This is a genomic window from Massilia phyllostachyos (genome assembly GCF_021044825.1).
GTDB lineage: Bacteria > Pseudomonadota > Gammaproteobacteria > Burkholderiales > Burkholderiaceae_D > Telluria > Telluria phyllostachyos.
In genome coordinates, this window is sequence record NZ_JAJNOC010000001.1 from 173,015 (window position 1) to 229,391 (window position 56,377).

At 64.3% G+C, this 56,377-nt stretch carries 54 protein-coding genes, 1 tRNA gene, 1 pseudogene and 1 riboswitch (1 of these 57 only partly in view); of the genes and pseudogenes, 43 read left to right on the top strand and 13 right to left on the bottom strand.

Going from position 1 to position 56,377, the window contains the following annotated elements:
• Positions 1-30: 30 nt before the first annotated feature.
• Positions 31-459 carry a ferric iron uptake transcriptional regulator gene (gene fur, locus LQ564_RS00645; protein ID WP_231056166.1) on the bottom strand — a complete coding sequence of 143 codons (429 nt, stop codon included), beginning with the start codon at positions 457-459 and terminating at the stop codon, positions 31-33.
• A 92-nt stretch (positions 460-551) separates the two neighbouring features.
• Here fur and LQ564_RS00650 point away from each other — a divergent pair, with 92 nt between their 5' ends.
• From LQ564_RS00650 to LQ564_RS00770, 25 genes and pseudogenes are all read left to right on the top strand, one after another.
• Positions 552-1,187: an outer membrane protein assembly factor BamE gene (locus LQ564_RS00650; protein ID WP_231056167.1), complete on the top strand. Its 636-nt coding sequence runs from the start codon at positions 552-554 to the stop codon at positions 1,185-1,187.
• 4 nt (positions 1,188-1,191) lie between these two features.
• The gene (gene dapB, locus LQ564_RS00655) at positions 1,192-1,998 is read left to right on the top strand and encodes a 4-hydroxy-tetrahydrodipicolinate reductase (RefSeq protein WP_231056168.1); all 807 of its coding nucleotides are present in this window, start codon (positions 1,192-1,194) and stop codon (positions 1,996-1,998) included.
• Between the two features lie 2 nt (positions 1,999-2,000).
• A complete protein-coding gene (locus tag LQ564_RS00660; protein WP_231056169.1) occupies positions 2,001-2,327 on the top strand; it encodes a barstar family protein in 327 nt (108 codons plus the stop codon).
• A gap of 290 nt (positions 2,328-2,617) precedes the next feature.
• The gene (leuS, locus tag LQ564_RS00665) at positions 2,618-5,266 is read left to right on the top strand and encodes a leucine--tRNA ligase (protein ID WP_231056170.1); all 2,649 of its coding nucleotides are present in this window, start codon (positions 2,618-2,620) and stop codon (positions 5,264-5,266) included.
• Between the two features lie 3 nt (positions 5,267-5,269).
• The gene (locus tag LQ564_RS00670) at positions 5,270-5,779 is read left to right on the top strand and encodes an LPS-assembly lipoprotein LptE (protein WP_231056171.1); all 510 of its coding nucleotides are present in this window, start codon (positions 5,270-5,272) and stop codon (positions 5,777-5,779) included.
• A gap of 11 nt (positions 5,780-5,790) precedes the next feature.
• Positions 5,791-6,804 carry a DNA polymerase III subunit delta gene (gene holA / locus LQ564_RS00675; protein ID WP_231056172.1) on the top strand — a complete coding sequence of 338 codons (1,014 nt, stop codon included), beginning with the start codon at positions 5,791-5,793 and terminating at the stop codon, positions 6,802-6,804.
• 205 nt (positions 6,805-7,009) lie between these two features.
• The gene (locus LQ564_RS00680) at positions 7,010-8,275 is read left to right on the top strand and encodes a glutamate-5-semialdehyde dehydrogenase (protein WP_231056173.1); all 1,266 of its coding nucleotides are present in this window, start codon (positions 7,010-7,012) and stop codon (positions 8,273-8,275) included.
• A gap of 9 nt (positions 8,276-8,284) precedes the next feature.
• Positions 8,285-8,698, top strand: coding sequence for a CopD family protein (locus tag LQ564_RS00685; RefSeq protein WP_231056174.1), 414 nt, complete (start codon positions 8,285-8,287; stop codon positions 8,696-8,698).
• A 170-nt stretch (positions 8,699-8,868) separates the two neighbouring features.
• Positions 8,869-10,074: a THUMP domain-containing class I SAM-dependent RNA methyltransferase gene (locus LQ564_RS00690; protein ID WP_371873401.1), complete on the top strand. Its 1,206-nt coding sequence runs from the start codon at positions 8,869-8,871 to the stop codon at positions 10,072-10,074.
• Between the two features lie 5 nt (positions 10,075-10,079).
• A complete protein-coding gene (locus tag LQ564_RS00695) occupies positions 10,080-11,369 on the top strand; it encodes a multidrug effflux MFS transporter (protein WP_231056175.1) in 1,290 nt (429 codons plus the stop codon).
• 337 nt (positions 11,370-11,706) lie between these two features.
• Positions 11,707-13,872, top strand: coding sequence for an HDOD domain-containing protein (locus LQ564_RS00700; RefSeq protein WP_231056176.1), 2,166 nt, complete (start codon positions 11,707-11,709; stop codon positions 13,870-13,872).
• A 3-nt stretch (positions 13,873-13,875) separates the two neighbouring features.
• Positions 13,876-16,104 carry an EAL domain-containing response regulator gene (locus tag LQ564_RS00705; protein WP_371873402.1) on the top strand — a complete coding sequence of 743 codons (2,229 nt, stop codon included), beginning with the start codon at positions 13,876-13,878 and terminating at the stop codon, positions 16,102-16,104.
• Positions 16,105-16,110: 6 nt separating this feature from the next.
• On the top strand, positions 16,111-17,655 hold the full coding sequence (locus LQ564_RS00710) for an SEL1-like repeat protein (protein ID WP_231056177.1): 1,545 nt from the start codon (positions 16,111-16,113) through the stop codon (positions 17,653-17,655).
• Positions 17,656-17,819: 164 nt separating this feature from the next.
• Complete coding sequence (locus LQ564_RS00715) at positions 17,820-20,582, top strand: M16 family metallopeptidase (RefSeq protein WP_231056178.1); 2,763 nt, start codon at positions 17,820-17,822, stop codon at positions 20,580-20,582.
• 159 nt (positions 20,583-20,741) lie between these two features.
• On the top strand, positions 20,742-21,206 hold the full coding sequence (locus LQ564_RS00720; protein WP_231056179.1) for a helix-turn-helix domain-containing protein: 465 nt from the start codon (positions 20,742-20,744) through the stop codon (positions 21,204-21,206).
• A pseudogene (locus LQ564_RS00725) lies at positions 21,207-21,780 on the top strand (PIN domain-containing protein).
• 126 nt (positions 21,781-21,906) lie between these two features.
• Positions 21,907-23,136: a putative DNA modification/repair radical SAM protein gene (locus LQ564_RS00730; protein WP_231056180.1), complete on the top strand. Its 1,230-nt coding sequence runs from the start codon at positions 21,907-21,909 to the stop codon at positions 23,134-23,136.
• Positions 23,133-24,620, top strand: coding sequence for a UdgX family uracil-DNA binding protein (locus tag LQ564_RS00735; RefSeq protein ID WP_231056181.1), 1,488 nt, complete (start codon positions 23,133-23,135; stop codon positions 24,618-24,620). The genes LQ564_RS00730 and LQ564_RS00735 overlap by 4 nt, the downstream gene beginning before the upstream one ends.
• 111 nt (positions 24,621-24,731) lie before the next feature.
• On the top strand, positions 24,732-25,760 hold the full coding sequence (locus LQ564_RS00740; RefSeq protein WP_231056182.1) for a TraB/GumN family protein: 1,029 nt from the start codon (positions 24,732-24,734) through the stop codon (positions 25,758-25,760).
• 190 nt (positions 25,761-25,950) lie between these two features.
• Complete coding sequence (locus LQ564_RS00745) at positions 25,951-26,664, top strand: PEP-CTERM sorting domain-containing protein (RefSeq protein ID WP_231056183.1); 714 nt, start codon at positions 25,951-25,953, stop codon at positions 26,662-26,664.
• A 128-nt stretch (positions 26,665-26,792) separates the two neighbouring features.
• Positions 26,793-26,866, top strand: a tRNA-Gly gene (locus tag LQ564_RS00750).
• Between the two features lie 66 nt (positions 26,867-26,932).
• Complete coding sequence (locus LQ564_RS00755) at positions 26,933-27,541, top strand: nucleotidyltransferase domain-containing protein (RefSeq protein WP_231056184.1); 609 nt, start codon at positions 26,933-26,935, stop codon at positions 27,539-27,541.
• On the top strand, positions 27,495-27,935 hold the full coding sequence (locus LQ564_RS00760; RefSeq protein ID WP_231056185.1) for a DNA-binding protein: 441 nt from the start codon (positions 27,495-27,497) through the stop codon (positions 27,933-27,935). The genes LQ564_RS00755 and LQ564_RS00760 overlap by 47 nt, the downstream gene beginning before the upstream one ends.
• 214 nt (positions 27,936-28,149) lie before the next feature.
• Positions 28,150-29,067, top strand: coding sequence for an aldo/keto reductase (locus tag LQ564_RS00765; RefSeq protein ID WP_231056186.1), 918 nt, complete (start codon positions 28,150-28,152; stop codon positions 29,065-29,067).
• The gene (locus tag LQ564_RS00770) at positions 29,064-29,735 is read left to right on the top strand and encodes a DUF6064 family protein (protein ID WP_231056187.1); all 672 of its coding nucleotides are present in this window, start codon (positions 29,064-29,066) and stop codon (positions 29,733-29,735) included. The genes LQ564_RS00765 and LQ564_RS00770 overlap by 4 nt, the downstream gene beginning before the upstream one ends.
• Here LQ564_RS00770 and LQ564_RS00775 read toward each other — a convergent pair.
• Positions 29,721-30,836 carry a succinylglutamate desuccinylase/aspartoacylase family protein gene (locus LQ564_RS00775; RefSeq protein ID WP_231056188.1) on the bottom strand — a complete coding sequence of 372 codons (1,116 nt, stop codon included), beginning with the start codon at positions 30,834-30,836 and terminating at the stop codon, positions 29,721-29,723. The genes LQ564_RS00770 and LQ564_RS00775 overlap by 15 nt on opposite strands.
• 169 nt (positions 30,837-31,005) lie before the next feature.
• Between LQ564_RS00775 and trmB the strand changes: the two genes are divergently transcribed.
• Entirely contained in the window at positions 31,006-31,686 is a 681-nt protein-coding gene (gene trmB / locus LQ564_RS00780; protein ID WP_231057335.1) for a tRNA (guanosine(46)-N7)-methyltransferase TrmB, read from the top strand.
• A 39-nt stretch (positions 31,687-31,725) separates the two neighbouring features.
• Here trmB and LQ564_RS00785 read toward each other — a convergent pair whose 3' ends face one another.
• Genes LQ564_RS00785 through LQ564_RS00795 form a run of 3 tightly spaced genes read right to left on the bottom strand, consistent with a single transcriptional unit; the run spans position 31,726 to position 35,756 of the window.
• A complete protein-coding gene (locus LQ564_RS00785) occupies positions 31,726-33,027 on the bottom strand; it encodes a sugar MFS transporter (protein ID WP_231056189.1) in 1,302 nt (433 codons plus the stop codon).
• 34 nt (positions 33,028-33,061) lie between these two features.
• Entirely contained in the window at positions 33,062-34,885 is a 1,824-nt protein-coding gene (gene recQ, locus LQ564_RS00790; protein WP_231056190.1) for a DNA helicase RecQ, read from the bottom strand.
• Positions 34,886-34,922: 37 nt separating this feature from the next.
• Positions 34,923-35,756 carry an undecaprenyl-diphosphate phosphatase gene (locus LQ564_RS00795; RefSeq protein ID WP_231056191.1) on the bottom strand — a complete coding sequence of 278 codons (834 nt, stop codon included), beginning with the start codon at positions 35,754-35,756 and terminating at the stop codon, positions 34,923-34,925.
• Positions 35,757-36,055: 299 nt separating this feature from the next.
• Between LQ564_RS00795 and LQ564_RS00800 the strand changes: the two genes are divergently transcribed.
• From LQ564_RS00800 to LQ564_RS00810, 3 genes are all read left to right on the top strand, one after another.
• Positions 36,056-36,391: a hypothetical protein gene (locus LQ564_RS00800; RefSeq protein WP_231056192.1), complete on the top strand. Its 336-nt coding sequence runs from the start codon at positions 36,056-36,058 to the stop codon at positions 36,389-36,391.
• 83 nt (positions 36,392-36,474) lie between these two features.
• The gene (locus LQ564_RS00805) at positions 36,475-36,678 is read left to right on the top strand and encodes a hypothetical protein (protein WP_231056193.1); all 204 of its coding nucleotides are present in this window, start codon (positions 36,475-36,477) and stop codon (positions 36,676-36,678) included.
• A gap of 173 nt (positions 36,679-36,851) precedes the next feature.
• Entirely contained in the window at positions 36,852-37,829 is a 978-nt protein-coding gene (locus LQ564_RS00810) for a DUF5655 domain-containing protein (protein ID WP_231056194.1), read from the top strand.
• 48 nt (positions 37,830-37,877) lie between these two features.
• Here the strand turns inward: LQ564_RS00810 and LQ564_RS00815 are convergent, their stop codons facing one another.
• The 3 genes from LQ564_RS00815 to LQ564_RS00825 form a co-directional block, all read right to left on the bottom strand.
• A complete protein-coding gene (locus LQ564_RS00815) occupies positions 37,878-38,192 on the bottom strand; it encodes a hypothetical protein (protein WP_231056195.1) in 315 nt (104 codons plus the stop codon).
• A gap of 36 nt (positions 38,193-38,228) precedes the next feature.
• Positions 38,229-38,558 (bottom strand): DUF6968 family protein, encoded by a 330-nt coding sequence (locus tag LQ564_RS00820; protein WP_231056196.1) that lies wholly within the window; start codon positions 38,556-38,558, stop codon positions 38,229-38,231.
• 69 nt (positions 38,559-38,627) lie between these two features.
• A complete protein-coding gene (locus LQ564_RS00825) occupies positions 38,628-38,885 on the bottom strand; it encodes a YkgJ family cysteine cluster protein (RefSeq protein ID WP_231057336.1) in 258 nt (85 codons plus the stop codon).
• Positions 38,886-39,006: 121 nt separating this feature from the next.
• On the opposite strand from LQ564_RS00825, the gene LQ564_RS00830 reads away from it, so the two are divergent.
• The 6 genes from LQ564_RS00830 (at position 39,007) to glf (ending at position 44,595) form a co-directional block, all read left to right on the top strand.
• Positions 39,007-39,897 carry an SDR family oxidoreductase gene (locus tag LQ564_RS00830; RefSeq protein WP_231056197.1) on the top strand — a complete coding sequence of 297 codons (891 nt, stop codon included), beginning with the start codon at positions 39,007-39,009 and terminating at the stop codon, positions 39,895-39,897.
• 102 nt (positions 39,898-39,999) lie between these two features.
• Positions 40,000-40,635, top strand: a complete 636-nt coding sequence (locus LQ564_RS00835; RefSeq protein ID WP_231056198.1) for a TetR/AcrR family transcriptional regulator — start codon at positions 40,000-40,002, stop codon at positions 40,633-40,635.
• 160 nt (positions 40,636-40,795) lie between these two features.
• Positions 40,796-41,452: a protein-L-isoaspartate O-methyltransferase family protein gene (locus LQ564_RS00840; protein WP_231056199.1), complete on the top strand. Its 657-nt coding sequence runs from the start codon at positions 40,796-40,798 to the stop codon at positions 41,450-41,452.
• A gap of 7 nt (positions 41,453-41,459) precedes the next feature.
• Positions 41,460-41,783, top strand: a complete 324-nt coding sequence (locus LQ564_RS00845) for a rhodanese-like domain-containing protein (RefSeq protein ID WP_231056200.1) — start codon at positions 41,460-41,462, stop codon at positions 41,781-41,783.
• Positions 41,784-41,822: 39 nt separating this feature from the next.
• Positions 41,823-43,187 carry a TolC family outer membrane protein gene (locus LQ564_RS00850; protein WP_231056201.1) on the top strand — a complete coding sequence of 455 codons (1,365 nt, stop codon included), beginning with the start codon at positions 41,823-41,825 and terminating at the stop codon, positions 43,185-43,187.
• A 253-nt stretch (positions 43,188-43,440) separates the two neighbouring features.
• The gene (gene glf, locus LQ564_RS00855) at positions 43,441-44,595 is read left to right on the top strand and encodes a UDP-galactopyranose mutase (RefSeq protein ID WP_231056202.1); all 1,155 of its coding nucleotides are present in this window, start codon (positions 43,441-43,443) and stop codon (positions 44,593-44,595) included.
• 48 nt (positions 44,596-44,643) lie between these two features.
• Here the strand turns inward: glf and ribB are convergent, their stop codons facing one another.
• From ribB to LQ564_RS00875, 4 genes are all read right to left on the bottom strand, one after another.
• The gene (gene ribB / locus LQ564_RS00860; protein ID WP_231056203.1) at positions 44,644-45,294 is read right to left on the bottom strand and encodes a 3,4-dihydroxy-2-butanone-4-phosphate synthase; all 651 of its coding nucleotides are present in this window, start codon (positions 45,292-45,294) and stop codon (positions 44,644-44,646) included.
• Between the two features lie 105 nt (positions 45,295-45,399).
• A riboswitch (FMN riboswitch) is annotated at positions 45,400-45,542 on the bottom strand.
• Positions 45,543-45,617: 75 nt separating this feature from the next.
• Positions 45,618-46,031, bottom strand: coding sequence for a lactoylglutathione lyase (gene gloA / locus LQ564_RS00865; RefSeq protein WP_231056204.1), 414 nt, complete (start codon positions 46,029-46,031; stop codon positions 45,618-45,620).
• 112 nt (positions 46,032-46,143) lie between these two features.
• A complete protein-coding gene (locus LQ564_RS00870; RefSeq protein WP_231056205.1) occupies positions 46,144-46,575 on the bottom strand; it encodes an OsmC family protein in 432 nt (143 codons plus the stop codon).
• A 12-nt stretch (positions 46,576-46,587) separates the two neighbouring features.
• Positions 46,588-46,905: a hypothetical protein gene (locus tag LQ564_RS00875; RefSeq protein ID WP_231056206.1), complete on the bottom strand. Its 318-nt coding sequence runs from the start codon at positions 46,903-46,905 to the stop codon at positions 46,588-46,590.
• A 116-nt stretch (positions 46,906-47,021) separates the two neighbouring features.
• On the opposite strand from LQ564_RS00875, the gene LQ564_RS00880 reads away from it, so the two are divergent.
• The 4 genes from LQ564_RS00880 (at position 47,022) to LQ564_RS00895 (ending at position 51,193) form a co-directional block, all read left to right on the top strand.
• Positions 47,022-47,954 (top strand): DUF3667 domain-containing protein, encoded by a 933-nt coding sequence (locus tag LQ564_RS00880; RefSeq protein WP_231056207.1) that lies wholly within the window; start codon positions 47,022-47,024, stop codon positions 47,952-47,954.
• Positions 47,955-48,085: 131 nt separating this feature from the next.
• Complete coding sequence (locus LQ564_RS00885; RefSeq protein WP_231056208.1) at positions 48,086-48,991, top strand: NAD kinase; 906 nt, start codon at positions 48,086-48,088, stop codon at positions 48,989-48,991.
• 36 nt (positions 48,992-49,027) lie between these two features.
• Positions 49,028-50,692 (top strand): DNA repair protein RecN, encoded by a 1,665-nt coding sequence (gene recN, locus LQ564_RS00890; protein ID WP_231056209.1) that lies wholly within the window; start codon positions 49,028-49,030, stop codon positions 50,690-50,692.
• A gap of 3 nt (positions 50,693-50,695) precedes the next feature.
• Positions 50,696-51,193, top strand: coding sequence for a hypothetical protein (locus tag LQ564_RS00895; RefSeq protein ID WP_231056210.1), 498 nt, complete (start codon positions 50,696-50,698; stop codon positions 51,191-51,193).
• A gap of 48 nt (positions 51,194-51,241) precedes the next feature.
• On the opposite strand, the gene LQ564_RS00900 is transcribed toward LQ564_RS00895, so the two are convergent.
• A complete protein-coding gene (locus tag LQ564_RS00900) occupies positions 51,242-52,006 on the bottom strand; it encodes an NYN domain-containing protein (protein ID WP_231056211.1) in 765 nt (254 codons plus the stop codon).
• A 191-nt stretch (positions 52,007-52,197) separates the two neighbouring features.
• On the opposite strand from LQ564_RS00900, the gene LQ564_RS00905 reads away from it, so the two are divergent.
• The 4 genes from LQ564_RS00905 to dnaK all read left to right on the top strand — a co-directional run.
• Positions 52,198-52,626: an organic hydroperoxide resistance protein gene (locus LQ564_RS00905; RefSeq protein ID WP_231056212.1), complete on the top strand. Its 429-nt coding sequence runs from the start codon at positions 52,198-52,200 to the stop codon at positions 52,624-52,626.
• 87 nt (positions 52,627-52,713) lie between these two features.
• Positions 52,714-53,844: a ferrochelatase gene (gene hemH, locus LQ564_RS00910; protein WP_231056213.1), complete on the top strand. Its 1,131-nt coding sequence runs from the start codon at positions 52,714-52,716 to the stop codon at positions 53,842-53,844.
• A gap of 367 nt (positions 53,845-54,211) precedes the next feature.
• Entirely contained in the window at positions 54,212-54,802 is a 591-nt protein-coding gene (gene grpE, locus LQ564_RS00915; protein ID WP_231056214.1) for a nucleotide exchange factor GrpE, read from the top strand.
• 109 nt (positions 54,803-54,911) lie between these two features.
• Positions 54,912-56,377: the 5' portion of a molecular chaperone DnaK gene (dnaK, locus tag LQ564_RS00920; protein WP_231056215.1), read on the top strand. 475 nt of this gene lie beyond the right edge of the window; the window shows 1,466 of its 1,941 coding nt (coding positions 1-1,466); it begins with the start codon at positions 54,912-54,914; its stop codon lies beyond the right edge, outside the window.

Sequence of the window (56,377 nt, forward strand, 5' to 3'; positions counted from 1 at the left end):
TTTTGCATGCGTCATGTAAATCCATGCAAATTATTGCTTCCTCGGACACCCCACCTTCACACAATTCCCATAAATCGCCAGCGAATGCTCGGCAATCTTGAACCCGCGCTCCACCGCGATCTTGTGCTGGCGCGACTCGATCTCTTCATCGTAGAACTCTTCCACGTGGCCGCAGTCAAGACAGACGAGGTGGTCGTGGTGGGAGCCGGCGTTCAGCTCGTAGATGGCCTTGCCGGTCTCGAAGTGGTTGCGGTTCAGCAGGCCGGCCTGCTCGAACTGGGTCAGGACGCGGTAGACGGTGGCCAGGCCCACGTCCATGTTATCGGCTAACAGAATCTTGTAGACATCTTCCGCCGTCAGGTGCCGCACGGCGCTGTTCTGGAAGATTTCCAGGATTTTCAGGCGCGGCAGGGTAGCCTTCAGGCCGCTGGCCTTCAGGTCGGTCGGGTTGTTACTCATGGCGGTTGCTCACGTTTTGTTGCTCGTAGTTTGGCAGAGTGCTTTATGATATAGCGTTTTGGAGTTCCCGCTCAAACGTTTTGAGGTTACCTATGCATGTCAAACAAGCCGTTCTCCGTCGCGGTTTCCAGAAACCGGCAGCCCGGGCGGCCATCGCCGCGGGTCTTGCTTGCGTCCTGACCTTGTCCGGCTGCGCCTCCTGGCGCAACCAGACGCGTCCCGCGCCGCCGGCCAGCACCGATCCGGCCGTCCAGGCCGCCGACGCCGAGAAAGCGGCCGCCGCCGCGAACGCCGGCGCCCAGACCGTCCAGGCAACCAAGCTGCAGAAGTTCTTCTGGATCTTCTCGCCCTACCGTCCCGACATCCAGCAGGGTAACTTCGTGTCCCAGGAAATGCTGGAGCAGTTGAAGGTCGGCCAGAGCCGCGAACAGGTGCGTTTCCTGCTCGGTTCGCCGCTGCTGACCGACATGTTCCACGCCGACCGCTGGGACTTCCCCTTCTACCTCGCGCGCGGCAACGGCGAGATCACCACCAGCCGCGTCACCATCTACTTCAAGGACGACAAGGTCGAGAAGTTTGAAGGCGGCAACCTGCCGAGCGAGCGCGACTACATCGAGCGCATCGCCGGCCCGATCAAGGGCGGCAAGGCGGCCGAGCTGCCGCCGAAGGCGCCCGAGCGCGGCGCGGTGACGATCGACGCCAGCTCCAATGGCCCGGCCAGGAACTGATCGGATGAGCATGTTACGTATCGCCGTCGCCGGCGCCAGCGGCCGCATGGGCCGCATGCTGGTCGAAGCCATCCAGGCTGCCTCGGACGCCCGGCTGGCGGGCGCCCTCGACGTCGCCGGCTCGCCTGCGATCGGCCAGGATGCCGGCGCCTTTGCCGGCCAGCCGACCGGGGTCCTGATCGCATCCGACCTGGCGACCGCCCTGAAGGACGCCGACGTCCTGATCGACTTCACTCGTCCGGAAGGCACGCTGAAGCATCTGGAATACTGCGCGGCCAACAATGTGCAGCTGGTGATCGGCACCACCGGTTTCGACGATGCCGGCAAGGCGGCGATCCGCGCGGCGAGTGAACAAGTCGGCATCGTGTTCGCGCCGAACATGAGCGTGGGCGTGAACGTCACCCTCAAGCTGCTCGAGATGGCGGCGAAGAGCTTCAGCGAAGGCTACGACATCGAGATCGTCGAGGCGCACCATCGCCACAAGGTCGACGCGCCGTCGGGCACCGCGCTGAAGATGGGCGAGGTCATCGCCGACGCCCTGGGGCGCGACCTGAAGGACTGCGCCGTCTACGGCCGCGAAGGCGTGACCGGCGAACGCGACCCCTCGACCATCGGTTTTGCCACCGTGCGCGGCGGCGACGTGGTGGGCGACCACACCGTCATGTTCCTCGGCACCGGCGAACGCATCGAGATCAGCCACAAGTCCAGCAGCCGCGTCACCTACGCCCACGGCGCCCTGCGCGCCGCCCGCTTCCTGGCGGGCAAGCCGAATGGCTTGTTCGGGATGGATGATGTGCTGGGGCTGAACTGATCATGGCGTCCGTCCAGCTGAACGGCGCCGCGATCGTCGACGAAGCGGCGTTTCATGCCGAATCCCGCCGCGTATTCGGCTTTCCGGAATCGTATGCGGATTCGATCGATGCGTGGGTGGATTGCATGAGCTATCTGCGCGACGAGGAGAACATGACGACGTTCCAGCTCAAGGCGAACGAGGTGCTGGAGATCGTCATCGTCGATGCGGAGAAGATGAAGGCTGCCGTGCCGGATCTGGTGGAAGAACTCAGCTTCTGCGTGGGTGGGATCAATGAGCGTTATGAGGATTATGGCGAGAAGCCGGCGTTGAAGTTGACGCTGCGCTAGAACATCAACCAACTCCTCCCTGCACTACCAGCCTCAAGACCGTCATCCCGGCGAAGGCCGGGATCCAAGTTTGTTTGCGTCACCGCGGCCAATGCGAAGGCCAACGTCATGCGGCGAACTTGGATTCCGGCCTGCGCCGGAAGTCATGGGCGCCAGTGGCGCGCATGACGGTTTTTCGTTTCGTGGTCCTGAATGCGATTGCGGTACGGCTTGCATCTTCTCGCTTTCGCCGCAGTGCAAAACGAACCAGTATAATGTCCGGTTCCACCCTCATTACGTCTGCAGAAATCATGCAAGAAAAATATAGTCCAGCCGAAGTCGAACAGGCCGCCCAGGCCTACTGGAAGTCGATCGACGCCTACAAGGCCGTCGAACACGACCCGCGTTTCCCGAAAGGCAAATATTACGCCTGCTCGATGCTGCCTTACCCGTCGGGCAAGCTGCACATGGGTCACGTGCGCAACTATACGATCAATGACGTGATGTACCGCTACCTGCGGATGAACGGCTACAATGTGCTGATGCCGATGGGCTGGGACGCCTTCGGCATGCCGGCCGAGAACGCGGCGATGGCCAACAACGTGCCGCCCGCGGAATGGACCTACTCGAACATCGCCCATATGCGCGGCCAGATGGAGTCGATGGGCCTGGCGATCGACTGGTCGCGCGAGATGACCGCCTGCAAGCCGGACTACTACAAGTGGAACCAGTGGATGTTCCTCAAGATGCTCGAAAAAGGCATCATCTACCAGAAGACCGGCACCGTGAACTGGGACCCGGTGGACCAGACCGTGCTGGCGAACGAACAGGTGGTGGACGGCCGCGGCTGGCGCTCGGGCGCGCCGATCGAGAAGCGCGAGATCCCGATGTACTACGTGCGCATCACCGACTACGCGGACGAGCTGCTGGACCACGTCGACAACAAGCTGCCGGGCTGGCCGGAGCGCGTGCGCACCATGCAGGCCAACTGGATCGGCAAGTCGACCGGCGTGCGCTTCGCCTTCCCGCACCAGATCGCGGACGCATCGGGTGAGCTGATCAACGACGGCAAACTGTACGTCTTCACCACCCGCGCCGACACCATCATGGGCGTGACCTTCTGCGCCGTCGCGGCCGAGCATCCGCTGGCCCAGTACGCGGCACTGAACAACCCGGTCCTGCAGTCCTTCATCGCCGAGTGCAAGCTCGGTTCCGTCATCGAAGCCGACATGGCGACGATGGAGAAGAAGGGCATGCCCTCCGGCCTGAACGTCACGCACCCGGTCACCGGCGAACAGATCCCGGTCTGGGTCGGCAACTACGTCCTCATGACCTACGGCGACGGCGCCGTGATGGGCGTGCCGGCGCACGACGAGCGCGACTTCGGCTTCGCCACCAAATACGGCCTGCCGATCAAGCAGGTGGTGGCCGTCGAAGGCCAGACCTTCTCGCTGGAAGGCTGGCAGGAGTGGTACGGCGACAAGGAGCAGGGCACCACCATCAACTCCGGCAAGTACGACGGCCTCGATTACATCGCCGCCGTGAACGCGGTGGCCGGCGACCTGGCCGCACAGGGCCTGGGCGACAAGAAAGTCACCTTCCGCCTGCGCGACTGGGGCATCTCGCGCCAGCGCTACTGGGGCACCCCGATCCCGATGATCCACTGCGGCGACTGCGGCGCCGTGCCGGTGCCTGAAGCCGACCTGCCGGTCGTGCTGCCCGAGCACCTGGTCCCGGACGGCAGCGGCAACCCGCTGAACAAGGACGAAGCCTTCCTGGCCTGCACCTGCCCGACATGCGGCAAGCCGGCGCGCCGCGAGACCGACACGATGGACACCTTCATCGATTCGTCCTGGTACTACATGCGCTATACCTCGCCGGGCTCGAACGAGAAGATGGTCGACGAGCGCAACGACTACTGGATGCCGATGGACCAGTACATCGGCGGCATCGAGCACGCCGTCATGCACCTGCTGTACGCGCGCTTCTGGACCAAGGTGATGCGCGACTTCGGCCTGGTGAAGTTCGACGAGCCTTTCGTCAACCTGCTGACCCAGGGCATGGTGCTGAACGAGACCTACTACCGCAAGGACCCGGCGGACGAACACAAGAAAACCTGGTTCAACCCGGCCGACGTCGAACTGACCTTCGACGACAAGGGCCGTCCGCAGAGCGCCGTGCTGAAGGCCGATGGCCTGCCGGTGGAACTGGGCGGCACCGAGAAGATGTCGAAGTCGAAGAACAACGGCATCGACCCGGCGGCCCAGATCGAGCAGTACGGCGCGGATACCGCCCGCCTGTTCACCATGTTCGCCTCGCCGCCGGAACAGACCCTGGAATGGTCGAACAGCGGCGTCGAAGGTGCGAGCCGCTTCCTGCGCCGCGTCTGGGCCTACGGCTATGCGCAGCGCGAGCGTATCGCCAACGCCCTCAAGGGCCAGCAGCAAGGCTCGCTCGACGATGCCCAGAAAACCCTGCGCCGCGAAGTGCACAAGGTGCTGCAGCAGGCCGACTATGACCTCAAACGCATCCAGTACAACACGGTCGTCTCGGCCTGCATGAAGATGCTCAACACGCTGGAGTCGGCGAAGCTGGCCGAGGGTGTCGCAAGCGACGCCGTGATCGCCGAAGGCTTCTCGATCTTCCTGCGCCTGCTGAACCCGGTGGCGCCGCACATCACCCACGCGCTGTGGACCGACCTCGGTTACGCCGCCGTCTACGGCGACATCCTCAACGTGCAGTGGCCGGAAGTCGACGCCGCGGCGCTGGAGCAATCCGAGATCGAGATGATGATCCAGGTGAACGGCAAGCTGCGGGGCTCGGTCAAGGTGGCCAAGGACGCCGACAAGGCCAGCATCGAAGCCGCCGCGCTGGCCGAGGAATCGGTCCAGAAGTTCATCGAGGGCACGCCGAAGAAGGTGATCGTGGTCCCCGGTAAACTCGTCAACATCGTGGTGTAAGCCATGAAGACCAACGTGGTACGTGTTTTCACGGCGGTCCTGCTGGCAGCGACCCTGGCGGGTTGCGGCTTCCAGCTGCGCGGTTCGAGCGGCCAGTACAACATGCCCTTCCAGAGCATCTACCTGGCCTTCCCCGAGACCTCGCCCTTGGGCACGGAGCTCAAGCGCAACCTGCGCGCGGGCGACGCCGTGCGCATCGAGAACGACGCCTCGAAGGCGCAGGCGCTGTTCGACGTGCTGGGCGAAACGCGCGGCAAGTCGATCCTCTCGCTGAACAGCCTGGGCCGGGTGCGCGAGTATGCGCTCAGCTACACGCTGGTGTTCCGCGTGCGCGACGCCAACAACCGCGAGCTGCTGGGCCCGACCGAGATCACCCTGCGCCGGAATATCGCCTTCGACGAATCGCAGGTGCTGGCCAAGGAATCGGAAGAGGCGCTGCTGTACCGCGACATGCAGTCGGACCTGGTGCAGCAGATCCTGCGCCGCCTGGCCGCCATCAAACCCGCGGCCTGAAAGACTGACTCATGCAACTGCGGCCTGAGGCCCTCGAGGGCCACCTGGCCAAGGGCCTCGCGCCCTTGTACGTGATCACCAGCGACGAGCACCTGCTCGCGCTGGAAGCGGCCGACCGCATCCGCAAGACGGCGCGCGCGCAAGGCTACACCGAGCGCGACGTGCTCACCGTCGAGCGCAACTTCAAGTGGGGCGAGCTGCTGGCCGCGAACCAGGCCATGTCCCTGTTCGGCGACAAGAAGCTGATCGAGCTGCGCATCCCGGGTGGCAAACCGGGCAAGGACGGCAGCGCGGCGCTGCAGAGTTATGCGAAAGACCTCAGCCCCGACAACCTGACCCTGATCACCCTGCCCAAGCTGGACTGGCAGACGGCCAAGGCGTCGTGGGTGGCGGCGCTGCAGGCGGCCGCGGTGTACATCGAGATTCCGAACGTGGAACGCGCCCAGCTGCCGGGCTGGATCGGCATGCGCTTGAGCGCGCAGGGGCAGGGCGCGGAACGCCAGAGCCTGGACTTCATCGCCGACCGCGTCGAGGGCAACCTGCTGGCGGCGCACCAGGAAATCCAGAAACTGGGATTGCTGTACGAGCCGGGCAAGCTGAGCTTCGAGCAGGTGCACGACGCGGTGCTGAACGTGGCGCGCTACGACGTGTTCAAGCTGTCGGAAGCCATGCTGCATGGCGACCCGGCGCGCCTGGCGCGCATGCTGGACGGCTTGAAAGGCGAGGGCGAGGCGCTGCCGCTGGTGTTGTGGGCGGTCAGTGAAGAAATCCGCACGCTGCTAAAATTGAAATCCGGGATGGCGCAGGGAAGGCCGCTGGGGGCGCTGCTGAAGGAGCACCGCATCTGGGGGCCGCGCGAGCGGATGATGGAGCCGGCGCTCAGGCGCGTGTCGGTGGCCACGCTGGAAGCGGCGCTGCAGGAGGCGGCGCAGGTGGACCGGATGGTCAAGGGGCTGCGGGCGAAGGCGTTTGCGGGCGATGCGTGGGATGCGATGCTGCAGCTGGCATTGCGGGTGGCACGGTAATCGTTTCGCGGCTGTTCCCGGGGTGGTTGAACGCGTGGGCGGAGTAATTTCGGGCAATGCCCGGAATTACAAACGCCCACCCTACGAGGGTGTGAAAAATTCGTCTATGGCTGCGTTGCCTCGTCTCGCCGTACGAGTGTACTGTCCTCGACTCGGCGCCTTGCCATAGCCGTTTTTTCACACCCTCTACGAGACGGGCGATTCGATGGATATCACTGAATACATGCATGCGATGGGGCGCCGCGCGCGGACGGCCTCGCGGGCGATGGCGCGCGCGGATGGCGCGACGCGCAACCGGGCGCTGCTCCTGATTGCGGACGCGATCGAGCGTGACGCGGATCTGCTGCGCGCGGCGAACAAGGAAGACATGGAAGCCGCGCGCGCGGGGGGATTGGAACCGGCGCTGCTCGACCGCCTGCTGCTGTCCGACGGCGCGATCAAGACCATGGTCGAAGGCCTGCGCCAGATCGTGACCCTGCCGGACCCGGTCGGCGAAATCACCAACATGAAGTCGCGCCCGAGCGGCATCCAGGTCGGCCAGATGCGCGTGCCGCTGGGCGTCATCGGCATCATCTACGAGGCGCGTCCGAACGTGACGGTCGACGCGGCGGGCCTGTGCATCAAGAGCGGCAACGCGGCGATCCTGCGCGGCGGTTCGGAAGCGATCCACTGCAACCGCGCGCTGGCCAAACTCGTGAGCGAAGGTTTGGCTGGCGCCGGCCTGCCGCTGGACGCGGTGCAGGTGGTCGACACCACCGACCGCGCCGCCGTCGGCGCCCTGATCACGATGCCGCAGTACGTGGACGTGATCGTTCCGCGCGGTGGCAAGGGCTTGATCGCGCGCCTGATGGATGAAGCCACGGTCCCGATGATCAAGCACCTGGACGGCATCTGCCACGTCTACATCGACGACAAGGCCGATATCGCGAAAGCGCTGCCGATCGCCTTCAACGCCAAGTGTCACCGTTACGGCACCTGCAACACGATGGAGACCCTCCTGGTGGCGCGCGCGGTCGCGCCGGCGGTGCTGCCGCAGCTGGCCGCCCTGTACGCGGAAAAGCAGGTCGAGCTGCGCGCCGACCACGAGGCGCACGCGATCCTGGCCGGCTATCCGTATCTGAAGGAAGCGACGGAGCAGGACTGGTCGACCGAATACCTCGCGCCGATTCTCGCGATCCGCGTGGTCGAGGGGCTGGACGGGGCGATCGACCACATCAACACCTGGTCGTCGAAGCATACCGAGGCTATCGTCACCGAGGACTACAGCGCCGCGCTGCGCTTCCTGCGCGAAGTCGATTCGGCTTCGGTGATGGTCAATGCCTCGACCCGTTTCGCCGACGGTTTCGAATACGGCCTGGGCGCCGAGATCGGCATCTCGAACGACAAGCTGCACGCGCGCGGGCCGGTCGGGCTGGAAGGGCTGACTTCCCTGAAATACGTCGTGTTCGGTCACGGCGAAATTCGTCAATAAAGGAAACGCATGTACCTCTGGATCAAGGCCCTGCACATCGTCTTCATCGCGTCCTGGTTCGCCGGGCTGTTCTACCTGCCGCGCATCTACGTGAACCTGGCCCAGGAAAGCAATCCCGCCGCCGTCGAGCGCCTGCTGGGCATGGCGCGCCGCCTGTTCCGGTTCACCACCATCCTGGCCGTGCCGGCGCTGGTGCTGGGGATCTGGCTGTGGCTGGGGTACGGGATCCGGGGTGGGTGGCTGCATGCGAAACTGGCGCTGGTGATTCTGGTGATTGGCTACCATCATGCGTGCGGGTCGCTGCTGAAAAAATTCGCAGCGGGGCAGAACAAACGTAGCCACAAATGGTTCAGGTATTTCAACGAGGTGCCGGTATTGCTGCTGCTGGCGATCGTCATTCTCGTGGTTGTAAAACCGTTTTAATAGTTTGCTTCAAAATTAGTAGTCAGCCTCAAAACCGTCATGCGCGCCACTGGCGCGCATGACGGTTTTGAGGCTAGCGGTAATCAAGCTATAGCAGCGGTCTTTAGAAGTGTCGGCATGGGTCGGCACTGATCATTTCAAGTTTTATTAACGGACAAAGGGTACCCCTCATGGCCTCCTACTTTTGCCCATGCCCGCGCGGCATGGAAGCGGCGCTTGCCGAAGAACTGGGCGAGATCGCCCGGCAAAGCACCACCATGCGCGTGCACAACCAGGTGCCCGGCGGCGTGCACTGCTCCGGCTCGATGGTCGACGCCTACCGCGTCAACCTGCATTCGCGCATCGCCTCCCGCGTGCTGATGCGCATGGGCCAGCGCAGCTACAACAACGAGAACGACATCTACGACCTGGTGCTCGAGCAGCCCTGGGAAGACTGGTTCAGTGTGAACCACACCATCCGCGTCGACGTCACCGCGGTGAAGTCCCCACTGAAGAGCCTCGAATTCACGACCCTGAAGATCAAGGACGCCATCTGCGACCGCTTCCGCGACCAGTTCAACAAGCGCCCCTCGGTCAACACCCGCGAGCCGGACATGCGCATCGTGGGTTTCCTGGACCAGCGCAACTTCATCATCTACCTCGACACCTCCGGCGAGGCGCTGTTCAAGCGTGGCTGGCGTGAAGAGACCGGCGACGCGCCGCTGCGCGAGAACCTGGCGGCCGGCATGCTGCGCGTGGCCGGCTGGAAGCCGGGCGTGCCGCTGTTCGATCCGATGTGCGGCTCGGGCACCATCCTGGTCGAAGCCGCCCAGATGGTGCAGGGCATCCCGCCGGGCGCGCGCCGCCGCTTCGCCTTCGAACAATTCGCCGACTTCGACCGCGCCGCCTGGGCCGCCTTGAAGGCCGAGATCAAGCCGAACCCGATCCCGAGCGAACCGACCATCTTCGGCTCCGACATCTCGGGCGACATGGTCGCGATGACGCGCCATAACCTCAAGATCGCAGGCATCCTGTTCGACGTGCCGCTCAAGCAGATCGAGGCCCAGCACGTCTCGCCGCCGACCGCGCAGCCGGGCATCCTGCTGACCAATCCTCCCTACGGCGAACGGATCGGCGTGCGCGGCGACTCCACCATGCCGCAGGACGAGATGGCGGTCTCCTTCTATTCGGCGCTGGGCACCACGCTCAAGCAGCGCTTCGCCGGCTGGACGGCCTTCCTGTTCACGGCCGACCTGCAGCTGCCGAAGCTCCTGCGCCTGAAGGAAGCGCGCAAGACCCCCTTCTTCAATGGCGCGCTCGAATGCCGCCTGTTCCGCTTCGACATGGTGGCCGGTTTCAACCGCCGCGAAGAGGCGAAACCCAAACAGGAACAATAACAACCATGCTGCCGCCGAGCGAACCCGACGACCTGCCCAAGGACCCGGTCACGCCGGTCCCGCTGCCCACGCCCCATAAAATCGCGATGCTGTCCGCCGGCGGCCTGGCCACGCTGCTGGCCATGCTGTCGATGCTGGGGCCGTTCTCGATCGACGCCTACCTGCCGGCCTTCCCACAGATCCGCGCGGACCTCGGCGCCACGCCGATCGAGGTCCAGCAGACCCTGACCGCCTATATGCTGGCCTTCGCCGGCATGTCACTGTGGCATGGCGCGCTGTCGGACGCTTTCGGCCGGCGCAACGTGGTGCTCACCGCCCTGGTGGTGTTCGCGATCGGCACCTTCGGCTGCGCCGCGGCCAATTCCGTCCATTACCTGTGGGTGTTCCGCATCATGCAGGGCGTCTCGGCGGGGGCGGGCGTGGTGGTCGGACGCGCCATCATCCGCGACCTGTACTCGGACGCGGCGGCCGCGCGCCTGCTGTCGATGGTCACCATGATCTTCTCGATCGCGCCGGCCATCGCGCCGGTGCTGGGCGGCTGGATCGTCACCTTCTTCGACTGGCGCGCGATCTTCCTGGCGCTGTGCATCTATACGGTGGGCCTGGGCTGGTTCTCCTGGAAGCACCTGCCGGAGACGGTGCCGAAGGAGAAGCGCCAACCCTTCAACCCGCGCTTCCTGGCGCAGAGCTACGGCGCCATCTTCGGCTCTTTTCTCTTCCACATGAAGTCGGGCGTGGTGGCGCTGAACTTCGCCGGCCTGTTCCTCTACATCTCGTCGGCGCCGGTGATGCTGCCCGAGCACCTGGGCCTGGGCCCCTCGCAATTCGCCTGGCTGTTCGTGCCGACCGTGAGCGGCATCTTCCTGGGCGCGCTGGCGGCGAATCGCATGGCGGGCAAACTCACCTTCGCGCGCCAGATCCGGGTAGGCTTCTTCTTCATGCTGGGAGCGGTGACCTTCAACGTGGCCTACCACAGCTTCCTGCCGCCGGCGCTGCCCTGGAGCGTGCTGCACATGTTCTTCTTCACCTTCGGCAGCTCGATCATCGCGCCGGGCGCGACCCTGATGGCGCTCGACCTGTTCCCGCACATCCGCGGCACGGTGGCGTCCTGCCAGTCGTTCGTCACGACCCTGGCCGGCGCCATCGTGGCCGGCGTGATCTCGCCGATGCTGTCGCATTCGGTGCTGGCGCTGGCGCTGGGCCAGGCCGGTTTCTGCCTGCTGTCGATCGCGCTGTGGGCGACGGCGCGGCGTTACCGGCGGGTGCAGATCCGCGATGGAAAACAGCTTCCTTGAGCCAGAGTAGGGAAGACAAAGGCCCGGTCCTCGACCGGGCCTTTTTTCTGAAGATGAAAGATTATTTCAAATATACATACAGATCGGTATATTATTCACTACTCTGACAAGGCCTATTGTCGCCTTGGCAATGTAGAGCGACATCTCGACAACACTTTTGATCGAAAGTATTGTTCCCGATCAGAAATGTCTATATGCTAAGATAAGTTTTTCGTGCCCAGAACAAACATAGAAACATTGTTCTGTTTACACAATTGGCAAGCAAACACCTTGTGGCGTCCCCGTCCTGGGGAGCTTCGGACAACTCGCAACCTCGTAAAGCGGCCGCTTTGAGATCATGCAACAATCGGACCAGGATATCCGCAATCGCCTGTTGATTGCCCGTCTGCCGGCCATGCCGCAGATCCTCGTGCGTCTGATCGAGCACCTGCAGGCCGACGACCTCGGGATGCCCGAGCTGGCCACCCTGATCTCCAAGGACGCCGGCATGACCGGCAAGCTGCTCGCGGTCGCCAACAGCTCCGCCTACCAGCGCCACCACCGCAACGTCAATCTCGAGCAGTCGCTGGTCGCCCTCGGCACCGACATGATCAAGACCCTGGTCATCAGCGATTCCGTGTTCCAGACGTTTAACAACTTCCCGCATTCCGGCAGCACCGACCTGCGCGCCTTCTGGAAGAATTCGCTGGCCGCCGCCGTGATCGCGAAGGAAGTCGCGCGCCTGGTCGAGTACCCGCACGCGGAAGAAGCGTATCTTGCCGGCCTGCTGCACAACGTCGGCCGCCTGGCCCTGCTCGCGACCGCGCCCAAAGAGTACGCCTACAACTTCAACGCGCGCGACGACGAAGACCTGTGCGCGGTCGAGCAGCGCACCCTGCAGATCACCCACACCGAAGCCGGCGCCTGGCTGATCGAACGCTGGCAGCTCGATTCCTTCCTGGCCGACGCGGTCCTGTACCACCACGAGCCGAGCGAGCGCCTGGAGTCGGCCCATCCCCTGATCCGCATCGTGCGCCTGGCCCACGTGCTGTCCAGCCATCCGCAGGACGAAGACGCCGTGCGCGAGGCCGCCGGCCTGTGCGGCGTCGATGCCGACCAGGTCGCGGCGCTGCTCGAAGGCGCATCGCGCCAGGTCGACAAGGCCGCGGCCCACCTCGGCATCGACCTCGCCGGCGCCGACGACATCCCGGCGCCGCCGGCCTATGCGCCCCCAAACCTCGACCCGGTGCAGCAGCGCCTGTCGGAAGAGGTGCGCAATATGGTGCTGGTCTCGGAAGTGGGCCAGAGCTTTGCGCGCCAGCAGGGTGAAAACGGCTTGCTGGAAGCGATGACGCGCACCGCGCGCATCCTGTTCGACTTCGGCAGCGCCGTGGTCCTGCTGGAAAACCCGACCGGCCACGCCCTGGTGGGCGCGCCGATCCAGGGCAGCCAGCGCATCGCCGAATTCGCCGTGCCGCTGGCCAAGGGCGGCCCGATCGCCAAGAGCGCGCTGGAGCGCCGTCCGGCATTTATTCAGCGCGAGGCGGCCGGCAGCGAGCCGCTCGGCCTGGCCGAGGAACAGCTGCTGCGCATGCTCGGCACCGACAGCCTGGTGTGCGTACCGCTGGTCGCCGGCGCGCGCTGCCTGGGAGTGCTGATCGGCGGCGTCGCCGCCTGGCAGCTGCCGCATTGCCAGCGCCGCGAGCGCTTCATGCAATCCTTCGGCGCCCAGGCCGCGGCCGCGCTGGAGACCATGCTGGCCGAACGCGGCCACGCGCGGCGCCAGCTTGCGCACGTGGCCGACGAATACCGCGAAGCTTCGCGCCGCGTGGTGCATGAGGTGAACAACCCGCTGTCGATCATCAAGAACTACCTGAGTGTCCTCGACAGCAAGCTGGCGCGTCAGGAGCCGGTGAGCAGCGAGATGTCGATCCTGAACGAAGAGATCGACCGCGTCGGCCAGCTGGTCTCCAGCCTGGCCGACCTGAAGCCGGTGGACAGCGGACCGCGTCCGACCGACGTGGCCAAGGTGGTCGACGAGGTGCAGCGCCTGTTCCGCAGCACCGGCTTCGTGCCGCCCTCGGTCGACATCCTGGTGACGATGCACGATGAGGCGACCCGCATCGAGGGCGACGCCGACGTGCTCAAGCAGATCCTGGTGAACCTGGTGAAGAACGCCATCGAGGCGCTGGCCAACGGCGGCGGGCGCATCGAGATCATCAACCGCGGCCACGTGAACCGCGAGCGCCAGCTTTACCTGGAACTGGTCGTCAGCGACAACGGCCCCGGCCTGTCGCGCGAAGTGCTGGCCCATCTGTTCTCGCCGGTGAAGAGCACCAAGGACGGCGCCCACCACGGCCTCGGCCTGTCGATCGTGCACAGCCTGGTCAAGAAGCTGGGCGGCCACATCGCCTGCCGCAGCGGCCGCAGCGGCACGGCCTTCGAAATCCTCCTGCCGGCGTGGACCGGTTCCGGCGCCGGCGCTGCCGTCGCACTGCCGGCCCGCGCGCTCGGCTCCGCATAAGTCATGATGAACCCGCACAACGCCATGCTGCCCGGCGAACCCGTTCCTGCATCCGCCCCATTCGCCACCTCGCTCGACGTCGACAACCAGCCGCGCCTGCTGCTGGTGGACGACGAGCCGCGCCTGCTGTCGTCGCTGTACGAGCTGCTGAAGGGCCGCGGCTACCAGCTGACCACCGCGAGTTCCGGCAGCGAAGCGCTGGCCCACCTGTCGCGCCTGCGCTTCGACCTGGTCCTGCTCGACCTGCGCCTGCCCGACATCGGCGGCCACGAGATCATGGACTTCATCAACGAACGCGGCATCAACGCCGACGTGATCGTGATGAGCGGCGAAGTCGGCATCGACGCGGCGATCGGCGCCCTCAAGCGCGGCGCCTACGACTACCTTCGCAAACCCTATGCGCGCGAAGAGCTGCTCAATACGGTGTCCAATGCGCTCAAGGGCCGCCGCCTGGCGCTGGAAAACCAGCGCATGGCGAACCAGCTCGAGAACTCCGAGAAGATGTACCGCTACCTGGTCGACTCCTCGCCGGACATCATCTACACGCTGAACCACGAAGGCCGCTTCACGTTCGTGAACGACCGCGCCTACCAGCTGCTCGGCTACTCGCGCGACGAGCTGCTCGGCCAGCACTACTCGATCCTGGTGCACGAGGAAGACCTGGAGCGCGCGCGCTACGTGTTCAACGAGCGCCGCGTCGACGAACGCGCCTCGCGCAACGTCGAGCTGCGCCTGAAGTGCCGCGGCGGGAACAGCCAGGACCGCACCTTCAACACCACCCTGATGACGATCTCGCTGAACGCGATCGGCATGCACGTGCCGGACCAGGAAGTGAGGAAGCTCGAGTTCTTCGGCACCTACGGCGTGGCGCGCGACATCACCGACCGCAAGCGCGCGGAAGAGGTGATCTCCTACCAGGCCTATCACGACATCCTGACCGACCTGCCGAACCGCATCCTGTTCAAGGACCGCCTCGGCCTGGCCGTGATCCAGGCCAAGCGCAAGCAGACCGAACTCGCGGTGATGTTCATCGACCTGGACCGCTTCAAGCTGGTCAACGACACCTTGGGCCACGTGAAGGGCGACGAGCTGCTGCAGCTGGCCGCGACCCGCCTGAAGGCTTGCCTGCGCAAGGGCGACACCCTGGCGCGCCAGGGCGGCGACGAATTCACCATCGTGCTGCCCGAGCTGCGCGACCGCGACGACGCTAGAGTCATCGCCGACAAATTCCTCGAGACCCTGCAGGAACCGTTCGACCTCGACGGCCACGAAGTGCACATCTCGGCCTCGATCGGCATCGCGATCTACCCGACCGACGGCGAATCGATCGACGAGCTGCTGCGCCACGCCGACATCGCCATGTACCAGGTCAAGGCCCAGGGCAAGAACGGCCACAGCTTCTATCACACCTCGATGCTGGACGTGTCGCACCAGAAGATCGCCCTCGAGCAGGCGCTGCGCCGCGCGCTCGAGCAGGACGAGCTGGAGATGTACTACCAGCCGCAGATCGACGCGCTCACCGGCCGCATCGTCGGCGCCGAGGCGCTGATGCGCTGGAACCACCCGACCCGCGGCCTCTTGTCGGCCGGCGAGTTCCTGCCCTTCGCCGAAGAGAACGGCCTGATGCTGCCGATCTCGGACTGGATGATCGGCGCCCTGTGCCGCGACATGCTGCAGTGGAACGCCACCGGCACCGACCACGTGCGCCTGTCCCTGAACCTGTCGCCGCAATACCTGGACCGCGGCGACTTCTTCGAGAAGATGCGCAACGCGCTGGTGCGCTACGGGATCGCGCCGAGCCAGATCGAAGTCGAGATCACCGAGAACATCTGCATCCGCAATCCGCAATACGCGATCGAGCAGCTGAACAAGCTGTGCCAGCTCGGCGTGTCGGTGGCGATCGACGACTTCGGCACCGGCTATTCTTCGCTGTCCTACCTGCACCGCTTCCCGATCCACACCGTGAAGATCGACCAGTCCTTCGTGAAGGAGATCCACGAGGAGGGCGGCCATTACCCCGTGATCCTGGCGATCATCTCGATCGCGCGCGGCCTGGGCCTGAACCTGATCGCCGAAGGCGTGGAGACCGAGGAACAGGCGCGCTACCTGCGCTCGAACGGCTGCATGACGATGCAGGGCTACCTCTACTACCGCCCGATCCCGCTGCCCGAATTCATCAAGTCGCTGCGCACCCAGCCGACCCTGTTCGGCCTGCGCGCAATCCAGGCGTGACCGGCCATGCCCGACGTCCCCTCCCATCCCGGCGATAGCGAGACCCGCCACACCGCCGAATACCTGCGCGTAAAAGGCATGGCCGAGCGCGGCGTGCCGACCGCCCAGCACAGCCTGGGCTTCATGTACGCCAGCGGCCAGGGCGTGGCGCGAAACCACGAGATGGCGGTGGCCTGGTACCGCATGGCCGCGGCCAGCGGCCTGGAACTGGCCCAGTACAACCTCGGCGTGATGTACCAGAAGGGCCAGGGCGTGGCCCAGGACTACGGCCAGGCCGCCTACTGGTACCGGCGCGCGGCCGAGCAGGGCTATGCGCCGGCCCAGTACAACCTGGGCTGGCTGTATGCGAAAGGGCAGGGCGTGCCGAACGACGTCGGCCAGGCCCTGCACTGGTTCGGCCAGGCCGCCGAGCAGGGCGAGCCCGGGGCCCAGCACAACCTCGGCATGATGTACGAGACCGGCAAGGGCGTGCCGCAGGACGTCGAGCGGGCCGCCGGCTGGTACCGGCGCGCGGCCGAGCAGGGCTACGCCCGCTCCCAGTTCAGCCTGGCTTTGAGGAGCAGCGGCGAAGCGGCGGTCGACTGGTTCCGTCAGGCCGCCGAGCAGGGCTACGCGCCGGCCCAGTTCAACCTCGGCCTGCGCTACGACAAGGGCCAGGACGTGCCCCAGGACAGCGCCCGCGCCATCCTCTGGTACGAACGCGCCGCCAAGCAGGGCCACGCCAGCTCGCAGTTCAACCTGGCGCTGATCCACGACAGCGGCCACGGCGTGCCACGCAACGAGGCGCTGGCCCTGGACTGGTTCCGGCGCGCCGCCGAACAGGGCCACGCCGGCGCCCAGGACACCCTCGGCCTGCGCTACGAACACGGCCAGGGCGTCGCACGCGACCCAAGCCAGGCGGCGCACTGGTACCGCGAAGCGGCCGAACAGGGCATGCCCTCGGCCCAGTACCACCTGGCGCAGCTGATCGACGCCGGCAATACCGGCGCCGGCGATGCGGAAGAAGCGACCCGGTGGTACCGCAAGGCCGCCGAGCAGGGCCACCTGCGCGCCCAGTTCGACCTCGGCCTGCGCTTTGAAAGCGGCACCGGCGTGGCGCGCGACGAGGCCCAGGCGCTCGACTGGTACCGGCGCGCCGCGCACCAGGACTATGCGCCGGCCCAGTACACCGTCGGCATGCTGATCGACCGCCTCGAGCACGGCAACCCGATGGAGGCCACCGACTGGTTCCACAAGGCCGCCGACCAGGGCCACGCTCTGGCCCAGTTCGAACTCGGCCTGCGCCACGACTGCGGCAAGGGCGTCGAGCTCGATTACGAAGCCGCCCACTTCTGGTACCTGTGCGCGGCGCGCCAGGGCCATGCGCGCGCCCAGTTCAACCTCGGCGTCATGTATTCGGCGGGGCAGGGCGTGCAGCGCGACCTGGTCCAGGCCTACGCCTGGCTGCAGCGCGCCGGCGCCGCCGGGGTGGCGGCCGCCTCCGGCTACCTCAAGAAAGTCACGGCGCGCATGGAGCCGCAGTTATTGGCGCAGGCGCAGGCGTTTTCCTGATACCGGCGGCGCATGCATATCAGGAAACAAAGTCGCAACAAAGCGCCGGGCCTGGCACCTAGCGCGGGGGCGACGTTTCCTGTAGGGTAATCGGCGTGCCGGCCGCGCGTTCGAGCAGCGCAAGCGTGGGCGGGACGTACTCACAACAACCAGTCCACGAGACCATGAAAAAACTTGCCATCCCCCTGCTGCTGGGCCTCGCCTTCGCAGCACTGCCCTCGCACGCCGCCGCCCCCGCTGCCAAGTCCACCGCGTTCACCTTCGACCGCGCCGCCTACAGCATCAACCATAAAAAATTCGTGCTGCCCAACGGCCTGACCCTGCTGGTCCACACCGACCACAGCGTGCCGGTGGTCGGCGTGAACATGTGGTACCACGTCGGTTCGCGCAACGAGAAGCGCGGCAAGACCGGCTTCGCCCACCTGTTCGAGCACTTCTTCTTCAACGGTTCCGAGAACTACCCGCACGGCTTCCGCGAAGCGATGGACGACCTGGGCGCGAACAACCGCAACGGCACCACCAACACCGACCGCACCAACTTCTTCGAAGACGTGCCGGTGTCGGCGCTGGAACGCACCCTGTTCCTGGAATCGGACCGCATGGGCTTCCTCGGCAACTACATCTCGAAGGAGATGCTGGAGCGCGAGCGCGGCGTGGTCTCGAACGAGAAGCGCCAGGGCGAGAACCAGCCGTATGGCCGCGTGCGCATGGAGATCTCGGCCAAGATGTACCCGTACTCGCACCCGTATTCCTGGTCGACGATCGGCTACATGGAAGACCTGCAGGCCGCCTCGCTGGACGATATCAAGGAGTGGTACCGCACCTACTACGGCCCGAACAACGCGGTGATCTCGCTGGCCGGCGACATCACGCCGGAGCGCGCCTATGAGCTGGTCAACAAGTACTTCGGCGCGATCCCGCCCGGTCCTCCGCTGCCACGCCTTGAAAAGTGGATCCCGACGCTGGACCGCAATATCCGCGACGAGATGGAAGACCACGTGCCGCAGGTGCGCATCTACCGCAGCTGGCACGTCTCGGCCTGGAAGGACGACGACACCCAGCGCCTGAACCTGCTGGCCGGCGTGCTGGCCGGCTCGAAGAGCGCGCGCCTGGACAAGCGCCTGGTGTACGAGAAGGGACTGGCGACCAGCGTCAGCGCCGGCGTGAACGACTCGGAACTGGGCGGCACCTTCACCATGACCGCCACCGTCAAGCAGGGCGCCGACCCGGCCGAGGTGGAGCGCGAGATGGAGCGCGTGCTGGCCGAGCTGCTGGACAAGGGCCCGACCGAGGCCGAGCTGAAACGTGTGAAGACCAGCGACCTGGCGAGCTTCGCGCGCAGCGTGGAGCGCCTGGGCGGCATGGGCGGCCGTTCCGACGTGCTGGCCGAAAGCCAGACCTACGGCGGCGATCCGAACGCCTACCTCGACCGCCTCGAGCTGTTCGCGAAGAGCAGCCCGCAGGACGTCAAGACGGCCGCGAATCGCTGGCTGCGCGCCAACCACTACACCATGACCGTGCGTCCGTCGGCCAAGCTGGCGGCAACCAAGTCCACCATCGACCGCAAGCTGCTGCCCGCCCTGGGCGAGGCGCCGGACGTGAAGTTCCCGGCCCTGCAGCGCGCCCAGCTGAAGAACGGCCTGAAGGTCGTGCTGCTCGAGCGCCACACCGCGCCGATCGTGAACGTCTCGCTGGCGGTCGACGCCGGTGCGGCTTCCGACACGGTCGCCAAGGCCGGCGCCGCCTCGCTGGCGCTGGACCTGCTGGACAAGGGCACGAAGAACCGTGACGCCTTCGCCCTGTCGGACGCGCTGGAAAACCTGGGCGCGCGCCTGTACGCCACCACCGGCCAGGACCAGTCGTTGGTGCGCCTGCAAGCCACCAGCGCCAACCTGGCGCCGTCCCTGAACCTGATGGCCGAAGCGGCGCTGGCGCCGAGCTTCCCGCAAGACCAGTTCGCGCTCGCGAAGACGCGCCGCATCGCCGGCATCGGCCAGGAAAAGGCGCAGCCGAACAGCCTGGCCCTGCGCCTGGTCCCGTCCGTGCTGTACGGCCCGGAGCACGCCTACGGCAAGCCGGCTTCCGGTTTTGAGGGCAGCGTGCAGTCGATCACCCGCGACGACCTCGCCGCCTGGCACGCCACCTGGTTCAAGCCGGGCAGCGCCACCATCGTGGTGGCCGGCGACACGACGCTCGAGAAGATCATGCCGATGCTGGAAGCGAGCTTCGGCAAGTGGCAGCAGGGCACGGCCCCGGCCAAGCAGATGGCCACCGTGCCGGCTACCCAGGGCAAGCGCCTGATCCTGGTCGACAAGCCGGACGCGCCGCAATCGACCATCGTCGCGACCCACGTCTCGCAAGTCCAGGGCCAGCCGGAAGACCTGGCGATGGAACCGGTCATGATGAACTTCGGCGGCATGGCGACCTCGCGCCTGAACCGCAACCTGCGCCTGGACAAGCACTGGAGCTATGGCACCCAGGCCCGCCTGACCGACGTGCGCGGCCAGCGCCCGTTCTACATCATCGCGCCGGTACAGACCGACAAGACGATCGAAGCGATGCGCGAAGTGCAGAAGGAATTGCGCGGCGTGGCCGGTGAACGACCGCTGGTCGGCACCGAGTACGAAAGCATCATGCGCAACATGACGGCGCGCCTGCCGGGCCGCTTCTCGACCCTGGCCGCGCTGGAAGCGGCGGGGCTGGAGACCGTGAACCTGGGGCTGTCGGATGACTACTGGAACACGTATGCGTCGAACGTGCGTGCCTTGAAACCGGAGCAGCTGGGCGCGGCGTCGAGCAAGTTCATCAAGCCGGACGAGGCGGTGTGGATCGTGATTGGCGATCTGCGCAAGATCGAGGCGGGTGTGCGTTCGCTGGGCTGGGGAACGGTGACGGTAGTGGATGCGGATGGCAAGGCGATTCGCTGATCGCTTTGCCAGCCTGCTGAGCGACGGCGTGTCGTGAAGCGGCAAATCGGCGTTGTGCGATCGCTTGCGTGAGCGCACAACGCTGTTTCGAATATTTCGAATATTCGTTTATTTCGGATATACTCCGGTCATGACATCGTTGGTTAACGAGACCTGGCCATGACTACACTTTCTTCTCCCCAATCTTTACCCACCGCCGAAGAAGTCGCTATCGCGCGCGAAAGCGGCAGGGCCTTGTCCGCCTTCCTGCAAACCCGTGCTGAAACCCAGCAGATCGACATCGTCGACGACAAGGGCACATCCCACCCGGTGAGTGTCCCGGTCTCGGCCCTGCGTCTCCTGGTAGACGTTCTGACGGAGATCGGGGAGGGCAATGCCGTTAGTATCATCCCGATCCATGCTGAGCTGACGACCCAGGATGCTGCGAATGTATTGAACGTCTCGCGCCCTTTCCTCGTCCAATTGCTTGAGCGAGGCGACATCCCTTTCCACAAGATCGGCAGACATCGCCGTGTTCGTTACCAGGACGTATTGTCGTACAAGGAGCGCATCGACGCCGAGCGCAACAAGGCGCTGGACGCCCTTGCTGAGCAGGCGCAGGCGCTGCAGATGGGATACGAATGAATGGGCTCAAATTTCACCGTCGTCTATGACGCCTGTGTGCTTTATCCAGCGCCGCTGCGCGATCTGTTGATGCGTCTGGCCCTGACGGACCTGTACAGGGCACGCTGGACGGACATGATTCACGACGAATGGACGCGTAATCTTCTCGTACAGCGTCCGGAATTGAAGGCCGAGGATCTGGCACGAACCAGGTCCCTGATGAACGCGCATGTGCGGGATAAGCCTGGTGGCCGGTTTCGAGCACCTGATCATCTCGATCGAACTACCAGACCCGGACGACCGCCATGTCGTAGCCGCCGCAATCCATGGCGGTGCCAGTCTGATCGTGACCTACAACCTGAAGGATTTTCCGGCAGCGCAGCTGACACGCTACCACTTGGTAGCCCAGCATCCGGACGATTTCATTGCCGACTTACTGGATCTGCACGCAGCACGGGTATGTGAAGCCGCTGCTAGCCAGCGGCGTTCATTGAAGAACCCGCCCAAGTCCGTTGATGAGTACCTGGACACGCTGTCAAAGCAAAAGCTGACGCAGACAGTTGCCCAGTTGCGAGAATGGAAAGCAGCGCTCTAATACGCTGTAATATGAACCGGGAATGCAGTAAAACGTCCCGTGTTTGAACCGCGCACAGTTGACCCCGCTCCCCTGTGCATACGCCCGCGATAGTATACTGTATGCCCATACAGTTCACCTCTCGCGATGGAACTTACCGACAAGCTAGAAATCCTGGCCGACGCCGCGAAATACGACGCGTCCTGCGCCAGCAGTGGCGCGCCGAAACGGTCGTCCGAGGACAAGGACGGCTTCGGCGCCACCACCGGCATGGGCATTTGTCACAGCTATACGCCGGACGGACGCTGCGTGTCGCTGCTGAAGATCCTGCTCACCAACTTCTGCATCTACGACTGCCAGTACTGCATCAACCGGCGCAGCTCGAACGTGCCGCGCGCCCGTTTCTCGGTGGAAGAGGTGGTCAAGCTCACGCACGATTTCTACGTGCGCAACTATATCGACGGCCTGTTCCTGAGCTCGGGCATCATCCAGTCGGCCGACTACACGATGGAGCAGCTGGTGGCCGTGGCGCGGCAGCTGCGGCAGGTGCACAAGTTCCGCGGCTACATCCACCTCAAGACGATTCCCGACGCCGATCCGCTGCTGATCGAGGAGGCGGGCCGCTGGGCCGACCGCCTGTCCGTCAACATCGAGCTGCCGACCCACGACAGCGTGACCCGCCTCGCGCCGGAAAAGAATGTCCACACCATCAAGCTGGCGATGGGCTCGATCCGCCGCAAGATGGACGAAAAGGCCGAGGAACCGAAGGCGCCGAACTTCGCGCCGGCCGGGCAGAGCACGCAGATGATCGTCGGCGCCGACAGCAGCGACGACCACACCATCCTGAACACCGCCGAGACGCTCTACGGCAGCTACAAACTCAAGCGCGTCTACTACTCGGCCTTCAGCCCGATCCCGCAGAGCCCCAAGAGCGTGCCGCTGGCGCCGCCGCCGCTGCTGCGCGAACATCGCCTGTACCAGGCCGACTTCCTGTTGCGCGGCTACGGCTTCACGGCCGGCGAACTGATGCCGCAGTCGGGCAACCTGGCGCTCGACGTCGATCCCAAGCTGGGCTGGGCCCTGGCCAACCGCGAGCATTTTCCGCTCGACCTGAACCGCGCCGACGAAACCATGATCGCGCGCGTGCCCGGCATCGGCATCCGTAACGCCAGGCGCATCGTTGACCTGCGCCGGATCCGCCGCATCCGCTGGGAAGACCTGTCGCGCCTGCGCTGCAGCATGAAGAAGCTGGCGCCCTTCATCGTCACCGCCGACTACAAGCCGGCTCAAGGAGCAACCAGTTCCCACCTGCTGCGGCGCCATCTGGCCGATGCGCCCGAGCAGATGAACCTATGGCCGGAACTGCAGGCGGCATGAGTACCGCCAGCGCCGTCGCCGCGCATGCCGCAGCCAGCGGCGGCGCCTTCCTCGCCGTGAACACCTTCGCCGAATGGCGCGATGCGGCGCGCGAGCTGCTGCGCGCCGGCGTGCCGCCCGAAGCCGTCACCTGGTCGCGGCCGGGCGCCGCCGACCTGTTCTCGGGTGCGCCTGCCGCGGCGGCGCCGGCCGATAATGGGACACATCCCAAGCACACGACAGCGGCCCCGCACATCCCGCGCTCGCTCATGGAGATGTTGCAGCGCGCCGCCTGCTTCCGCGATCCGGATCGCTGGGCCTTTCTCTACCGCGTGGTGTGGCGCTGGACCCAGGGCGAGCACGACGTGCAGTCGCCCGCCGACCCGGACGGCGGACGCCTGCATGGCATGGTGAAGGCGGTGCGCCGCGAGGAGCACGACATGCATGCCTACATCCGTTTCCGCGAGCGTCCGGTAGACGCCGGCGCGCCGCGCTTCGTCGCCTGGTTCGAGCCGCGCCACGACGTGCTGCCCCAGGTCGCCGAACATTTCGTCGCCCGTATGGGCAAGGTCAGCTGGATGATCGCCACGCCCGACGCCAGCGTGCTGTGGGATGGCCAGACCCTGCACAATACCGGCCCGCTGATGTCGAGCGCGGCGGACCTCGACGATGCCGGCGAAGCGCTCTGGCTGACTTACTACCGCAGCATCTTCAATCCCGCGCGCGTGAACGCCCAGCTGATGCAGAGCCACATCCCGGCGCGCTTCTGGAAGAACCTGCCGGAAGGCGCGATCGTGCCTTCGCTCGTCAGCCAGGCCGAACTCGGCGCGCGCAAGATCGGCCAGGTGCAGGCGGTCGGCGCCAAGCGCGGGGCGACGACGATTCCGATCAGTGCGGAGAAGGCCCAGCCGGACCGCGAACAACCGTCGAAACTCGACGAGTGCCGGCGCTGCGAGCTGTGGCAGTTCGCGACCCAGGCGGTGCCCGGCGAGGGAACGAAGCGGGCGCCGATCATGATCGTCGGCGAGCAGCCCGGCGACCAGGAAGACCTGGCGGGCAAGCCGTTCGTGGGCCCCGCCGGCAAGCTCCTCGACCAGGTCTTCGCCCAGGCCGAAGTCGATCGCAAGGCCATCTATCTGACCAACGCGGTGAAGCACTTCAAGTGGGAACCACGCGGCAAGCGCCGCCTGCACAAGACGCCGGCCCAGCGCGAAGTCGAGGCCTGCCATTACTGGCTCGAGAAGGAGCTGGCCACGGTCAAACCGAAGGTGATCGTGGCGATGGGCGCGACCGCCCTGAAGTCCGTGATGCGCAAGGGGACGGTGGCGCTGAAGGATTTCGTCGGCAAGCCGGTGCGCGTCGACGGCGCCTGGGTGGTGACCATCTACCACCCCTCGTACGTGCTGCGCGTGCCGGACGAAGCGTCCAAGCACGAGGCGTTTTCGGTGATGGTGAAGGGCTTGAAGCTGGCCCACGAACTGATCGAGCGGCCCGACCCGGCTTGACCCATATGCACGCCATGCAGGCGACATGAAATGCGGCGGCCGCGCCGCGTTTAAGCATCGGCTCATCTGGCGCTACTACGCTTGCCGGACTCTCAACAACAAGGAAGTCCGATGTTCAAGCGCCTGCTCCTCCCCGCCATCTGCCTGTTCGTGCCGGCCGCGCCGTCCCTGGCCCAGTCGCTGGATCCCGCCCCGCCGCCCGCCGCCACTGCCGACCTTGCCGCCGGCGAGGATGCACCGGCGCCGGAGCAGATCCGCGTCGTCGGCCAGAAGCCGGGACCGGGCATGTGGAAGGTGACGAAGGGCGAGCACGTGCTGTGGATCTTCGGCACCTATTCGCCGCTGCCGGTCAAGATGGACTGGCGTTCGCACGAGGTCGAAGCCGTCATCAAGGGCGCGCAGGAATTCCTGGCGCCGCCCGGCGCCAAGCTCGACTTGCCGATCTTCGCGACCGCGCTGGCGCTGCCCCAGCTGATCGGCATCAACAAGAATCCGAACGACGCGACCCTGCGTGACGTGCTGCCGCCGGACGTCTACGCACGCTGGCTGCCGCTCAAGGAAAAGTACCTGCCCAAGAACAAGGAGCGCGACCGTCCGATCATCGTGGCCAACGAGCTGTTCAGCGCTGCCATGAAGCAGGCCGGACTCACGACCAGCGTCGACGTGCGCGAGAAGATCGAGACGATGGTCAAGGAGAAGAAGGTCAAGGTGACCCGCAGCATCATCGACGTCAGGGTCGACAATCCGCGCGCCGTCCTCAAGGGAATCAAGGGAGCGCCGCTCGAGGATGCGGCCTGCTTCGCCGACACCCTGACCCGCCTGGAGACCGACATCGATGCGATGAGGGTGCGCGCCAATGCCTGGGCCCGAGGCGACATCGCCGGCATTCGCAAACTGAACTTCGTCGACCAGCAGGAAAGCTGCAGCAACGTCATGCGCAACAATGCGGCGTTACGCGACCATCCCGCCTTCGCGCAAGCCGAACCGCGCATGCGCGCGCTGTGGCTCGCGAACGCGGAAAACGCGCTGGCGAAGAACGCGTCCACCTTCGCGCTGCTGTCGCTCAAGGACATCCTCGATCCGAAGGGGCTGGTGGCAGCGCTCGCGGCGAAGGGTTATACCGTCGAGCAGCCGGAATAAGGTGTCGAGAATGGCGTGGCCGGTGTCGAAAAAGTTTGCATAAATAGACTCTGGCAAAGTATGTTGCGCACATTAAACTTATGTTAAATATTTGAAATAGTTGATAGTTTTCAAGGAATTGATCCTCCTGGCATAGCATTTGCTTAAATGTATTTATAGTTTCACAATAATATTTGCTAGGGAATACATAATGAAAACTGTCTCGCACATCCTCGCCTCAGCCATGTTGCTGACTTCCGCCGCCGCGTCGGCTGTCGAACTGCCGGTAGTCGAAAAGCGCTTCGGCGCACTGTCGGAAGCGACCTTCGGCGGCACCGGCATTCCGAATGACTCGGTGGCCGTCACCACCTTCGGCTCGGTCACCATGGGCTTGTCGGCAACCCAGCGCTACGTCGGCCCGAACCTGGAAAACGACAAGGCAGGCACCTATTACGCGACGCCGGGCAAGAGCACCGTGGGTTTGCCGGCAGGCGCCAACTGGAACTTCAATTTCTACATCAACGACAGCGCCAGCAGCCTTTCCAGCAGCGGCCTGACCTACAAGATCCTGTTCGACTTCGATCCGGCCACCGCCGTCGACACGTCGAAACTGGGCAGCTTCGATCCGCTGTTCTTCTGGGGGGCTTCGAACACCTCGCAGAATTCGCTGAACCTTCTGTTCCCCTACCTGACCAGCGGTTTCCCGGGCGTCACCGCGCCGGCCGGCGCCTTCGACCCGAACGCCACCGGTCTCTACAGCTTCTACCTGATCGCATCCGATGCACGCGGCGAAGTCGCCCGCAGCGAAATCAATGTGCAGGTCGTCGCCCTGGCGTCGGACGTTCCGGAACCGGCATCGGTCGCCCTGCTGGGCCTGGGCCTGGCCGGCGTGGCCGCTGCGCGCCGCCGCAAGCAGGCCAAGTAATCCCGCATCGGCATCGGCGCCGGCCCGCATGGCCGGCGCTCGCGCCTGATCCCACGGATTGGGCGCGCGCAGCAACCTTGCCTGGAAATTTGTCAAACGGCACATAAGCCGCGTAGAATGCGCATGTCGCGGGTGTAGCTCAATGGTAGAGCAGGAGCTTCCCAAGCTTAAGACGAGGGTTCGATTCCCTTCACCCGCTCCAGTCTGTCTCCCCACATAGTGTTTCCTTATCGGTGACGAACGTCTCCCGAATTGATACACTTGTCTCATGCTCGCAAATTTCCTGTTCGGCCCGTTCCGTACCCGTGTATTGTCAGCCTTGCTCCTCCACCCGGACAATGCTTGGCACGTTCGCGAACTGGCGCGCCAGCTCGAGGTCTTACCTGGTACTGTCAACCGCGAGTTGATCAAATTGGCCGACGCCGGCGTCCTGACGCGACAGCAGATTGGCAACCAGGTGCACTACCGCGCCAACCGCGACTGTCCTGTTTATGCGGAGCTGGCTGGTCTGTTGCGAAAGACCGCAGGCATGGCTACCGTGCTGACCAACGCCCTTCAGCCAATGGCAGGCCATATCCAATGCGCTCTGATATTCGGCTCTGTAGCTCGAGGGGAAGAAACAGTCCATTCCGACATCGACATCCTCGTTTTGGGCGACGTCAGCTTTGGCGATGTGGTCGAAGCCTTGTATCCCGCACAGGATGAAGTGCAGCGCGAAATCAACCCGGTTGTCTATCGCGCGAAAGACTTTCGTGCCAAGCTCGCATCGAACAATACGTGGGCTCGTGAAGTAGTTGCAAAGCCCAAGCTCTTCCTATTAGGTGATGCAAATGACTTTGCAAAACTTGTTGGCGATTCAGAGCCTGATCGAGTTTAATGCCCAGCGTGAAGACATCCAGCGTCTTCTGGCTGCTGCAGAACGCAATTTGCAGGATGCAAGTGTGACGGCCATTAGCGATGAGAATCGCTTCGATGCAGCCTATAAATGCATCATGCAGTGCGCAATGGTCGCGCTATGGGCAAACGGCTATCGGCCATCCACCAGCAAGCCAGGCCATCATCAGACCGCCATCCAGAGTCTGGCGCTGACAATCGCACTCGATTCCAGGACTGTAATATTGCTCGACAAACTGCGCAGGCAGCGCAACCTGAACGATTATGACGGCGATCCCATTGCACCAAGCGTTGTCGAAGAAAGTCAGCGGCAGGCACAAGCGCTTCTACGACGAGTCAAGGAGTGGCTTAGTCAAAGCAGGCCTGATCTTTGCTAACGCTATGGCGAGCAACCAGCGAATAAGGAACGTCCCTTCGTCGAAGTAACTGACGTGGAAGTTCTTCTGCTTTCAATCTTCGGTGAGGTTTGATGCGGGCAAGCATGTCGGCCGCACTGACAAGCAGTCGGCCTAATGCAATGGATGCGCATGGCAATCCTGCAAAGCGATATGCTGGCATCTCATCAGCCATGCCTGAGAAGGAGCGCCCGCCATGCAGTCCGACTTCCGAACGCGCCGCCGCGTGCTGGCCGCCCTGGCTGCATTGCCGGCCATCGCCACGGCCCAAGGCCAGGCCGTCCCTGCGCTGCTGACGCGCGCCATCCCTTCGTCCGGCGAACAACTACCGCTGGTCGGCCTGGGTAGCTGGATCACCTTCAACGTCGGCCGCGACCCCGAGGCGCGGGCCGAATGCCGCGAGGTCATGCGCGCCTTCTTCGCCGGCGGCGGACGGCTGGTCGATTCCTCGCCGATGTACGGATCGGCGCAGGACGTCATCGGCGAGGCCGTGGCCGCGCTGCGCCCCAAGCCGCTGTTCGCGGCGGACAAGGTCTGGATCGGGGATGGCGGACAGGGCCCGGCGCAGGCGGAGGCCTCACGCCGCCTGTGGCGCGTGCCGCGCTTCGACCTGCTGCAGGTGCATAACCTGCTGGCGTGGGAAGCGCACCTGCCGATGCTGCTGCGGATGAAGCAGGAGGGGAGGCTGCGCTACGTCGGCATCACGACCTCGGAAGGGCGGCGCCATGGCGAGATCGAGAAGATCATGGCGAGCCAGCCGATCGACTTCGTGCAGATCTCCTACAATCCGCTCGACCGCGAAGTCGAGGCGCGCATCCTGCCGCTGGCGCGCGAGCGCCGCATCGGCGTGATCGTCAACCGGCCGTTCCGCCAGGGCGACCTGACCGCGGCGCTGCGGGGCAAGCGCCTGCCCGGCTGGGCCGCGGAACTCAAGTGCGGCAGCTGGGCCCAGGCCATCCTGAAATTCATCGTCGCGCATCCGGCCGTGACCTGCGCGATACCCGCCACCTCGCAGGTCGCCCACGTGCGCGAGAACCTGCTGGCCGCCACCGGCCCGTTGTCCGACGAGGCGCTGCGCCGCCGCATCGCGCAGGATATCGAAAGGCTGGCATGAGCGAGTGGTGGACCTATTCGCTGTCGGATTTCCTGATGTTCTCGGCGCGCAGCTACTACCGCCAGTTCGCACTGATGAACCGGGAGTTGTGGCCGCTCCATGTGCTGGCGCTGGCGGCCGGCCTGGCGATCCTGGCGTGCACGCTGCGGCCGCGTCCCGGCGCAGCGCGTGTGGGGTTCGGCTTGCTGGCGCTGGCCTGGGCCTGGGTCGCGTGGGCTTATCTGCTCGAACGCCATGCGGACATCAATACCGGAGCGCCGTGGTTCGCGGCGGGCTTCGGCGTGCAGGCGGCCTTGCTGGCCTGGATGGCGCTGCGCAAGCCGGCGGCGCCCGTTACGGGAATGCCGGCGCGGGTGGCGCAGCTCGTCGTGGCCGCTGGATTGGCAATCTGGCCGCTGCTCGCGCCGCTGGACGGACGCGGCTGGATGCAGGCGGAAGTGTTCGGGCTTGCGCCCGATCCCACCGCCGCCGCGACATTGGGGGCTTTGCTGTTCTGGCGCGCTCCATGGCCGCTCTGGATCCTGCCGCTGGCCTGGTGCGCGGCCAGCAGCGCGACGCTGCACGAACTGCACGTGGCGCAGGCCTGGGCGCTGCCGTTGCTGGCCTTGCTGGCCGCGATCAGCGCATGGGCAGGCGCTGCCGGACGGCGTTCGTCAGGCGCTCAGTAGGTCGCCCGTCCGAAACGACTCCGTCCCCGCGATCTTGCACACGTGCGCCCCGCGCAGCAGATGCCGGTGCGCCGTGCTGGCGAACAGTAGCCCCGCATGGCTGGATGACAGCGTCGTCACCTGGCCGCTGACCGGATTGACGATGTCGGCCACCGGCTCGCCCGCCTCGACCATGTCGCCCAGGCGCTTGTGGAACACCAGCACGCCGGCGTGCGGCGCTTCGAGCGGTTCGACGGCGTTGAGCGGGGTCGCGCGGCACGGCGTTTCCGGCAGCGGCAGCAGGGGGATGTCGAGCACGCCCGCGTGGCCGAGGTATTGCAGGATGGCTTGCGCGTCCGGGCGCGCGTAGTCATAGCGCACGTCGTTCTCGCCGCGCAGTTCGACGGTGACGGCGGCGCAGGCCGGCGGAATCGCGGCGCCTTCGAAATGGTCGGCCAGGTCCCACCACAGGCGGCTGCAGGCTTCGTCGAAGGCTTCGCCGCCGGAAGCCTTGGCCACCAGCAGCACGCGCGCGCCGAGCAGGGCGGTGAGGGGAGCGACCGTTTCCACCAGCGGCGTCCCCGTGTACATGTGCATCAGCGCTTCGTTATCGCAGTGCAGGTCGAGCACGATGTCGGCGTCGATCGCCATCGCCAGCAGGGTTTTCTTGAGCGTCTCGACGTCGTCCTTCGGCGTCCACTGCGCCACCTGGCGGCGCGCTTCCTCGCGGATGAGAAGCACGTTGGCGTCGATGTCGCTGCCCAGACGGCCTTCGAGCGACTTCTTCAGCGCGTCGGCCACGTGCAGGTACATGCGGTTGAAGTTGATCCCGGTCGGCAGGTGGTAGCGCCCGAAGGGCGTGCCGTGGATGACCTGGGACAGGCCGATCGGGTTGGCCGCCGGGACCAGGATGATCTCGCCACGGATTGCACCTTCGGCGTCGAGGCGATCGAGTTCCTGGCGCAGCAGATGGGCGACCAGCATCGCCGGCACCTCGTCGGCGTGGACCGCGGCCTGGATGTAGACCTTCTTGCCGCTGCCCGGGCTGCCGTAGTGGAACGAGGTGAGATTGGCGGTAGCGACGTTCTCGTCGGCGGCGATCGGGTGTTTCAGCGAGTGCATGGCGGGCGCGTCCTGGGCTGGCAAGGGAAAATGCGATTATGCGCGATTCCGGCGCCGGGCTTCGCACGCTCCCGCCTGGGCTATAATGACAGCCGTTTTTTCCTCAATCCTGTCCTGCGACTCCCCCATGTCCTCTGATACCCCGACCAACAACGGCCCGGCGCGGCCGATGCTTTACGATCCGACCGAACACCGCATCCGCAGCTTCGTCACGCGGGCCGGCCGCCTGTCGACCGCGCAGGCGCGCGCGCTGGAGGAGCTGGGACCGCAATACCTGGTCGAGTACAAGCGCGAACCGCTCGACCTCGCGCAGGCCTTCGGCCGCAAGGCGCCGGTGATCCTGGAGATCGGCTTCGGCATGGGCGACACCACCGCGCACATCGCGCGCCTGATGCCGGAGAAGGATTTCATCGGGGTCGAGGTGCACACGCCGGGCGTGGGCAGCCTGCTCAAGCAGATCGGCGAGCAGGGCATCACCAATCTGCGCCTGATCCAGCACGACGTGGTCGAGGTGCTGAACCACATGATCGCGGACGGGTCCCTCGCCGGCGTGCACGTGTTCTTCCCGGACCCGTGGCACAAGGCGCGCCACAACAAGCGCCGTCTGATCCAGCCGCCGTTCGTGAAGGTCCTGTGCGACAAGCTGGCCCCGGGCGGCTACCTGCATTGCGCGACCGACTGGGAAGACTACGCGGTACAGATGCTGGAAGTGCTAGGGAACGAGCCGCAGCTGCAGAACACGGCGGAAGGCTACGCGCCGCAGCCTGAATATCGTCCGCTGACCAAGTTCGAGAACCGTGGCCTCAAGCTGGGGCACGGCGTCTGGGACCTGGTTTTCACCAAGAAGTAATACCCGATATGGCCGGCGCCGCCGGCCATATCGACACCATCACACCGTTACCTGAGATCTCCGGGCATACCAGCCGAAGTACAGGATCACCGCATAGCAGATCGCCGGCACCACCAGCGACATCTTCAGCCCGGCCTCGTCGGCCACGTGTCCCATCAGGAGCGGCACGACGGCCCCGCCCACGATCGCCACGCACAGCAGCCCCGAGCCTTCCGCCGCACGCTTGCCTAGCCCTTCGCAGGCCAGGGTGAAGATGGTCGGGAACATGATCGAGTTGAACAGGCCGATGGCCAGCAGCGACCAGCCGGACAGCGCGCCGGTGCTCAGCCCCGATAGCACCAGCAGGCCGATGGTGGCGCACGCGGCGCCGGCCAGCACCTTGCCCGGCGAGACCAGGCGCAGCAGGCCCGCGCCGATGAAGCGGCCGATCATCGCGCCGCCCCAGTACAGCGGCACGTGCTTGCCGGCTTCCTCGGCGCCCAGTCCCAGCACGTGCGACTCCATCAGGTAGTTGACGATGATCGAGCCGATCGCCACTTCCGCGCCCACGTAGAGGAAGATGCACAGCGCGCCGAGCGCGAAGCGCGGCTGCTTCAGGAGGTCGAAGGCCTGCAGGATGCTCTCCGCCGGGGCCGCGGTTTCCACCAGCTTGCGGCGGTTCAGCCACACGGCAAAGGCCAGCAGGCCGAGCGCGATCGCGAGGCCGATATAGGTGTTGACCACCACGCGCGTCTCTTCCTGGCGGTAGGCGTCGAGCGCGGCGCCGGAGAGGGTCGTCACGTCGACCGTCGCCAGCGAACCGAGGATCAGGATCGCGCCCACGTAGGGGAAGACGGTGGTGCCGAGCGAATTGAAGGCCTGGGCGAAGGTCAGTCGGCTCGACGCCGTCTGCGGCTTGCCCAGCATCGAGATCAGGGGGTTGGCCACCACCTGCACGATGGTGATGCCCGATGCGAGCACGAACAGCGCCAGCAGGAAGGTCACGAACACGCCGGAGTAGGACGCCGGGATGAACAGCAGGCAGCCGACCGCCATCGTCACCAGGCCAACGACCGCGGAACGCATGTAGCCGATGCGCTGGACGATGGCGGCGGCCGGGATCGAGACGAAGAAGTAGGCGGCGAAGAAGGCCGACTGCACCAGCATCGCCTGGGCGTAGCTGAGGGTGAACAGGTCCTTGAGTTTCGGGATGATGACGTCGTTCAGGCTGGTGATGCCGCCGAAGACGAAGAACAGCGCAAACACGAAGCTTTGCAGGCCCGGTGCGTTGACGGGCACGTAGGCATCGACGCCATCCTTGGAAAGGGATGCGGTATTGCTGGTGGGAGTGGGGATGGCCATGGTGTGATGGATTGAATTGAATCAATCCATCACACTACATCATCTCGTTGATGATCGCGACAATTTCGTCGCCGTAGGACACCAGCTTTTTCTCGCCCACGCCCGACACGCCGCGCAGGGCATCGATCGAGGACGGTTTTACTTTGGCGATCTCGCGCAGGGTCGCATCCTGGAACACGACATAGGCCGGCACCCCGTGCTCGCGCGCGGTGCCCATGCGCCAGGAGCGCAGGCGCTCGAAGATCTGCTGCTCGTCGCGCGACAGCTCGGTCTCTTCATACCCGCTGCTGCGCGAAGACGACGGCCGCTTGGCCTTGACCGGCTTCTGGTACTGGCGCAGCTGCACCTTCTGTTCTCCCTTGAGCACCGGACGCGCGGCGTCCGTCAGCTTGAGGGAGCTGAAGGCGTCGTGGTCGACCGTGACGAAGCCGAGCGCGATCGCCTGGCGCATGATGGCGCGCCATTCCTGTTCGGAGCGGTCGGCGCCGATGCCGTAGACGGTGAGCTTGTCGTGGTGCCACTGGCTGATGCGCTCCGTTTGCGCGCCGCGTAGCACGTCGATCACGTGGCCCGCCGCAAACCGTTGATCGACGCGATACACGGTCGACAGCAGCTTTTGCATCGGCACCGTGCCGTCGACCTGCACCGGCGGGATCAGGCAGGTGTCGCAGTTGCCGCAGGGGCCGGAGCGCTCGCCGAAGTAATCGAGCAGGCGCATGCGCCGGCAGCTGAGCGTTTCGCACAGGCCGAGCATGGCGTCGAGCTTCATCGACAGCACGCGCTTGAAGGTTTCGTCGGCCTCGGATTCGTCGATCATCCGGCGCTGCAGCACCACGTCCTGCAAGCCGTAGGCCATCCAGGCGCTGGCGGGGGCGCCGTCGCGGCCGGCGCGGCCGGTCTCCTGGTAATAGCCCTCGATGCTCTTCGGGAGGTCGAGGTGGCAGACGAAACGCACGTCCGGCTTGTCGATGCCCATGCCGAAGGCGATGGTCGCCACCATCACGATATTCTCTTCGCGCAGGAAGCGCGACTGGTTCGCGGCCCGCACGCTGTGGTCCATGCCGGCGTGGTAGGCCATGGCGCGGATGCCGTGCTCGTTCAGGAAGTCCGCGGTTTCCTCGACTTTTTTACGCGACAGGCAGTAGACGATGCCGGAGTCCTGGGCGTGCTCGCTCGAGATGAAATCGATCAGCTGCTTGCGGCCGGTGGTCTTCTCGACGATCGAGTAGCGGATGTTCGGGCGGTCGAACGAAGACACGAACTGGCGCGCCTCAATCAGCTGCAGGCGGTGCGCGATCTCGGCGCGGGTCTGCTGGTCGGCGGTGGCCGTCAGCGCGATGCGCGGGATGGTGGGGTAGCGCTCGTGCAGCACCGACAGGCGGATGTACTCGGGCCGGAAATCATGGCCCCACTGCGACACGCAGTGCGCCTCGTCGATGGCGAAGAGAGCGATCGGCGAGGCGTCGAACAGTTCGAGGCAGCGCTGGGTGAGCAGGCGTTCGGGCGCCACGTAGACCAGGTCGATCTCGCCGTTGCGCACCAGGCGCTCGATGCGCAGGGTCTCTTCGAAGGTCTGGGTCGAGTTGAGGAAGGCGGCGCGCACGCCGACTTCCTCGAGCGCGTCGACCTGGTCCTGCATCAGCGCGATGAGGGGCGAAACGACCACGCCCACGCCGTCGCGCAGCAGCGCGGGGATCTGGTAGCACAGCGACTTGCCGCCGCCGGTGGGCATCAGGACGAGGGCGTCGCCGCCGCCGGCCACGCACTCGACGATCTCGGCCTGCTGCCCGCGGAAGGCGGGGTAGCCGAAGACCGTTTCGAGGACGTGGAGGGCGCGCGTTTGAAGCTCGGTTGTCATGCTGGGAATAAGTTTTGCTGAAGCACCTGGAAAGAGGTCATTCCGCCCAGGTCACCAGATTGAAATGCGCGGTCACGAGAACGACGATACCGAACACGATACGGTACCAGGCGAAAATCGTGAAGTCGTGCGTGCTGATGTAGCGCAGGAGCCAGCGCACGCACAGGAAGGCCGACGCGAACGCGGCCAGGCCGCCCAGTCCGAACATGGGGATGTCGGCCATCGATAGCAAGTGGCGCTCCTTCACCACCGAGTACACGGTGGCCGAGAGCAGGGTCGGAATCGCCAGGAAGAAGGAGAATTCGGTGGCCGCCTTGCGCGAGAGGCCGAACAGCATGCCGCCGATAATGGTCGCGCCGGAACGGCTGGTGCCGGGGATCAGGGCGAAGGCCTGGGCCACGCCGACCTTCAGGGCGTCGAGCGGGCTCATCTCGTCCACGGTTTCGACGCGTGCAAGGCGGTTGCCGCCGGTGTGGCGCCGCTCCACCCACAGGATCACCAGGCCGCCGACGATGAAGGCGGTCGCGACCGGCACCGGCGAGAACAGTTCCGCCTTGATGGTTTCGTTGAACAGGAAGCCGAGCACGGCCGCCGGAATGAAGGCGATGATCAAATTGGTCACGAACTTGCGCTGCTTCGGGTCCGAGCCCAGGCCGGTCGCCACATTCGCGATGCGCTGGCGATATTCCCAGATCACGGCCAGCATGGCGCCGGCCTGGATCGCGATTTCGAAGACCTTGACTTTATCGCCGGTGAAATTGAGCAGGCTGCCCGCCAGGATCAGGTGGCCGGTGGAGGAAATCGGGAGGAATTCGGTGAAGCCCTCGACCAGGCCCATGATGATCGCCTTGATGGCGAGAAGGATATCCATGAATTCGTGGCAGCTTGATCAGCGGTGAAGTGGGTTGATGGATGAGTGCAGATGCGGCGGGGGCCAAGCTTAACATGCACGAGAACGGCGCCATTGCGCGCGTCGTGCCGCCTTCGTCCAGCATGAGATTGTACCCTGTGGACATTACTGCTGGGTTAGCCGCGTGCGCGACATCGGCATTTCTGTCGTGCGCCGGTCGCGCAAACGCGTGCTACACTCAAGCCATGAGTATTTTCGTGGTCCTCATCCTTGCCGCGCTCGCGTGGGCGGCATTTCACGGTTGGCAGTTGCCCAACTCCTTGCGTTACCGTCCCTCCCAGGGCCGGGCCTGGCGCAGCACATTCCCCGCCGCTTCCCGTAAAGACATCCGCGATTTCCTGTCGGTGTTCGTGTCGGCCTTTTCCTGCCGCGACAGCGAAAAGCAGCACTTCCGTCCGGACGACGAGGTGCTCGGCATCTACCGCGCGGTCAACCCGACCCGCCGGGTGCCGGACGCCGGCGAACTCGAGACGCTGGCCAGGGCGCTGCGCGACAAGTACGGCCTGATGCTGGACGAGATCTGGCACGAGGGGCTGACCCTCGGCGGCCTGTTCCAGCGGGTGCAGCAGGCGCGCGGCAAGCCGGCTACTGCCTGAGCATTCATCTTCCCTTTGCAGATTACCCGCGCCGGATAGGGCGGGCTCTTGTATTTGTGGCAGCATGACGGCATGTGCCGGCCATGCTCAAGCAAAAGCTCAACTGGAAGCGGCCCGTGTTCTACTCGCTGCTGCCTGTCTTCCTCGTCATGGTCTTCCTCGGCTTCCCGCTGCCGGTCGCGCCGCCGCCCGCCACCAAGCCGGCTCAGGAGCAGACTATTGTCGTCAAGAAGAAGAAAAAGCGTCTTGGACTGTTCGTGTCCGGAACCGATTGCGATGGCAGCTGAAGAGATAACGCGGGGTTGTCGGCTTCGCCGGCCGCGCGTTCAACCAGCGCAAAAATGGAAGACACTCGCCGTTTTACTGTCTTCCAATTTGCCGCCCGGATAAATTTGCGTTTATGCTCATCTTCTTGCGTTATAAAAATACTACAGAGCCGTACGAAGAAGCCCCCTGAACGATGAGCGACATTAAACTTTTTAAATTGACGAACGGCGAGGCCAAGGAGCTTCAAGGAAAATCCTCTGGACTGGAAAAACCGCTGCAATGCTTGATCGAAGCAAATCTCGTTACGCTACTCAATATCCGTTTTCTGGCAAGCGAGTACTCGACAGGTAAGCATCATGGTGGCCGGATCGATTCGCTTGGTTTGGATGAAAACGATTGCCCCGTTATTCTGGAGTACAAACGGTCCATTGGTGAGAACGTCATCAACCAGGGCTTGTACTACCTTAACTGGCTGTTGGACCATAAAGCCGACTTCAAACTTCTTGTGCTGGAGAAGCTCGGTAAAGGAGCCGCCGAAGCAATCGATTGGAGCGCCCCGCGCGTTATTTGCATAGCAGCGGATTTCACGAAGTTCGATAGCCATGCGGTCCAGCAGATAGATCGGGCCATCGAGCTGATCCGCTATCGCCGCTTCGGTGACGATTTGCTTTTGCTGGAATCCGCAGCGTTCGGGTCCGACGCCATCATGAAGACTTCGGCGCCCAAACCTTCGAAATTGTCGCAGCCCAAAGTTGTGCCAGCGAGTGCAGCTTCATTGGACGCGAACTCAAGCAAGCCCGTGGGGCCGGACAAACCCTTTGCGGAAATCTTGCTTGGCCTACCTGAGCCAATGAGCCAACTGCTGGCCTCGCTGGAGGATTACACGATGTCCCTGGGCGACGACGTCCAGCGCAAAGAGCTTCGGCTTTACCTTGCATTCAAGCGGCTCAAGAATTTTGCGACCGTTGTGATACATAAGAAGAACTGTCTCTTGTTGTACTTGCACCTCGAGCCAGGACCAGTATTGCCCATGCTGTCAAAAGCGCGTGACGTGACGTCGATCGGACATTGGGGGACTGGTAATCTTGAGGTGACGATTGGCTCAAGCGAAGAGTTCGAGGCTGCCAAGCCATTTATTCTGGCCGCCTATACAGGGCAGAGCGTTTCGTAGCTGGGCGTTCTGTTTGCGGAGCAATCCCGGCGGTTTTGAAGCTCCTGGCTAGTCCAGCTTCCTGACGGAGACCGTATCCGCCTTGATGGTGATATCGCCGAAATCGCCTTCAAGCACCAGCACGCCATCCAGGCTGCCGATGCTTTCGAGCTCGCCGAGCACACGCATGCTTTGACGGTTCGTCAGGTTTGCGCGGATATGGACCTCCCCGAATGTGATGTCGATCCGCGTTGCGCCTTGATTCCACGCCGAAAGCGCGTAGCATTTTCCGTCTTCGGTACGCAGTACCATGTCGAAGCGACGATGTGCCTGATCCAGGCTGATCGTCAACACGTCGCTTTCTTCGAGTTCGTGCAGATTCATGAGAGATGTGCGTGCCGCTTGTCCGTACAAGCTCCTTCAGCCTGCAAAGACGACATTAATCGTCTCGGCATCGACCGCCGTAGACCTGTCGTCCGGGTAGTACAGAATGCCGCCATCCTCGATGGTAGCGAGCAGGCGGGTACGGATCAGGCGCAGTGCCAGTCCAAGGGGCTGCATCGAGCCTTCTCCGTAAATGTCCGGATATTGCCCGTCGATCCCCTCCAGGGCAGCCGGGCAGCGCCAATGGGTCGCTTCCTCGAGATAGGGCTGGCCGATCCTCGCCATCACCGTGACTTCGCTGCCGTCTGGCCTGACCAGGATGTAGTGCTGTTGTGCGATTGGATTGTCTATAGGGGTTTTGATCATGATCTTGCCAGGAAGCGTGGCCAACCGTCATATGGTAGCGCGTTCCTCGGGCGGCGTGCCTGGCGCGATTCAGGCCGGCGCCGTCGCCCGTTCCAGCTCGTCCAGCCAGCGGATCGCCTGCGCGCGATCGTTCCCGCACATTTCCAGCGACGGCTGCAGCCCGCCGCAAAACGCCGGCCGTTCCGGCTGGCCGAAGATCCGGCAGCGGTTATCCTCGGCCAACTGCACGCAGCGCACGCCGGCCGGTTTCCCATTGGGCATGCCGGGAATCGGGCTGGTGATCGAGGGCGCGATGCAGCAGGCGCCGCAGTCGCTGCGGCATTGCATGGAGAGGGAAGAGGCGTTCATCAGGGCCGCAAGTATACCGCGCCCGGCGCCCGAAGCGGGCGCGTCCCCGCCCGGATTCCTGCTACGTTGTGTCCAACGCACAGCGCTCATGGAGGCCCGCATGACCAGTCCCCTTAAACCCCTGAACCGCCAGGTCGTGGTGATCACCGGCGCCACCAGCGGCATCGGCCTGGCCACCGCCCAGGAGGCGGGCAAGCAGGGGGCGAAGCTGGTGCTGGCGGCGCGTGGGGCCGATGTGCTGGATGCCGTGGTGCAGGGGCTGGTGGACAATGGCGTCGAGGCCATTGCGGTGGTGGCCGACGTGGCCGAGCGCAGCCAGGTCGAGCGCATCGCCCAAACCGCGCTCGAGCGCTTCGGGCGCATCGATACCTGGGTCAACAATGCCGGCGGCACCATCTACGGGCGCCTGGATCAAGTGAGCGAGGACGACAGCCGGCGCCTGTTCGACATCAATTTCTGGGGCATGGTGCATGGTTCGCTGGTGGCGCTGCCGATCCTGAAGCGCCAGGGCGGGGCGCTGGTCAACCTGGGCAGCGAAGCGTCCGAGGTGGCGATCCCGATGCAGGGCATGTACTCGGCCAGCAAGCATGCCGTGAAGGGGTTCACCGATGCGCTGCGGATCGAGGTCGAGCAGCTCGACCAGGCGCCGGTCTCGGTCACCCTGATCGAGCCGACCGCGGTCGATACTCCCTTGCCCCAGCACGCGCGCAACTACATGGAGCGCGAACCGAAGCTGCCCTCGCCCCAGGTCGATCCGCACCAGGTCGCCGCCGCCATCCTGCATGCGGCCGTGGTGCCGATGCGCACGGTGCGGGTCGGGATGATGGCCGAGCTCGATGTGCTGATGGAAAAGGTGGCGCCGGACCTGGCCGACCGCGTCGCCGTGCTGCAAGTGCCGCGCCAGCAGCGCGATTGCCCGCCGCGCGAGCCGGGCGGTTCGCTGTATGCTTCGCGCGCCAGCGGCCGTATTTATGGGCCGGGTGCCGGCTAGTCCGCCAGGTATTGACAGTTCCATCGAAACAACGTTTTGGTTGACTGACCCACAGGCCCCGTCTATATTCAGTGGCTGATCAGTCAGTTTCTAGGCAGAAACATGCAATGCAGCAAGCCACGCTGGGAACGCCGCAAGGATGCTCGCCCGCAAGAGCTTCTTGGCGCCGCCATCGACCTGTTCGTCGAGCGGGGCTTTGCCGCCACCCGTCTCGAGGACGTCGCGCGCCAGGCCGGCGTGTCCAAGGGCACCCTCTATCTGTATTACACCAACAAGGAAGAGCTGTTCAAGGCGGTGGTGCGTGAAAGCATCGTGCCGGTGATCGGCGAAGCCGAGGTCTCGATCAACGAATTCGACGGCCATAGCGGCGACCTGCTGCGCACCGTGATGCTGAACTGGTGGCGACGCGTGGGCCAGAGCAAGGTTTCCGGCATCAGCAAGCTGATCATGGCCGAAGCGAGCAATTTCCCCGAGCTGGCCAAGTTTTACCAGGAAGAAGTCATTACGCGCGGCACGCGCATGATCTCGTCCATGCTGGAACGCGGCGTGGCGCGCGGCGAGTTCCGCGACATCGACGTCACCCAGATGACGCAGGTCCTGATCGCCCCCATGATGATGCTGATCACCTGGAAGCATTCGGCGGTGGCGCCCTGCGACTGCGCCGAGCTGCAGCCCCAGGCCTTCCTCGACGCCTTCCTCGACATGGCCCTGCACGGCCTGCTGCCGCCAAAGCGCTGAGCCGCCTACCTCATCCCGCCGTTTTTCAGGCGTTCAACCCCCTTAAACTGCAGACTGTCGCAATTTACCCCGGTCCAGGGAGGCCCATCGCTAAGATGTGCGTCCTGAGGCCGTTCAACGATAAAATATCGGATTATTTATTTTTCCACCGAGAACTCAGATGAATATCGAACAAGCCCGCTTCAACATGATCGAACAGCAGATCCGCCCATGGAACGTCCTCGACCAGGACGTGCTGGACATGCTGCACGTCGTCAAGCGCGAACAGTTCGTGCCGGCGGCCTACCAGAACCTGGCGTTCGCGGACGTCGACAACATCCCGCTGCCGGGCGGCGGGGCGATGTTCAACCCGAAGGTCGAAGCCCGCATCATGCAGGAACTGCTGGTCAAGAAGCACGAGAACGTCCTCGAAATCGGCACCGGCTCGGGCTATATGGCGGCGCTGCTGGCGCACAAGGCGCGCCACGTGACCACCGTCGAGATCCAGCCGGAAGCCGCGGCCCTGGCGCGCGAGAACCTGGCGCGCGCCGGCATCAATAACGTGACCGTCGAGGAAGGCAACGGCGCCTCCGGCTGGGAAAAGGGCGCGCCGTACGACGTGATCGTGGTGTCGGGCGCGCTGCCGGTGCTGCCGGAAGCGCTGGTGAAGCAGGTGAAAGTGGGCGGCCGCATCGCCGTGATCCTGGGCGAAGCCCCGGCGATGAGCTTCAACATCGTCACCCGCACCTCGGAAACCGCGACCGACACGGTCAGGATTTTCGAGACCATCGCCAAGCCGCTGACCGGCGCCGTCGCGCCGTCGCGCTTCCAGTTCTGAGGCCGCGATGCAGCACGTGACCGCCCCCGAGTTGGCCGCACGGCTGGCCGACCCGGCGCAGGAACAGCCCTTGTTGCTGGACGTGCGCGAAAACTGGGAATTCGAGACCTGCCATATCGCGGGCTCGACCCAGATACCGATGCACCTGATCCCGCTGCGCGCCGGCGAATTGCCGGACGAGCGCGAGATCGTGTGCATCTGCCACCATGGAGCGCGCAGCATGCAGGTCGCGAACTTCCTGGAACGTAACGGATTTGAAAACGTAACGAATTTGACGGGCGGAATACACGCCTGGGCCCTGCAGGTCGATCCTTCGATGCCGAAGTATTGACCTGATTCCAAAACTTTGATGACTCCTGTGGAGAATGCAATGCAGAAACCCCTCATAGCCGTGCTGCTTGCCAGCGCATTTTGCTCGCTGAACGCAAGCGCGGCCGACCTGATCCAGGTGTACCAGCAGGCGCTGGCCAACGACGCGACCTTCGCCAGCGCGCGTGCGTCGGCGGCCGCCGGCCGTGAGCGGATCGCACAGGGGAAAGCAGGGCTGCTGCCGAACGTGGGCATCACCGGTAGCATGATCAAGAACGACCGCGACGAATCGCCGTGGAACGAAGGCGCGGTGATCGGCCGCGATCCGGTCACCGGCAGCGACATCATCGTGCCGGGCAGCGGCTCGAACCTGCGCACCTCGCAGTGGTCGCTGGTGCTGACCCAGCCGCTGTTCCGCTGGGACCGCTGGGAAACCTACCAGCAGAGCAAGCTGCAGCAGGCCGTCTCCGAAGCGCAATTTGCCCAGGCCCAGCAAGACCTGATCACGCGCGTGGCGCAAGCCTACTTCGACGTGCTGGCGGCCCAGGACAAGCTGGAGTCGACCCGCGCCCAGAAGACCGCGGTGACCGAGCAGCTGGCCTCGGCCAAGCGCAACTTCGAAGTCGGCACCCAGACCATCACCGACACCCACGAAGCGCAGGCGGCCTACGACCTCGTGATCGCCCAGGAATTCGCGGCCGTGAACGACCTCGAGAACCGCCGCAGCGCCCTGCAGGCCATCATCGGCACCACCCCGGCCGACCTGGCCCAGCTGAAAGCCGGCATCACCCTGAATGCGCCATCGCCGGCCAACGTCGACCCGTGGGTGTCCTCGGCCGAGAACCAGAACTACGGCGTCACGGTATCGCAGCTGAACGTGGAACTGGCCAAGCGCGAGATCTCGCGCACCCGCGCCGGCCACTACCCGACCCTCGACCTGGTGGCGGGCCGCTCGCGTACCCAGATCCATGGCCAGGCAGCGGCGTCGGGCATCGGCACCAACAACAGCATCGGCGTGCAGTACACGGTGCCGATCTTCAGCGGCTTCAGCGTCACCAGCCGCGTGCGCGAAACCATCGCCCTGGAAGACAAGGCGCGCAACGACCTGGAAGCGACCCGCCGCCAGGCCGCCCTGCAGGCGCGCCAGTCCTACCTCGGCGTGAACAGCGGCATGGCGCAGGTGAAGGCGCTGGAAGCGGCGGAAGTGTCGAGCCAGTCGGCGCTGGAATCGAACAAGCTGGGTTACCAGGTGGGCGTGCGCATCAACATCGACGTGCTGAACGCGCAGCGCCAGCTGTACCAGACCCGCACCGACCTGTCGCGTGCGCGCTACGACACGATCCTGAACGGCCTGCGCCTGAAGGCGGCCGCCGGTTCGCTGCGCGAATCGGACCTGGCCGCGGTGAACACGCTGCTCCAGAACTGATCGTTTCGGCGGGTATATCCCGCGATCAATTGTTAAAAAGCCCGAACCACACCGGTTCGGGCTTTTTACCATTTCAGCTCTGGCTGAACCTGCTTTGAACCTCAAATAGTTGACGCACGACAAGTCGTGCGCGGGCGGATTTTTTTGCAAAACTGATAAACTGGCAACGTTAATGCGCATTCAAACGGCAGCCAACACGGGCCCGACCACCGGTGCTCCGAAGTCAGATTTTTCTTCCCTAAGGATAAATAACATGCAAAAGAATATCGCGATCGTCGGCGCCGGTTTCTCCGGGGCCGTCATTGCACGCCAGCTCGCGGAAGCAGGCTATCAAGTCGAGATCTTCGAATCGCGCCCTCACATCGCGGGCAACTGCCATTCCGAACGCGACGCCGAAACCGGCGTCATGGTGCACATCTACGGACCGCACATCTTCCACACCGACATCGAGCGCGTCTGGGAGTACGTGAACCGCTATAGCCGTTTCATGCCCTATGTGAACCGGGTCAAGGCGATCACCAACAACAGCGTCTACACGCTGCCGATCAACCTGCTCACCATCAACCAGTTCTTCGGCAAGACCTTCCGCCCGGCCGAAGCCCAGGAATTCCTGGCCTCGCTCGGCGACAAGTCGATCGAGAATCCGGTGACCTTCGAAGACCAGGCGCTGCGTTTCGTCGGCCGCGAGCTGTACGAAGCCTTCTTCAAGACCTATACCGTCAAGCAGTGGGGCATGCAGCCGACCGAACTGCCGGCCAGCATCCTGAAACGCCTGCCGGTGCGCTTCAACTACGACGACAATTACTTCGCCCACAAATACCAGGGCATGCCGGAAGACGGCTACACCGCGCTGGTCGAGAAGATCCTCGACGTGCCGGGCGTTACCGTGCACCTGAACACCACCTTCGATCCGGCCAACAAGGGCGACTACGCCCACGTGTTCTACAGCGGCCCGATCGACGCCTGGTTCAAGCACACCGAAGGCCGCCTGCCGTACCGCACGCTGGACTTCGAAGTGTTCCGCGACACCGGCGACTACCAGGGCAATGCCGTCATCAATTATTGTGACAATGCACAGCCTTATACCCGCATCACCGAGCACAAGCACTTCTCGCCGTGGGAAAAGCACGAGAAGACCCTGCTGTACAAGGAATACAGCCGCCAGTGCGAAGAAAAGGACATTCCCTACTACCCGATCCGCCAGGCGCGCGACAAGGAGCAGCTGGAACGTTACGTCAAGGTGGCGAACGACGAGCCGAACGTGACGTTCGTGGGCCGCCTCGGCACCTATCGTTACCTGGACATGGACGTGACCATCAACGAAGCGCTGTCGACGGCCGACAAGTTCCTGGAATGTGCGACCAACAACCAGCGTATGCCGGCGTTCGTGATCGATCCGCTGGCTTGATGTCGAACGGTGTGGGCGGATATTCCGCCCACACCGGCATACGCGGCGTTACGCGCCGCGTTGTTTACGCCACTCGATCATTTCGGCGATGGTCAAGATCGGGAAGCCGTGCAAGGCGGCGAACTCCTCGATCTGCTCCCCGCGCATCATCGTCCCATCCGGATTCATCAACTCGCACAGCACCGATGCCGGCTGTAGCCCGGCCATGATGGCGAGGTCGACCGAGCCTTCGGTATGGCCGGCGCGCGCCAGCACGCCGTTCGGGGTCGCGCGCAGCGGGAACACGTGGCCGGGGCGCACCAGGTCTTCCGGTTTCGCATCCGCCGCGATGGCGGTGCGGATGGTGGTGACGCGGTCCAGGGCCGACACGCCGGTGGTGACGCCATGGCGCGCCTCGATCGAGACCGTGAACGGGGTGCCGTAGCGGCTGCCGTTTTCAAGCACCATTGGCGGCAGTTCCAGCGCGCGCACCTTGTCGGCGGACAGGCACAGGCACACGATGCCGCTGCATTCGCGGATCAGGAGCGCCATGGTTTCGACGCTCAGCTTTTCCGCGGCGACGATCAGGTCGGCCTCGTTCTCGCGGTCGAAATCGTCGAGCAGGATGACAGGGACACCGTTGCGGGTGGCTTCCAGGGCAGCGGCGATGCGGCCTTCCAGGTCGGTGCTGTGAAGGGTAGGGGGGGTGGTGACTAACATGTGAAACGCTCCTCGCGAAATGGCTATGGCGAAAAACGCATCAGGGCAAAGCGGATACGCACGCTCTCCCAGCCATCAAGGACGGCAGGAACAGCGCATGACAGCGCACATCTTCTTTCATCCGGACTATACCGTCGGCCCTGGCTTCTCACCAGGTCTGCTGACCCTGCTCACGCAGGCGCTCGCGGGCTCGGCCCATTGCAGGCCATACCGCCGGTGGGGAATCGCACCCCGCCCCGAAGACGTATTGATTTGTTGCCTGGGGATCCAGGCGGGGGATAGTGTAGCAGCGCCCGGCAGAGCTTGCCGGGCGCTGCTAGTTTTCAGCTGGAGAGGCCGGCGCCAGCGGCATTGTCCTTGCGCTCGATGAGCTCGACCTTGTAGCCGTCCGGGTCGGTGATGAAGGCGATCACGGTGGTGCCGCCCTTGACCGGGCCCGGTTCGCGGGTGATGTTGCCGCCGGCTGCGCGCACGGTGTCGCAGGTGGCGTAGATGTCGTCGGCCGAGATGGCGATGTGGCCATAGGCGGTGCCCATGTCGTAGCTGTCGGTGCCGTAGTTGTAGGTCAGCTCGAGTTCGGCGTGGTCGGGGTTGCTGCCGTAGCCGAGGAAGGCGAGCTTGTACTTGTATTCGGGGTTGTCGCTGGTGCGCAGCAGTTTCATGCCGAGCACATTGGTGTAGAAGTCGATGGAGCGTTGCAGGTCGCCGACGCGAAGCATGGTGTGCAGGATGCGCATGGGGGGTCTTTCAGGAGAAACGGAAAGAGGGCATTTTATGCGGTGGGCGCGGTTTTTGCAGGGCGGCAGCCGGATGCCGCGCGGGCGGACATCCGGACATTGAACGCGACGTTCAGTTCTCGAGGCGCGAGGTCAGCGTGATCTCGGCGTTCAGCAGCTTCGACACCGGGCAGTTTTCTTTGGCGGTGGTGGCGGCCTTATCAAAAGCTTCCTGGCTGGCGCCGGGGATCTTCGCCACCAGGTCGAGGTGCACGGCGGTGATCGAGAAGCCGCCTTCGACCTTTTCCATCGATACGGTGGCCGTGGTGCGCAGTTCTTCGGCGGTCAGGCCGGCCTGGCCGAGCTGGCCGGACAGGGCCATCGTGAAGCAGCCGGCGTGGGCGGCGCCGATCAGTTCTTCCGGGTTGGTGCCGGGGCCGTCTTCGAAGCGGGTGTTGAAGCCGTACTGGGAATCCCTGAGGACGCCGCTGCCGGTCGAGACCGCACCCTTGCCGTCCTTCAGGCCGCCGCTCCAGACGGCGCTGCCGTTGCGTTTAATGGTCATTGCTGTTTTCCTTTATCGGTTCTTGCCCGGTTCCGAATCGACGGAATCGTGGCGCGCCATCGAGCGATGGCGGTCGGGTTGGGGATTGGCCTGGCCGCTGGCGCCGGGCTTCGGATCGACGGCGCGGTCCAGGCCCTCGTCGTTGGTGCCGTAGCAGTCGGTGTTCTGCAGGCCCTGGGCGATGTCTTCGGCGGCCTGCTTGATGACGCCGCGCGGTTCCTGGTCCTGGCCGTCCGGGCTTTCGTCGCGCTCGTGAGGCTGGCGCTTGACCTGGTCGTTTTCAATCGGGGCCTTCGTGTTCACGAAGCGGTCTTTGGTTTCAGTCACCATGTTGCTCTCCTTGCATGTGCTTTGACTGAATCGTAAGCGTTTGCGGCGAATGAAGTCGCGCAATTGGCCCTTTGACGTGGGAATGAGAGATGCTTTTTTGCAATTGAACGGCTAACATGATGGCTTCGCCCAGCCGCCCGGACCGCATCGTGACTACCGACGCCCTCATCGAACATCAGCACCTGGAAAACTGCCGGAACTGCGGCGCCATCACACAAGGTAATTTCTGCCAGCAGTGCGGGCAGGCGACCCACCTGCACGTGCCGAGCGCGCGCGAATTCCTGCACGAATTCGTCGCCCACTACGTGGCGCTCGAGGGCAAGCTGTGGCATTCCCTGAAGCTCTTGATTTTCAAACCGGGACTGCTGACCCGCGAATACATCGAAGGCCGGCGCGTACGCTACGTCGAGCCGCTGCGTCTGTACCTCAGCTTCAGCATCATTTTCTTCTTCGTCATCAAGATGAGCGGCGTGGAGATCATCAACCTGGGCGAGAGCGAGCGGTCGCCGCAGGCCGAACGAGCCCAGGCGGCCCTCACTGCGCCTGCCACCGCGCCCGATAAGGCGAAACCCGGGAAAATCGAGAGCAAGCAGATCGAAGTACAGGCGTTTGGCGAGTACAGCAAGAGCTTGAGCGATCGGATCAACAAGGTCCTGTCCTTGCCGCGTGACCAGCTCAAGGACCTGGCCAAGCGCACCTTCTTCAGCTATGTCCCCTACGCGATCTTCCTGATGATGCCGGTGTTTGCCCTCTACCTGAAGCTTCTCTACCTCGGTTCCGGCCGACGCTATGGCGAACATTTCCTGTTCGCCTTGCACAGCAATGCCTTCGCCTTTCTCATGCTGAGCCTGTTTGTCGTGGCGGACGGCTGGAACTTCGTGCGTTTCGTGCTGCTGGCGTGGCTGACCTTCTACCTGCCGACGGCGCTGCGCCGTGTCTATGGCGGCGGCCGCACCGTCACCGCGCTGCGCTGGGCGGTCCTGATGTTCCTGCATGTAATCACCATGGGCATCGCCATGACGGCGGCGATCAGCATGATCTTGCTCTGAGGCCGGGCTAGCGCTTATACTCGCTCATACTGTTTATTTGTACAGTCATTTGCCGCCCATCCGCCCGGGCTCGTATGGCAGACGCTGGGAGAATCGGTTAATCTCGCAGCTCCTTAGCAACCACCCGAGACATGCCTGTGACGCCTGAACCGCAACAAATCATCGCGCTCGTGGTGCGGCAAAACACTCCCGGCATCGACGAGCCCGTCAAGCGGCTGGTCGACTACCTGGAGGCGTCCGGCTATCGCGTGGTGTTCGAGGCCGACACTGCGGCCCACCTCGGCATGGCGGAGGTGGAAGCCATGAGCGTGGCCGAGATCGGCGAACGCGCGGATTACGCGGTGGTCATGGGCGGCGACGGCACCATGCTAGGCATCGCGCGCCAGCTGGCGCGCTACGACATCCCGCTGATCGGCATCAACTCCGGCCGCCTGGGCTTCATCACCGACATCCCGATCGACCGCATGGTTCCGGCCCTGGACGAGATCCTCAAGGGCGGCCAGGTGCAGGCCGAAGAGCGCACCCTCCTGGCGGCGCGCGTGGTGCGCGACGGCGCCGAGATCTATTGCAGCGTCGCCTTCAACGATGTGGTGGTGGCGCGCGGCACCGGCGCCGGCATGGTCGAGCTGCGCGTGACGGTGGATGGCGAATTCATGTACAACCAGCGTTCGGACGGCCTGATCGTCTCGACCCCGACCGGCTCCACCGCGTATGCGCTGTCGGCCGGCGGCCCGCTGCTGCATCCGCGCCTGCAGGGCGTGACCCTGGTGCCGATCGCGCCGCATGCGCTGTCGAACCGCCCGATCGTGGTGCCGGAAGAGAGCGAGATCGTGGTCGAGCTGGTCGCCGGGCGCGACATCAGCGTCAACTTCGACATGCAGACGTTTACCAGCCTGCAGCTGGGCGACCGTATCGTCATCTCGCGCTCGCCGCACACGATCACCTTCCTGCATCCCTGCGGCTGGAGCTATTACCATACGCTGCGTGAAAAGCTGCACTGGAACGAATACCCGACCAACGAAGGCAAGCTCGGTTGAACGAGACATCGAGCTACACAGGAGACCCGATTTTTCATGCTGCGCACACTTACCATCCGTGACTTCGTCATCGTCGACACGATCGAACTCGAGTTCTCGAACGGTTTCACGGTGTTCACCGGCGAGACCGGCGCCGGCAAGTCGATCCTGATCGACGCGCTGCAACTGGCGCTGGGCGGGCGCGGCGACGCGAGCATGGTGCGCGAAGGCGCGGCCAAGGCCGACATCACCGCCGAATTCGTGCTCGGCACCACGCCGCGCTCCTGGCTGGCCGCCAACGAGTTCAATGTGGAAGAGGGCACCGCGCTGGTGCGCCGCGTGATCGACAACGCCGGCCGCTCCAAGGCCTGGATCAACGGCGTCAGCGCCACCGCGACCCAGCTGCGCGACCTGGGCGAGATGCTGGTCGACATCCACGGCCAGCACGCGCACCAGTCGCTGCTGAAAACCGAGGCGCAGCGCGAGCTGCTCGACAACCAGATCGCCGTGCGCGAGCCGGGCACGATGGCCGACATCCTCGAGATCCAGACCGCCTACAAATCCTGGCGCGCCCTGGTGCGCCAGCGCGAGGAATTCGAGAACGACGCGCGCAACGTGCTGCTCGAGCGCGAACGCCTCGAATGGCAGGTCGGCGAACTCGACAAGCTGGCGCCGAAGGCCGGCGAATGGGCCGAGATCAGCAACGAGCACAGCCGCCTGTCGCACGCCGCCAGCCTGCTCGACGGCGCCCAGGAAGCGCTGCAGGCGATCTCGGAATCGGACAGCCCGATCCTGTCGCAGCTGTCTTCGCTGAACTCGAAGCTGGGCAAGCTGGTGGACGTCGACGCCCAGCTGCAGACCGTGCTCGACTGCATGGAGCCGGCCCGCATCCAGCTGCAGGAAGCGGTGTACGCGCTCAACAACTACATCGACAAGGTCGAGCTCGACCCGGACCGCCTGCGCGAAGTCGACGCCCGCATGGACGCGCTGCACAGCGCCGCCCGCAAGTTCCGCACCACGCCGGAAGAGCTGCACGAAGAGCATGCGGCCCTCAAGGCCAAGCTGCAGCAGCTGGCCGACGCCAGCGACCTCGAAGGTCTGCGCAAGCAGGAAGACAAGGCCAAGGCCGCCTACATGACGGTGGCGCAGCGCATGTCGAAGCGGCGCGCCGCGGCGGCCGTCGAGCTGGGCCGCCAGGTCACGGCCGCGATGCAGGAACTGAGCATGAGCGGCGGCAGCTTCGCGGTGGCGCTGAGCGAAGGCGAGCCGGGCGCGCATGGCCTGGAGCAGGTCGAATTCCTGGTCGCCGGCCACACCGGCGTCGCCCCGCGGCCGCTGGCCAAGGTGGCGTCGGGCGGCGAACTGGCGCGCATCTCGCTGGCGATCGCCGTGATCACCGCGCACGCCACCACCACCCCGACCCTGATCTTCGACGAGGTCGACACCGGCATCGGCGGCGGCGTGGCCGAGGTGGTCGGCCGCCTGCTCAAGCGCCTGGGCCAGCAGCGCCAGGTGCTGTGCGTGACCCACCTGCCGCAGGTGGCGAGCCAGGCCAACCAGCATTTCCAGGTGGCCAAGGGCACCACGGGCGAAGGCCGCACCGTGTCGCGCATCGACGTGCTCGACAACCGGGCGCGGGTGGAAGAGGTGGCGCGCATGCTGGGCGGGATCGAGATTACCGAGACCACGCGCAAGCATGCGCGGGAATTGCTGGCGTCCTGAGCGATGTCGCCTGATGCCATCGTCCGCTGCCTGCTGGAGGACGATGGCGCCTGCCGGGATATCAATTTTTCAGAGCATATTTCGACTGCGGGCGCCCAGGCCCTGGTCACGGTGATCGCAATACGCTGGCAGCTGACGCGCGCCACGGATGGCGACGGCAATGCGATTGCCCAGGGCACGCTGCAGGATTGCCTGTCGCGCCCAAGCGGAGCGCTGTCCACGGTGTGGCAGGGACCGGCCATTCCGCGCCACCTCCAGGCCTTTTTTCACTGGACTTGCATCGACCGGGTGTTTTGTGAGCTGACCTTTTTCCCTGCAGACCTGGACCGGCCGCGGTTCGTACTGGAGGACTTCCTGCGGGTGTTGGCAGTGTTTGTCCTGGCAGCCCAATCCGACGAGTACTACGTGCGTTTCGAAGACGCGTCGTGGTCGCATGCCGCAAGCAGCAGCGAAAGCGTCATCTTTTCGCACGAGACCATGCCGCTGAAACCGGTGGTCTGAGCCATTGATAGTGCCAAGTCGAGGTGTTGCGTCTTCGGCACGGGCGGACTACGTGCCCGACGATGACGCGCTCGCCCTGGACTGCTTCTCGTCCCGGAAGCGGACATACAGTGTTGCCGCACCAATTCCTTCGCTGGAACTGACGGTCTTCAGTTCCAGGAATGCCTGCGCGCGCATCAGTCCGCTCAATTTCGCGTAGCCGTAGTTGCGGGCATCGAAGTCCGGATTGGTCTTCGTGATCAGGGCACCCACGCCGGATAGTGGGGCCCAGCCATCGTCGCGCATCGCGGCGGTGACGGCATCTTTCAGGATGCTTTCCAGCTGCTTGCTTCCTGCCGTCTCGACCGGCGCAGTGGGCGCGGGCGACGTGGCTGCGCGCAGGATCTCGGTGTACACGAACTTGTCGCAGGCGACGACGAAGGGCGGCGGCGTCTTCTGCTCGCCGAAGCCGTACACCACCAGCCCGGATTCGCGGATCCGGGTTGCCAGCCGCGTGAAATCGCTGTCGGACGACACCAGACAGAAGCCGTCCACGCGGCCCGAATGCAGCAAGTCCATCGCATCGATGATGAGCGCGCAATCGGTCGCGTTCTTTCCGCTCGTATAGCTGAACTGCTGGATCGGCTGCAAGGCGTGCTGGTTCAGCGTTTCCTTCCAGCCTCTCAGGTTCGGCGTGGTCCAGTCGCCATAGACGCGCTTGACCGTGGCAACGCCGTATTTCGAGACCTCGACCAATAACTCCCGGATGATCGAGGACTGTGCATTATCGGCGTCGATCAGCACCGCTAGGCGGACGTTGTGTTGGGTTCCCATGAAGCGCAGTCTCCTTTCGCAGCATCAGTATCTGCGAAAGTGCTTATCCGCAGGACGGAGCCAAGGAAATTATCCCAGTCGAATACGCCGAGATGGCCGCGGGACGAACACCGAGGATTTCCGTTCTATGGCAAAGTAGCCAACGTTCCGCATCCGCGAACGCGACCACAACAACACAGGAGGAAAGTCCAATGAGCATCGACAAAGTGCTGTACCGCGCCCAGGCCACGTCGCAAGGCGGCCGTGAAGGCAGCTCGAAAAGTTCCGACGGCGTCCTGGACCTGCAACTGAGCACCCCGAAGGAACTCGGCGGTGGCGGCGGCCCCGGCACCAATCCCGAGCAGCTGTTCGCGGCCGGCTATTCGGCCTGCTTCCTGGGGGCGCTGAAATTCGTGGCGAGCCAGGCCAAGGTGACGCTGCCGCAAGACCTGACCGTGACCGGCGACGTCGGCATCGGCCAGATCCCGACCGGCTTCGGCATCGAGGTCGACCTCACGGTCAACGGCCCCGGCATGGACCAGCAGCAGCTGCAGGAACTGGTCGACAAGGCCCACATCGTCTGCCCCTACTCGAACGCCACCCGCAACAACATCGACGTGCGTCTGCGCGTGACGACCTGAGCTGACCCGCTGTTGTAAGCCTTCCACATGCGTGGCGGAAGGGGAGGCCAATCTATAATAGTGCCTCCCTTTTCACCATCGTCGCTCATGCCATTCAGAAAAGAACCGCCTTTCACCCACGGTACCGTTCCCGGCAACGCCATCGTGCTGGTCAACCTCGGTACCCCGGACGAGCCCAGCCGCAAGGCGGTGCGCCGTTACCTGAAGCAGTTCCTTTCCGATCCGCGCGTGGTCGAGATTCCGTCGAAGGTGTGGTGGTTCATCCTGCACCTGTTCATCCTGCCTTTCCGCTCGGGCAAGTCGGCCGCGAAGTACCGCACCATCTGGACCAGGGACGGCTCGCCGCTGAAGGTGTTCACTTCCAGGCAAGCGACGCTGCTGGGCAAGCAGCTGGCGGAGCGCGAGCACGAGAACGTGAAGGTAGTGATGGCGATGCGCTACGGCTCGCCGTCGCTGCCCGAGGTGCTGGACCAGCTGAAAGCCGAACACGTCGAGCGCATCGTCGTGCTGCCGGCCTATCCGCAGTATTCCGGCACCACCACGGCCTCGATCTGGGACGCCGTCTACGCCCACTTCGGCAAGGTGCGCAACGTTCCCGAGCTGCGCCTGGTGAAGCACTACCACGACCACGAGGGCTACATCGAGGCGCTGCGCGAGCGCGTCGAATCGTATTGGGAAACCCACGGCCGCGGCCAGAAGCTGGTGATGAGCTTCCACGGCGTGCCGAAGCGCACCCTGATGCTGGGCGACCCCTATTTCTGCGAATGCCACAAGACCGCGCGCCTGCTGGCGGTGGCCCTGGGCATGGGCGCCGACGAGTACGTCGTCACCTTCCAGTCGCGCTTCGGCAAGGCCGAGTGGCTGCAGCCGTATACCGCGCCGACGGTGCAGGAACTGGCGCGCCAGGGTCTCGAACGCATCGACGTGATCTGTCCGGGCTTTACCAGCGACTGCCTGGAAACCCTGGAAGAAATCAATATGGAAGTGCGGCACGATTTCGAATCTGCCGGCGGCAAGGAATTCCACTACATTCCTTGCCTGAACGATTCGCCGGCCTGGATCGCGGGCCTGGCCGAAATCGCCGAACAGCACCTGGTCGGCTGGCCGACCATCCTCAGCCCGGCCCAGCGCGCGGCCCAGAAGCGCGACGCGCTGGTGGGCGCCCAGTACGCGGCCCAGCTGGGCGCGGAAGCCGGTGTTGCCGACCTGTTAAAATAAACGGTTGCCCGACGGCGTCGCCGCCATCACGAATGCCACGGCGACGCACTGATCCCGACGTAGCACAGCCACGCGAGCACCGCGATGGTATAGAGCACGACAGCACTACTGATCAGTTGAAGTCTCATGATGGTTTCCTTGAAGCCAGCGATCAGCTTGTCGCAAGCTTGACAAGAAGGTTAAGACTTTTCTCAGGGAAATGATTCAGGTAAACCGTAAATCTTGTAACAAATGATTTCTACTTTTTCAGCATGGTATCTCTGCAATACCCCTTGAAAATGTAGGAGATCGCCCCATCTGGTTGCCTGTGTGTCAGGCAGGACACGTTGTATATTCAGCCAAGTCCTTGATTCTAGGAGTTTTTTCGATGCAAGACCAAGAAAACCAAGAGGTGTCCCAGCAGCAGTCGCAGGCCGATGCCGCTGCTGCCGCCAATGAAGCCGCCCAGGCGAGCGCAGGCCAGGCCGGTGTGCCGCCGAGCGCCGACGCAGCCATGCAGTCGGACCTGGAAGCACAGCTGAGCGCCACCGAAGCCAAGCTGGCCGAAACCCATGACGCCTTCATGCGCGCCAAGGCCGACGCGGAAAACATCCGCCGCCGCGCCCAGGAAGATGTCAGCAAAGCCCATAAATTCGCCATCGAAAGCTTCGCCGAGGCCATGGTGCCGGTGCGCGACAGCCTGGAAATGGCGCTGAAGGTCGAAACCCAGACCGTGGAAGCGATGCGCGAAGGCGTCGAGATGACGCTCAAGCAGCTCGCCGCCGCGTTCGAGAAGAACCGCCTGGTCGAAGTGATGCCGCAGGCGGGCGAGAAGCTGGACCCGAACAAGCACCAGGCCGTGGCCGTGGTGCCGTCCGAGCAGGAGGCCAATACCGTGGTCACCGTGCTGCAGAAGGGCTACATGATTGCCGACCGCCTCTTGCGGCCGGCCATCGTGACGGCAGCTGCGCCGAAATAAGTACTGACGGCGCGCTGACCGGGGCTGATGAGCGGCCCCTTGAAAGCACGCAGTTTTTCCCAATATTCGAATCCATCCGAAACTACTGTATTTAAAAGGAAAACAAATCATGGGCAAGATCATCGGTATTGACCTGGGGACCACCAACTCCTGCGTCGCCATCATGGAAAATGGCCAGCCGAAAGTCATCGAGAATGCGGAAGGCGCGCGCACCACGCCGTCGATCATCGCGTACCAGGAAGATGGCGAGATCCTGGTCGGCGCGCCGGCCAAGCGCCAGGCGGTCACCAACCCGAAGAACACCCTGTTCGCCGTCAAGCGCCTGATCGGCCGCAAGTACGACGAAAAAGAAGTGCAGAAGGACATCGCACTGATGCCGTACCAGATCGTCAAGGCCGACAACGGCGACGCCTGGGTCGGCGTGCGCGACAAGAAGCTGGCTGCCCAGCAGATCTCGGCTGAAGTCCTGCGCAAGATGAAGAAGACCGCCGAGGACTACCTGGGCGAGGAAGTCACCGAAGCCGTCATCACCGTGCCGGCCTACTTCAACGACTCGCAGCGCCAGGCGACCAAGGACGCCGGCCGCATCGCGGGCCTGGACGTCAAGCGCATCATCAACGAGCCGACCGCGGCCGCGCTGGCCTTCGGCCTGGACAAGACCGACAAGGGCGACCGCAAGATCGCCGTGTATGACCTCGGCGGCGGCACCTTCGACGTCTCGATCATCGAGATCGCGGACGTCGACGGCGAGAAGCAGTTCGAAGTGCTGTCGACCAACGGCGACACCTTCCTGGGCGGCGAAGACTTCGACCAGCGCGTGATCGACTACATCATCGACGAGTTCAAGAAGATCAACGGCCTCGACCTGTCGAAAGACCCGATCGCCCTGCAGCGCATCAAGGCGTCGGCCGAGCGCGCCAAGATCGAGCTGTCGTCGTCGCAGCAGACCGAGATCAACGAGCCCTACATCGCGATGGCGAACGGCGCTCCGGTCCACCTGAACATGAAGATCACCCGCGCCAAGCTGGAAGCCCTGGTCGAGGAACTGATCGCCAAGACCATCGAGCCGTGCCGCATCGCCATCAAGGATGCCGGCGTGAAGGTCACCGACATCGACGACATCATCCTGGTCGGCGGCATGACCCGCATGCCGAAGGTGCAGGAAAAAGTGAAGGAATTCTTCGGCAAGGATGCACGCAAGGACGTGAACCCGGACGAAGCCGTCGCCGTCGGCGCCGCCATTCAAGGTTCGGTCCTGTCGGGCGACCGCAAGGACCTGCTGCTGCTGGACGTGACCCCGCTGTCGCTGGGCATCGAAACCCTGGGCGGCGTGATGACCAAGATGATCCACAAGAACACCACGATCCCGACCAAGTTCTCGCAGGTGTTCTCGACCGCCGACGACAACCAGCCGGCCGTGACCATCAAGGTCTACCAGGGCGAGCGCGAAATCGCAGCCGGTAACAAGGGCCTGGGCGAGTTCAACCTCGAAGGCATCCCGCCGGCGGCACGCGGCACCCCGCAGATCGAAGTGACCTTCGACATCGACGCCAACGGCATCCTGCACGTCGGCGC

Excerpts from the sequence above, each read along its gene's own strand:
- LQ564_RS00895 (WP_231056210.1), top strand. The coding sequence starts at position 50,696 with ATGTCGCCTGATGCCATCGTCCGCTGCCTGCTGGAGGACGATGGCGCC.
- LQ564_RS00870 (WP_231056205.1), bottom strand. The coding sequence starts at position 46,575 with ATGACCATTAAACGCAACGGCAGCGCCGTCTGGAGCGGCGGCCTGAAG.
- LQ564_RS00715 (WP_231056178.1), top strand. The coding sequence starts at position 17,820 with ATGAAAAAACTTGCCATCCCCCTGCTGCTGGGCCTCGCCTTCGCAGCA.
- LQ564_RS00825 (WP_231057336.1), bottom strand. The coding sequence starts at position 38,885 with ATGCAATGCCGCAGCGACTGCGGCGCCTGCTGCATCGCGCCCTCGATC.
- LQ564_RS00785 (WP_231056189.1), bottom strand. The coding sequence starts at position 33,027 with ATGGCCATCCCCACTCCCACCAGCAATACCGCATCCCTTTCCAAGGAT.
- LQ564_RS00900 (WP_231056211.1), bottom strand. The coding sequence starts at position 52,006 with ATGGGAACCCAACACAACGTCCGCCTAGCGGTGCTGATCGACGCCGAT.
- LQ564_RS00810 (WP_231056194.1), top strand. The coding sequence starts at position 36,852 with ATGAGCGACATTAAACTTTTTAAATTGACGAACGGCGAGGCCAAGGAG.
- LQ564_RS00905 (WP_231056212.1), top strand. The coding sequence starts at position 52,198 with ATGAGCATCGACAAAGTGCTGTACCGCGCCCAGGCCACGTCGCAAGGC.
- LQ564_RS00835 (WP_231056198.1), top strand. The coding sequence starts at position 40,000 with ATGCAATGCAGCAAGCCACGCTGGGAACGCCGCAAGGATGCTCGCCCG.
- LQ564_RS00885 (WP_231056208.1), top strand. The coding sequence starts at position 48,086 with ATGCCTGTGACGCCTGAACCGCAACAAATCATCGCGCTCGTGGTGCGG.
- grpE (WP_231056214.1), top strand. The coding sequence starts at position 54,212 with ATGCAAGACCAAGAAAACCAAGAGGTGTCCCAGCAGCAGTCGCAGGCC.
- LQ564_RS00670 (WP_231056171.1), top strand. The coding sequence starts at position 5,270 with ATGAAGACCAACGTGGTACGTGTTTTCACGGCGGTCCTGCTGGCAGCG.
- LQ564_RS00875 (WP_231056206.1), bottom strand. The coding sequence starts at position 46,905 with ATGGTGACTGAAACCAAAGACCGCTTCGTGAACACGAAGGCCCCGATT.
- LQ564_RS00705 (WP_371873402.1), top strand. The coding sequence starts at position 13,876 with ATGATGAACCCGCACAACGCCATGCTGCCCGGCGAACCCGTTCCTGCA.
- LQ564_RS00720 (WP_231056179.1), top strand. The coding sequence starts at position 20,742 with ATGACTACACTTTCTTCTCCCCAATCTTTACCCACCGCCGAAGAAGTC.
- dapB (WP_231056168.1), top strand. The coding sequence starts at position 1,192 with ATGAGCATGTTACGTATCGCCGTCGCCGGCGCCAGCGGCCGCATGGGC.
- gloA (WP_231056204.1), bottom strand. The coding sequence starts at position 46,031 with ATGCGCATCCTGCACACCATGCTTCGCGTCGGCGACCTGCAACGCTCC.
- LQ564_RS00740 (WP_231056182.1), top strand. The coding sequence starts at position 24,732 with ATGTTCAAGCGCCTGCTCCTCCCCGCCATCTGCCTGTTCGTGCCGGCC.
- recN (WP_231056209.1), top strand. The coding sequence starts at position 49,028 with ATGCTGCGCACACTTACCATCCGTGACTTCGTCATCGTCGACACGATC.
- hemH (WP_231056213.1), top strand. The coding sequence starts at position 52,714 with ATGCCATTCAGAAAAGAACCGCCTTTCACCCACGGTACCGTTCCCGGC.
- recQ (WP_231056190.1), bottom strand. The coding sequence starts at position 34,885 with ATGACAACCGAGCTTCAAACGCGCGCCCTCCACGTCCTCGAAACGGTC.
- LQ564_RS00730 (WP_231056180.1), top strand. The coding sequence starts at position 21,907 with ATGGAACTTACCGACAAGCTAGAAATCCTGGCCGACGCCGCGAAATAC.
- LQ564_RS00845 (WP_231056200.1), top strand. The coding sequence starts at position 41,460 with ATGCAGCACGTGACCGCCCCCGAGTTGGCCGCACGGCTGGCCGACCCG.
- LQ564_RS00880 (WP_231056207.1), top strand. The coding sequence starts at position 47,022 with ATGATGGCTTCGCCCAGCCGCCCGGACCGCATCGTGACTACCGACGCC.
- LQ564_RS00830 (WP_231056197.1), top strand. The coding sequence starts at position 39,007 with ATGACCAGTCCCCTTAAACCCCTGAACCGCCAGGTCGTGGTGATCACC.
- LQ564_RS00820 (WP_231056196.1), bottom strand. The coding sequence starts at position 38,558 with ATGATCAAAACCCCTATAGACAATCCAATCGCACAACAGCACTACATC.
- LQ564_RS00735 (WP_231056181.1), top strand. The coding sequence starts at position 23,133 with ATGAGTACCGCCAGCGCCGTCGCCGCGCATGCCGCAGCCAGCGGCGGC.
- LQ564_RS00755 (WP_231056184.1), top strand. The coding sequence starts at position 26,933 with ATGCTCGCAAATTTCCTGTTCGGCCCGTTCCGTACCCGTGTATTGTCA.
- holA (WP_231056172.1), top strand. The coding sequence starts at position 5,791 with ATGCAACTGCGGCCTGAGGCCCTCGAGGGCCACCTGGCCAAGGGCCTC.
- glf (WP_231056202.1), top strand. The coding sequence starts at position 43,441 with ATGCAAAAGAATATCGCGATCGTCGGCGCCGGTTTCTCCGGGGCCGTC.
- ribB (WP_231056203.1), bottom strand. The coding sequence starts at position 45,294 with ATGTTAGTCACCACCCCCCCTACCCTTCACAGCACCGACCTGGAAGGC.
- LQ564_RS00745 (WP_231056183.1), top strand. The coding sequence starts at position 25,951 with ATGAAAACTGTCTCGCACATCCTCGCCTCAGCCATGTTGCTGACTTCC.
- LQ564_RS00770 (WP_231056187.1), top strand. The coding sequence starts at position 29,064 with ATGAGCGAGTGGTGGACCTATTCGCTGTCGGATTTCCTGATGTTCTCG.
- LQ564_RS00850 (WP_231056201.1), top strand. The coding sequence starts at position 41,823 with ATGCAGAAACCCCTCATAGCCGTGCTGCTTGCCAGCGCATTTTGCTCG.
- LQ564_RS00760 (WP_231056185.1), top strand. The coding sequence starts at position 27,495 with ATGACTTTGCAAAACTTGTTGGCGATTCAGAGCCTGATCGAGTTTAAT.
- fur (WP_231056166.1), bottom strand. The coding sequence starts at position 459 with ATGAGTAACAACCCGACCGACCTGAAGGCCAGCGGCCTGAAGGCTACC.
- LQ564_RS00765 (WP_231056186.1), top strand. The coding sequence starts at position 28,150 with ATGCAGTCCGACTTCCGAACGCGCCGCCGCGTGCTGGCCGCCCTGGCT.
- LQ564_RS00690 (WP_371873401.1), top strand. The coding sequence starts at position 8,869 with ATGGCCTCCTACTTTTGCCCATGCCCGCGCGGCATGGAAGCGGCGCTT.
- trmB (WP_231057335.1), top strand. The coding sequence starts at position 31,006 with ATGCTTTACGATCCGACCGAACACCGCATCCGCAGCTTCGTCACGCGG.
- LQ564_RS00805 (WP_231056193.1), top strand. The coding sequence starts at position 36,475 with ATGCTCAAGCAAAAGCTCAACTGGAAGCGGCCCGTGTTCTACTCGCTG.
- LQ564_RS00815 (WP_231056195.1), bottom strand. The coding sequence starts at position 38,192 with ATGAATCTGCACGAACTCGAAGAAAGCGACGTGTTGACGATCAGCCTG.
- LQ564_RS00680 (WP_231056173.1), top strand. The coding sequence starts at position 7,010 with ATGGATATCACTGAATACATGCATGCGATGGGGCGCCGCGCGCGGACG.
- LQ564_RS00795 (WP_231056191.1), bottom strand. The coding sequence starts at position 35,756 with ATGGATATCCTTCTCGCCATCAAGGCGATCATCATGGGCCTGGTCGAG.
- LQ564_RS00695 (WP_231056175.1), top strand. The coding sequence starts at position 10,080 with ATGCTGCCGCCGAGCGAACCCGACGACCTGCCCAAGGACCCGGTCACG.
- LQ564_RS00840 (WP_231056199.1), top strand. The coding sequence starts at position 40,796 with ATGAATATCGAACAAGCCCGCTTCAACATGATCGAACAGCAGATCCGC.
- LQ564_RS00660 (WP_231056169.1), top strand. The coding sequence starts at position 2,001 with ATGGCGTCCGTCCAGCTGAACGGCGCCGCGATCGTCGACGAAGCGGCG.
- LQ564_RS00650 (WP_231056167.1), top strand. The coding sequence starts at position 552 with ATGCATGTCAAACAAGCCGTTCTCCGTCGCGGTTTCCAGAAACCGGCA.
- LQ564_RS00685 (WP_231056174.1), top strand. The coding sequence starts at position 8,285 with ATGTACCTCTGGATCAAGGCCCTGCACATCGTCTTCATCGCGTCCTGG.
- LQ564_RS00700 (WP_231056176.1), top strand. The coding sequence starts at position 11,707 with ATGCAACAATCGGACCAGGATATCCGCAATCGCCTGTTGATTGCCCGT.
- leuS (WP_231056170.1), top strand. The coding sequence starts at position 2,618 with ATGCAAGAAAAATATAGTCCAGCCGAAGTCGAACAGGCCGCCCAGGCC.
- LQ564_RS00775 (WP_231056188.1), bottom strand. The coding sequence starts at position 30,836 with ATGCACTCGCTGAAACACCCGATCGCCGCCGACGAGAACGTCGCTACC.
- LQ564_RS00710 (WP_231056177.1), top strand. The coding sequence starts at position 16,111 with ATGCCCGACGTCCCCTCCCATCCCGGCGATAGCGAGACCCGCCACACC.